Origin of the sequence: Leisingera sp. ANG-DT (assembly GCF_000813785.1) — a bacterium.
In the GTDB taxonomy this organism is placed as follows: domain Bacteria; phylum Pseudomonadota; class Alphaproteobacteria; order Rhodobacterales; family Rhodobacteraceae; genus Leisingera.
On record NZ_JWLE01000039.1, the window covers coordinates 1 to 42924 of the forward strand.

The 42924-nt window shown below is 60.4% G+C and carries 48 protein-coding genes and 1 pseudogene; 11 read left to right on the plus strand and 38 right to left on the minus strand.

The window, feature by feature from the left end; all coding sequences use genetic code 11:
* Positions 1-121 precede the first annotated feature (121 nt).
* The 18 genes from RA21_RS20050 to RA21_RS20135 all read right to left on the minus strand — a co-directional run bounded on the left by RA21_RS20050 (position 122) and on the right by RA21_RS20135 (position 8874).
* Positions 122-337 carry a DUF1127 domain-containing protein gene (locus tag RA21_RS20050; RefSeq protein ID WP_039152139.1) on the minus strand — a complete coding sequence of 72 codons (216 nt, stop codon included), beginning with the start codon at positions 335-337 and terminating at the stop codon, positions 122-124.
* A gap of 264 nt (positions 338-601) precedes the next feature.
* Positions 602-814 carry a DUF1127 domain-containing protein gene (locus RA21_RS20055; protein ID WP_019298005.1) on the minus strand — a complete coding sequence of 71 codons (213 nt, stop codon included), beginning with the start codon at positions 812-814 and terminating at the stop codon, positions 602-604.
* 144 nt (positions 815-958) lie between these two features.
* On the minus strand, positions 959-1378 hold the full coding sequence (locus tag RA21_RS20060; RefSeq protein ID WP_019298004.1) for a hypothetical protein: 420 nt from the start codon (positions 1376-1378) through the stop codon (positions 959-961).
* Between the two features lie 47 nt (positions 1379-1425).
* Positions 1426-2046, minus strand: a complete 621-nt coding sequence (locus tag RA21_RS20065) for a hypothetical protein (protein ID WP_152610598.1) — start codon at positions 2044-2046, stop codon at positions 1426-1428.
* Between the two features lie 103 nt (positions 2047-2149).
* Complete coding sequence (rpmD, locus tag RA21_RS20070) at positions 2150-2338, minus strand: 50S ribosomal protein L30 (RefSeq protein ID WP_019298002.1); 189 nt, start codon at positions 2336-2338, stop codon at positions 2150-2152.
* Between the two features lie 13 nt (positions 2339-2351).
* A complete protein-coding gene (gene rpsE / locus RA21_RS20075) occupies positions 2352-2921 on the minus strand; it encodes a 30S ribosomal protein S5 (protein ID WP_019298001.1) in 570 nt (189 codons plus the stop codon).
* A gap of 129 nt (positions 2922-3050) precedes the next feature.
* Positions 3051-3410, minus strand: a complete 360-nt coding sequence (gene rplR / locus RA21_RS20080) for a 50S ribosomal protein L18 (RefSeq protein ID WP_019298000.1) — start codon at positions 3408-3410, stop codon at positions 3051-3053.
* Between the two features lie 11 nt (positions 3411-3421).
* Complete coding sequence (gene rplF, locus RA21_RS20085; RefSeq protein WP_019297999.1) at positions 3422-3955, minus strand: 50S ribosomal protein L6; 534 nt, start codon at positions 3953-3955, stop codon at positions 3422-3424.
* Positions 3956-3967: 12 nt separating this feature from the next.
* Entirely contained in the window at positions 3968-4360 is a 393-nt protein-coding gene (gene rpsH / locus RA21_RS20090) for a 30S ribosomal protein S8 (RefSeq protein WP_019297998.1), read from the minus strand.
* 13 nt (positions 4361-4373) lie between these two features.
* Positions 4374-4679, minus strand: coding sequence for a 30S ribosomal protein S14 (gene rpsN, locus RA21_RS20095; protein WP_019297997.1), 306 nt, complete (start codon positions 4677-4679; stop codon positions 4374-4376).
* A 20-nt stretch (positions 4680-4699) separates the two neighbouring features.
* Complete coding sequence (gene rplE, locus RA21_RS20100) at positions 4700-5263, minus strand: 50S ribosomal protein L5 (protein WP_039152141.1); 564 nt, start codon at positions 5261-5263, stop codon at positions 4700-4702.
* Positions 5263-5568, minus strand: a complete 306-nt coding sequence (gene rplX, locus RA21_RS20105) for a 50S ribosomal protein L24 (RefSeq protein ID WP_019297995.1) — start codon at positions 5566-5568, stop codon at positions 5263-5265. Before rplX ends, rplE begins: the two co-directional genes overlap by 1 nt.
* Positions 5569-5570: 2 nt before the next feature.
* Positions 5571-5939: a 50S ribosomal protein L14 gene (gene rplN / locus RA21_RS20110; protein WP_005621870.1), complete on the minus strand. Its 369-nt coding sequence runs from the start codon at positions 5937-5939 to the stop codon at positions 5571-5573.
* Between the two features lie 99 nt (positions 5940-6038).
* Positions 6039-6269 (minus strand): 30S ribosomal protein S17, encoded by a 231-nt coding sequence (rpsQ, locus tag RA21_RS20115; RefSeq protein WP_005621877.1) that lies wholly within the window; start codon positions 6267-6269, stop codon positions 6039-6041.
* Positions 6270-6280: 11 nt separating this feature from the next.
* Complete coding sequence (gene rpmC, locus RA21_RS20120) at positions 6281-6481, minus strand: 50S ribosomal protein L29 (protein WP_019297994.1); 201 nt, start codon at positions 6479-6481, stop codon at positions 6281-6283.
* A gap of 199 nt (positions 6482-6680) precedes the next feature.
* The gene (locus RA21_RS20125) at positions 6681-7724 is read right to left on the minus strand and encodes a succinylglutamate desuccinylase/aspartoacylase family protein (RefSeq protein ID WP_039152142.1); all 1044 of its coding nucleotides are present in this window, start codon (positions 7722-7724) and stop codon (positions 6681-6683) included.
* A gap of 124 nt (positions 7725-7848) precedes the next feature.
* On the minus strand, positions 7849-8469 hold the full coding sequence (locus RA21_RS20130; RefSeq protein WP_039152144.1) for a 2OG-Fe(II) oxygenase family protein: 621 nt from the start codon (positions 8467-8469) through the stop codon (positions 7849-7851).
* A gap of 129 nt (positions 8470-8598) precedes the next feature.
* Positions 8599-8874: a hypothetical protein gene (locus tag RA21_RS20135; protein ID WP_039152146.1), complete on the minus strand. Its 276-nt coding sequence runs from the start codon at positions 8872-8874 to the stop codon at positions 8599-8601.
* A gap of 309 nt (positions 8875-9183) precedes the next feature.
* Here RA21_RS20135 and RA21_RS20140 point away from each other — a divergent pair, with 309 nt between their 5' ends.
* A complete protein-coding gene (locus RA21_RS20140; RefSeq protein ID WP_039152147.1) occupies positions 9184-9948 on the plus strand; it encodes a hypothetical protein in 765 nt (254 codons plus the stop codon).
* Between the two features lie 34 nt (positions 9949-9982).
* Here the strand turns inward: RA21_RS20140 and RA21_RS23075 are convergent, their stop codons facing one another.
* Positions 9983-10282, minus strand: a complete 300-nt coding sequence (locus tag RA21_RS23075; protein WP_206540075.1) for a hypothetical protein — start codon at positions 10280-10282, stop codon at positions 9983-9985.
* On the opposite strand from RA21_RS23075, the gene RA21_RS22145 reads away from it, so the two are divergent.
* Entirely contained in the window at positions 10275-11315 is a 1041-nt protein-coding gene (locus tag RA21_RS22145; RefSeq protein WP_206540076.1) for an adenylate/guanylate cyclase domain-containing protein, read from the plus strand. The genes RA21_RS23075 and RA21_RS22145 overlap by 8 nt on opposite strands.
* 88 nt (positions 11316-11403) lie before the next feature.
* On the opposite strand, the gene rplP is transcribed toward RA21_RS22145, so the two are convergent.
* From rplP to RA21_RS20185, 8 genes are all read right to left on the minus strand, one after another.
* Positions 11404-11817 carry a 50S ribosomal protein L16 gene (gene rplP, locus RA21_RS20150; protein ID WP_019297988.1) on the minus strand — a complete coding sequence of 138 codons (414 nt, stop codon included), beginning with the start codon at positions 11815-11817 and terminating at the stop codon, positions 11404-11406.
* A gap of 12 nt (positions 11818-11829) precedes the next feature.
* Positions 11830-12540, minus strand: coding sequence for a 30S ribosomal protein S3 (rpsC, locus tag RA21_RS20155; protein WP_019297987.1), 711 nt, complete (start codon positions 12538-12540; stop codon positions 11830-11832).
* Positions 12540-12920: a 50S ribosomal protein L22 gene (gene rplV, locus RA21_RS20160; protein ID WP_008557868.1), complete on the minus strand. Its 381-nt coding sequence runs from the start codon at positions 12918-12920 to the stop codon at positions 12540-12542. Before rplV ends, rpsC begins: the two co-directional genes overlap by 1 nt.
* Before the next feature lie 3 nt (positions 12921-12923).
* Complete coding sequence (gene rpsS, locus RA21_RS20165) at positions 12924-13202, minus strand: 30S ribosomal protein S19 (protein ID WP_008554066.1); 279 nt, start codon at positions 13200-13202, stop codon at positions 12924-12926.
* A gap of 3 nt (positions 13203-13205) precedes the next feature.
* Complete coding sequence (gene rplB, locus RA21_RS20170) at positions 13206-14048, minus strand: 50S ribosomal protein L2 (protein ID WP_019297986.1); 843 nt, start codon at positions 14046-14048, stop codon at positions 13206-13208.
* Between the two features lie 308 nt (positions 14049-14356).
* On the minus strand, positions 14357-15397 hold the full coding sequence (locus RA21_RS20175) for an ABC transporter substrate-binding protein (RefSeq protein ID WP_039152148.1): 1041 nt from the start codon (positions 15395-15397) through the stop codon (positions 14357-14359).
* A complete protein-coding gene (locus tag RA21_RS20180; protein ID WP_039152150.1) occupies positions 15394-16782 on the minus strand; it encodes a sensor histidine kinase in 1389 nt (462 codons plus the stop codon). The genes RA21_RS20175 and RA21_RS20180 overlap by 4 nt, the downstream gene beginning before the upstream one ends.
* On the minus strand, positions 16775-17446 hold the full coding sequence (locus RA21_RS20185) for a response regulator transcription factor (RefSeq protein WP_019297983.1): 672 nt from the start codon (positions 17444-17446) through the stop codon (positions 16775-16777). Before RA21_RS20185 ends, RA21_RS20180 begins: the two co-directional genes overlap by 8 nt.
* 156 nt (positions 17447-17602) lie before the next feature.
* Between RA21_RS20185 and RA21_RS20190 the strand changes: the two genes are divergently transcribed.
* The 3 genes from RA21_RS20190 (at position 17603) to RA21_RS20200 (ending at position 20652) form a co-directional block, all read left to right on the plus strand.
* Positions 17603-18580, plus strand: a complete 978-nt coding sequence (locus RA21_RS20190) for a Bug family tripartite tricarboxylate transporter substrate binding protein (RefSeq protein WP_039152151.1) — start codon at positions 17603-17605, stop codon at positions 18578-18580.
* A gap of 89 nt (positions 18581-18669) precedes the next feature.
* On the plus strand, positions 18670-19101 hold the full coding sequence (locus RA21_RS20195) for a tripartite tricarboxylate transporter TctB family protein (RefSeq protein WP_039152153.1): 432 nt from the start codon (positions 18670-18672) through the stop codon (positions 19099-19101).
* 12 nt (positions 19102-19113) lie between these two features.
* Entirely contained in the window at positions 19114-20652 is a 1539-nt protein-coding gene (locus tag RA21_RS20200; RefSeq protein ID WP_039152155.1) for a tripartite tricarboxylate transporter permease, read from the plus strand.
* Positions 20653-21404: 752 nt separating this feature from the next.
* On the opposite strand, the gene RA21_RS20205 is transcribed toward RA21_RS20200, so the two are convergent.
* From RA21_RS20205 to RA21_RS20215, 3 genes and pseudogenes are all read right to left on the minus strand, one after another.
* A complete protein-coding gene (locus RA21_RS20205; protein ID WP_019297979.1) occupies positions 21405-21917 on the minus strand; it encodes a nucleoside deaminase in 513 nt (170 codons plus the stop codon).
* Between the two features lie 115 nt (positions 21918-22032).
* A pseudogene (locus tag RA21_RS20210) lies at positions 22033-23089 on the minus strand (BMP family ABC transporter substrate-binding protein).
* A gap of 71 nt (positions 23090-23160) precedes the next feature.
* A complete protein-coding gene (locus tag RA21_RS20215) occupies positions 23161-23631 on the minus strand; it encodes a nucleoside deaminase (protein ID WP_019297977.1) in 471 nt (156 codons plus the stop codon).
* A gap of 123 nt (positions 23632-23754) precedes the next feature.
* Between RA21_RS20215 and RA21_RS20220 the strand changes: the two genes are divergently transcribed.
* Positions 23755-24660 (plus strand): LysR family transcriptional regulator, encoded by a 906-nt coding sequence (locus RA21_RS20220; protein ID WP_039152157.1) that lies wholly within the window; start codon positions 23755-23757, stop codon positions 24658-24660.
* Positions 24661-25033: 373 nt separating this feature from the next.
* Here RA21_RS20220 and RA21_RS20225 read toward each other — a convergent pair whose 3' ends face one another.
* The 4 genes from RA21_RS20225 to RA21_RS20240 all read right to left on the minus strand — a co-directional run bounded on the left by RA21_RS20225 (position 25034) and on the right by RA21_RS20240 (position 29567).
* Positions 25034-26428, minus strand: coding sequence for an aspartate aminotransferase family protein (locus RA21_RS20225; RefSeq protein ID WP_342586530.1), 1395 nt, complete (start codon positions 26426-26428; stop codon positions 25034-25036).
* A complete protein-coding gene (locus RA21_RS20230) occupies positions 26391-27800 on the minus strand; it encodes an aldehyde dehydrogenase family protein (RefSeq protein WP_019297974.1) in 1410 nt (469 codons plus the stop codon). Before RA21_RS20230 ends, RA21_RS20225 begins: the two co-directional genes overlap by 38 nt.
* A gap of 68 nt (positions 27801-27868) precedes the next feature.
* Positions 27869-28483, minus strand: a complete 615-nt coding sequence (locus RA21_RS20235; protein ID WP_039152159.1) for a TetR/AcrR family transcriptional regulator — start codon at positions 28481-28483, stop codon at positions 27869-27871.
* Positions 28484-28619: 136 nt separating this feature from the next.
* Positions 28620-29567, minus strand: coding sequence for a phosphotransferase (locus RA21_RS20240; RefSeq protein WP_052257730.1), 948 nt, complete (start codon positions 29565-29567; stop codon positions 28620-28622).
* A gap of 273 nt (positions 29568-29840) precedes the next feature.
* Here RA21_RS20240 and RA21_RS20245 point away from each other — a divergent pair, with 273 nt between their 5' ends.
* The 5 genes from RA21_RS20245 to RA21_RS20265 all read left to right on the plus strand — a co-directional run bounded on the left by RA21_RS20245 (position 29841) and on the right by RA21_RS20265 (position 36478).
* Entirely contained in the window at positions 29841-30788 is a 948-nt protein-coding gene (locus RA21_RS20245) for a tripartite tricarboxylate transporter substrate binding protein (protein ID WP_039152162.1), read from the plus strand.
* A gap of 54 nt (positions 30789-30842) precedes the next feature.
* Entirely contained in the window at positions 30843-31403 is a 561-nt protein-coding gene (locus RA21_RS20250; protein WP_052257731.1) for a tripartite tricarboxylate transporter TctB family protein, read from the plus strand.
* Between the two features lie 9 nt (positions 31404-31412).
* Positions 31413-32900 (plus strand): tripartite tricarboxylate transporter permease, encoded by a 1488-nt coding sequence (locus RA21_RS20255; RefSeq protein ID WP_039152165.1) that lies wholly within the window; start codon positions 31413-31415, stop codon positions 32898-32900.
* A 66-nt stretch (positions 32901-32966) separates the two neighbouring features.
* Positions 32967-35417: a GcvT family protein gene (locus RA21_RS20260; protein ID WP_039152166.1), complete on the plus strand. Its 2451-nt coding sequence runs from the start codon at positions 32967-32969 to the stop codon at positions 35415-35417.
* A gap of 77 nt (positions 35418-35494) precedes the next feature.
* Positions 35495-36478, plus strand: coding sequence for a GlxA family transcriptional regulator (locus RA21_RS20265; protein WP_082009017.1), 984 nt, complete (start codon positions 35495-35497; stop codon positions 36476-36478).
* Between the two features lie 4 nt (positions 36479-36482).
* Here RA21_RS20265 and RA21_RS20270 read toward each other — a convergent pair whose 3' ends face one another.
* The 4 genes from RA21_RS20270 to RA21_RS20285 all read right to left on the minus strand — a co-directional run bounded on the left by RA21_RS20270 (position 36483) and on the right by RA21_RS20285 (position 42485).
* Positions 36483-38207 (minus strand): Na/Pi cotransporter family protein, encoded by a 1725-nt coding sequence (locus RA21_RS20270; RefSeq protein WP_082009018.1) that lies wholly within the window; start codon positions 38205-38207, stop codon positions 36483-36485.
* 31 nt (positions 38208-38238) lie between these two features.
* The gene (locus RA21_RS20275) at positions 38239-40245 is read right to left on the minus strand and encodes a putative 2-aminoethylphosphonate ABC transporter permease subunit (protein ID WP_019297965.1); all 2007 of its coding nucleotides are present in this window, start codon (positions 40243-40245) and stop codon (positions 38239-38241) included.
* Positions 40242-41339 (minus strand): putative 2-aminoethylphosphonate ABC transporter ATP-binding protein, encoded by a 1098-nt coding sequence (locus tag RA21_RS20280; RefSeq protein ID WP_039152168.1) that lies wholly within the window; start codon positions 41337-41339, stop codon positions 40242-40244. Before RA21_RS20280 ends, RA21_RS20275 begins: the two co-directional genes overlap by 4 nt.
* 123 nt (positions 41340-41462) lie before the next feature.
* Complete coding sequence (locus RA21_RS20285; protein ID WP_039152169.1) at positions 41463-42485, minus strand: putative 2-aminoethylphosphonate ABC transporter substrate-binding protein; 1023 nt, start codon at positions 42483-42485, stop codon at positions 41463-41465.
* Between the last annotated feature and the right edge of the window lie 439 nt (positions 42486-42924).

Sequence of the window (42924 nt, forward strand, 5' to 3'; positions counted from 1 at the left end):
CCGGCCTTGCGGCCGGGCGGGGTGCTGAACCTGAAAACAAAAACGCCCCCGCCGGATGGCAGGGGCGCTTTTGGGCCGGGCGTTCGGAGAGGGAGGAGGATCCGTCAGCCGGCCAGGGAGATCACTTGCCGTAGACGTGCTCGCGGGCGGCGCCGGGGATGGCGCAGCGGCTGAGGCCGATGTCGGCCAGGTCGCGGGCCGAAAGCGCGCGCAGGGCGTGGACGGTCTGGCGGTACTCGCGGCGCAGCTGCCAGTTCCGGTAAAGACCGGAGGCAACGCTCAGGAAACGGGTGAAAAGACCGGCGGAGACCGGTGCGGAAAGAGTTGAATAAGCCATTGTTCTTGTTCCTTGCTGCGCTGCCGGAGCGTGCCTCCGGCGCGTCGCTTGATCTGTTCGTCTGAAGTGACAGGGAAATAAGGATGGCCCCGCAAGCCCGCAACGGCTGCTTTGGTCTGGCGGCTATGCGGCGGGCGCATAGCACAAATGCGTGAGATATCTTGAAGTCCCTCAATAGAAAACGCCCCCGCCCGGGAAGGGCAGAGGCGCTTTGGCCCGGGCATGAAGAGGAGGAGGAGAGGAGCGCCCGGGAAAAGGGAATTCTTAGCCGTAGACGTGCTGATGCGCGATGTCGGCGATGTCGCTGCGGCGGACGCCGATGTCGGACAGCTCGTGATCGGACAGCGCGTCCAGCTCGTTGTAGGTGCGCTGGAATTCGCGGGCTTTGGTCCAGGAGTCCACCAGGCCCTCAACGGTTGCGCGGATGCGGGCGGTCAGGCTGTGGCCGGTGTGTGCAGCGGAGATAACATGTGCCATCGTTCAGGTCCTTCGTGTCTGATGCCGGGCCTATTCCCGGCGGTCCGTGTTTGGTCGTTTGCTGTGACACCGAGATAGGACCGGGGGATGAGTCGAACAACTGACGGATCGGACTGCCCGCTATGCACGCACTGCAAGGTGCCGCTAAACACCGCATCCTTGCCGATAGAGGCCAGGATCAACAGTCCCCCGCCCGAATCTGCCCGTACCGTCGCATTTCGACCGCCGGTAGGGCACAGTTCCCGCCGAAAGATTGAAGACATCTCCCTCAGCGGCAGCAACCGTCAATCCATCATGCAAGAAATTAGGGATACAGTTCCAGTTCCCCCCAACTGCCTTTGTGACCGGGTTGAAAGACTCCGCGGGATATTTGAAACAGATCCGGTCCGCTTCCTGCCGCACCGAAGCCGGCAGGCTAATCCGGTTGCCCGGATACCAAAGCCAGCTTTGCTCTTCGCTGGCAAAATAGACGATTTGAAACCCGTGCTGCGGATCAAACAGCATCAGTGTCTGATCCGCTGCAGTCTGCGCAACCTTTTGGCGGCCACTGCTTTCAGCAGACATGCATCCTGAGAGCAATGCTGCCGCGCTAATAACTGCCAAGCACCGCGTCAGCACTTCAGGTTCACCTGAGCCCAGGCGTTCCCGGTATGATGCACCTTACGGTCCACAACTGGAATTCGCTCGCGCTTGATATTCAGATGGCTGATGTTTTTACCCAGAACATCGCCGCCGGTGGCTGCGATCACTTTTGCAATCGACGCAGGGTCCGTTACCCGGGTCCCCTTCAGATCGTAGTTACCTACTGTTCGCCCGACGCAGTAGGTACGCTTGGCCACTTCCTTGGCCAGCCTGTGGATCCTGTCAGTTCCCCGGCCGCTGGCAATCTGGACACTTGCCTCTGCTAGCAAGCTGTTCGGAATATCTTCAAGGATTTGGTCGGGAATTCTGTAATCCCTCGAGATCCCTTCAGGCCTTTGCGACACCGGCCGCAGATTCACCTGGAAATAGGCCTCCGGAAGGGAGCGCTGCTGGCTGACCGTTACATGGAACCCGCTGTAAGGTTCGCCTTTCTGGCTGATCTGCATCGATCCGATCTTATGGTAACCCTGCCGCTCAGCTGCTGACGGCCCCGCCCGGAAAGCGGCAATGGTCTGCTCGCGGGACGGTCCTGAAGATCCACAAGCCGAAAGCAGCGCCGCAACGGCCGAAACAATTGATATCAAACGCATTTCATCTCCTGGAAAACACTTTCATGAACTTTCCGGCACCAAAATATAAAAACGCCCCGGTGGCAACCACCGGAGCGTTTTTTGTCTAACAACCGAGAGGGGCTTAGCCGCGCTCTTCGATGATCTGAACCAGGTGCGGGATCGAGTTGACCATGCCGCGGACCGAAGGAGTATCCTCCAGCTCACGGGTCTTGTGCATCTTGTTCAGGCCCAGGCCAACCAGGGTTGCGCGCTGTTTGGCGGGGCGGCGGATCGGCGAGCCGATCTGCTTGACGACGATGGTTTTTGCCATGTCTCTCTACTCCTTACGCTTCAGCTTCGGCAGCTGCCGGTGCTTCATCCCGCTTGGGCAGGATGTCGGCGACCTTTTTGCCGCGGCGCTGAGCCACCGAGCGCGGGCTCTGCTCTTTCTGCAGGCCGTTCAGGGTGGCGCGGATCATGTTGTAGGGGTTCTGCGAACCGATCGACTTGGAGACCACGTCCTTGATGCCCAGCATCTCGAACACGGCACGCATCGGGCCGCCCGCGATGATACCGGTACCTTCCGGTGCGGTCCGCATCACAACTTTGCCTGCGCCGTGACGGCCGGACATGTCGTGGTGCAGGGTGCGGCCTTCTTTCAGCGGCACGCGGATCATCTGGCGCTTCGCCTGCTCGGTCGCCTTGCGGATCGCCTCGGGCACTTCTTTCGCCTTGCCCTTGCCAAAGCCGACGCGGCCTTTCTGGTCGCCAACGACAACCAGGGCTGCGAAGCCAAAGCGCTTACCGCCTTTTACGGTTTTCGACACGCGGTTGATCGCGACCAGGCGATCTGCAAATTCCGGTGCCTCTTCACGCTCGCGGCGGGGGCCGCGGCGGTTTTCACGTTCTGCCATCAGGCATTCCTTTCATAGGGCGCAGTCCAGTAACAAAGGGGGCGCCTGTTCTATCAATCCTTGGTGAACCCGGAACGGGTCCGGGTTCCCGGATCATCGGGGCGGCCCCGAGAGGCCGCCCGCATGGGATTAGATCTTCAGGCCGCCTTCACGCGCAGCGTCGGCCAGAGCCTTCACTTTGCCGTGGAACAGGAAGCCGCCGCGGTCGAAGTAGGCTTCGGTCACGCCAGCCGCTTTTGCGCGCTCGGCGATCGCTGCACCAACTTTGGACGCTGCGTCGATGTTGTTCTTGCCGACAACACCGAGATCTTTTTCCAGGGTCGACGCTGCTGCCAGGGTCACACCGCGCAGGTCGTCGATCAGCTGAACAGAGATGTTCTTGTTCGAACGGTGCACGGACAGACGCGGACGGCCTGCGTTCACTTTGCGAAGCTTGTTCCGGACGCGCAGCCGGCGCTTCAGAAACAGGGTACGTTTGCTGTTTGCCATTTTGCTGGTCCTTACTTCTTCTTGCCTTCCTTGCGGAAGATGAACTCGCCCTTGTAGCGGATGCCTTTGCCCTTGTAGGGCTCGGGACGGCGCCAGTCGCGGATTTTCGCCGCCACTTCGCCCACCTGCTGCTGGTCGATACCTTCCACAACGATTTCAGTCTGCTTCGGTGCGGTGATGGTGATGCCATCGGGTGCAACGAAGTCGACGTCGTGGCTGTAGCCCAGGTTCAGCTTCAGGGTGTTGCCCTGCATCTGAGCCCGGTAACCCACACCCTGGATCTCCAGTTCTTTCTTGAAGCCCTGGGTCACGCCGGTCACGAGGTTGGCCACCTGAGTGCGGGACATGCCCCACTGCTGACGGGCACGCTTGGACTTGCCGCGCGGCTCGATGGTGACAACGTTGTCGTTCACGGAGAGGGTGACGTCGTCGGTTGCGGTGAAGCTGCGGGCGCCTTTCGGGCCTTTCACTTCGATGGTCTGGCCGGACACAGAGGCGGAAACGCCGCTGGGCAGTTCGACCGGTTTCTTACCAATACGGGACATTGCGAGGCCTCCTTAGAAGACGGTGCAAAGCACTTCGCCGCCAACGTTGGCTGCGCGTGCGTTTGCGTCCGACATCACACCCTTGGGGGTGGAGACAATCGACACGCCCAGGCCCTGACGGACCGACGGGATGTCATTGACGCCCATGTAAACGCGGCGGCCGGGCTTGGAGACCCGCTTGAGCTCGCGAATGACAGGTTCGCCGTCGAAGTACTTGAGGCTGATTTCGATGGCCGGGTGGCCATTTTCACCAGTCATCTTCTCATAACCGCGGATGTAGCCCTCGTCTGCCAGCACGTCCAGCACCCATGCCCGCAGCTTGGAAGCCGGGGTCATGACGGTGGATTTGCCGCGCATCTGAGAGTTACGGATACGGGTGAGCATATCGCCGATAGGATCGTTCATATCAGTCTCTCCCTTACCAGCTCGATTTCACCAGGCCGGGGATCTGACCAGCAGAACCCAGCTCGCGCAGCGCAATACGGCTGACCTTCAGCTTACGGTAGTAAGCGTGCGGACGGCCGGTGAGCTGGCAACGGTTGTGAAGACGGGTTGCCGACGAGTTGCGCGGCAGTTTCGCCAGTTTCAGACGCGCCTTGAAGCGCTCTTCCATCGGGCGAGATTCGTCGTTTGCGATTTCTTTCAGCTCGGCACGCTTTGCGGCGTATTTTGCCACCAGGCGCTCGCGCTTCTTCTCGCGTTCGATCATGCTTTTCTTAGCCATGGTCTCTATCCTTCCCGCGCTTAGCTGTTGAAGGGCATGTTGAAAGCTTTCAACAGCGCCTTTGCTTCCGCGTCGGTTTTCGCGGTGGTGGCGATCACGATGTCCATGCCCCAGGCTTCGTCGATCTTGTCGAAATCGATTTCCGGGAACACGATGTGCTCTTTCAGGCCCATGGCATAGTTGCCGCGGCCGTCGAAGGAGGTGCCCGAAACGCCGCGGAAGTCGCGGATACGGGGCATCGCAATGGTGATCAGACGGTCGAGGAATTCGTACATCCGGTCACCGCGCAGGGTCACCTTGGCGCCCATCGGCATGCCTTCGCGAACGCGGAAGCCGGCGATGGAATTCTTTGCCACGGTGGTCAGAGCCTTCTGGCCCGCAATCGCGGTCAGGTCGGCCTGGGCGGATTTGGCTTTCTTGCTGTCTTTGACAGCAGCACGGCCGCAGCCGATGTTAAGAACGATTTTCTCCAGCTTGGGGAGCATCATGTCGTTCTTGTAGCCGAACTCTTCTTTCAGGGCGCCACGGATGGTGTCCTTGTAGAGAGTTTTCAGGCGCGGGGTGTAGGTTGCAGCGTCAAGCATCAGACAGTCTCCCCGGTGGTCTTGGCGAAGCGCACCTTCTTGCCGTCTTCCTCGCGGAAGCCGACGCGGGTTGCTTTGCCGTTGCTGTCCAGCAGTGCCAGGTTCGACAGGTCGATCGGCAGTGCCTTGGGCAGACGGCCGCCCTGGCTGTTTTGGGTCTGGCGGGTGTGGCGGATGGCCATGTTCACGCCTTCGACGACGGCTTTGCCGGCTTTCGGGTCAACGGAGGCGATGGTGCCTTCCTTGCCCTTATCGCGGCCTGCCAGCACGACGACCTTGTCGCCTTTACGGAGTTTCGCAGCCATGATTACAGCACCTCCGGAGCCAGCGAGATGATCTTCATGAAGTTCTTCGCGCGCAGTTCACGAACAACCGGGCCAAAGATACGGGTACCGACCGGCTCGTTGTTGTTGTTCAGGATGACAGCTGCGTTCCGGTCAAAACGGATCGCGGTGCCGTCTTCGCGGCGGACTTCTTTGGCGGTGCGCACGACAACGGCCTTACGGACGTCGCCTTTTTTCACGCGGCCGCGCGGGATGGCTTCTTTAACCGAGACGACGATGATGTCGCCAACGGAAGCGTATTTACGCTTGGAGCCACCCAGAACCTTGATGCACTGAACTCGGCGGGCGCCGGAGTTGTCAGCAACATCCAGATTTGTTTGCATCTGGATCATGTGGTTTCTCCCGACCTATGGGGCAGCGATGCGTGCTGGTATCCCCCAGGGTTTCGACTGACTGTTAAGTCTAGCCGCCAGGAGTCTCGAGTGAGACTCTTAGGCTTCCAGAACTTCCCAGCGTTTCGTTTTCGATTTCGGCGCGCATTCGATGATGCGTACGGAGTCGCCGACCTTGAAAGCGTTCTTTTCATCGTGAGCCCGGTATTTCTTGGACTTACGGATGGTTTTCTTCAGAACCGGGTGCGTGAAGCGGCGTTCAACCGAGACGGTGACGGTCTGGGCGTTTGCGTCGCTGGTCACAACGCCTTGCAGGATACGTTTGGGCATTGTGTCGCTCCTTATTCGGCTGCTGCTGCAGCTTTTTCGTTCAGGATGGTCTTGACGCGGGCAGCGTTGCGGCGGGCCGCTTTGATGCCGGAGGTCGATTCCAACTGACCGGTTGCCTGCTGAAAGCGCAGGTTGAAGCTCTCTTTTTTCAGGGATGCGAGCATATCGCGGAGTTCATCCACGGTCTTCTCGCGCAGATCATTGGCGTTCATCGCCTTTGTTCCTTGTCCAAAGCACCAGAAGGCCCCGAGGGTCACCTTTTTACCTGGTGGGTTATGTCAACCGCCCGGAACGGGCAGCAAAAAAGAATCACCTGACCCGGATCCAAGACAGATTGGGTTCAAGCGATGGGTCCCTATAGAGGAGACGGGGGTGAGGGGCAAGGGAAAGATTGGCGGGCCGCCGGGGCGGTCAGATAATCTCATCCTCATCAAACATCGCAGCCCCGTCCAGCTGGGCGTTCAGGCTTTCGATGCGGTCTTCAGCCTCTTCCGGCGCGGACACCTTGGCGATGTGGAACAATGCGTCGCCCTCGTTGACGATGGGCATGTTGGCGCGGCCGATGATCAGGCCGGGCTGGCTGGCGGTCAGCTCCACCTCCTCCTCCCCGAAGGGGTCGGCGACGATGCCCAGCACGTCGCCCTCCTCCACCATTTCGCCGGTGGTCTTGTAGGCGCGCAAGAGCCCGCCTGCGGGGGCACGCTCCCAGCTGCTGTCGCTGGCCTTGACCGGCACCGCCTCGGCCAGCGGCACGCCGTCGTCGGGGATCATGCCCAGCGCATGCATCACCCGCAGGATGCCGGCAACGCCGACGCGGGCGGACTGCTCGTCGAACCGCAGCCCCTCCCCCGCCTCATAAAGCAGGATATCGACGCCCGCCTTCTGTGCCTCCTTGCGCAAGCTGCCGTCGCGCAGCGAGGAGCGGATCACCACCGGCGCACCGAAGGCATCGGCATATTCCAGCGTCTCCTTGGCCTTGGGCGACACCCGGATCTGCGGCATGTTGGTGCGGTGGATGGCAGCGGAATGCAGGTCGATGCCGAGGTCACAGCGCGCCACCACCTCTGTCATGAACAGATGCGCCAGGCGGCTGGCCAGGGATCCGCCCTCGCTGCCCGGAAAGCAGCGGTTCAGGTCGCGCCGGTCCGGCAGGTAGCGGGAGTGGTTGAGGAAGCCGAAGGTGTTGACGATCGGCACCACAATGAGCGTGCCCTTCAGGCGCGAGAACTGGCGGCTGCGCAGCAGGCGGCGGGCGATTTCCACCCCGATCACCTCGTCGCCGTGGATGGCGGCAGAGACAAACAGCGCCGGCCCCTCCTCCGCCCCGTGGATCACATGGGCGGACATGGTGACCGGCGTGTGGTCCGACAACACGCTGACCGGCATATCCACGGTGCGGCGGGTGCCGGGCGGAATGTGGAAACCACCGATTTCAAAAGGGGAACGCCGCGCCATCTATACCTCCCGCAGAGCCATTCCGGGAAGCTAGGCCGCCTTGCGCGCTTTTACAATTGCCGCAGGCTTGGGTTCCGCCCGTTCGCGCCTGAAATGATCCCCCGGATCATTTCCAGGACGGCGCTCACTCCCACTTGTAATTGAAGCTCACCGAAATCCGTTCTTCCTCGGCCATATTCATCGGCACCTCGTGGCGCAGCCAGCTTTCCCACAACAGCACGTCGCCCACATCAGGCTTCATGTAGATGAAGGACTGCAGTTCGCGCCGGGCGTCCTTGGTGCGGGTGGGCGCCGCCATCATCCGGGCCGAGCGCGGGTCCTCCAGCTTGAGCGCCGAGGCGCCGTCGGGCATCGACACATAGGTGGTGCCGGAGATCACCGAATGCGGATGCAGGTGGCTGGAGTGGGTGCCGCCTTCGGGCAGGATATTGATCCAGAGGTCCTCCAGCTTCAGTTCGCGGCCGTCCAGATCGAACTCCAGATCCTGGACAAAGGCCGCCACATGCTGGTCCAGCGACTTAACCAGATCGGCAAAGATCGGGAACCGCCAGGGCAGATCGGTGAGCGATGCATAGGAGGTATAGCCGGGATAGCCGTTGTCCTCGCACCAGTCCTGTCCGGCATCATCATCGCCGGCGATGACAAGGCAGGAGTTTTCCAGTTCCTGCGCGTCAACCGATGGTCCGTATTCGGACAGTTGCGCGCGGTAGAGGCGGGTCACGAAGAGCGATTCAATCTGGGCCATACCAGCGTCTTAGCGCAGCCCGAAGTCCTTGGCGAGATGCATCCTCGCGCTGGCTCGATGCCCCTTTGCAGCCGGTGCCAGCCGGAACAGCTGCCAGAAACGGTCTGAGGCGCCCCCCCCCGGCAGCCCCTACCCGTCCACCACGGTCATCGGGCAGCCGCGGTGCGCATTGGGCATCCCCACATGATGCGGGTTCTGCACAAGGTACCAAACCGGCGCATAGCCGGGTGCCTGGGTGCGCGAATAGGTGCAGCCGTCCGGGGAGGTCCAGTGCGCAGCCCTGCCGTCACGCGACACGCTTTCCTGCGAGATGAAGCTGTTTACCACCTCCCGCTGCGCAACCGGGTTCCGGTAGTTGGTTGCAGGGCCGTACATATTCGACAGGTCATTCCGGTCGAATTCCATCGCACCACAAGCTGACAGACCCAGACTAAGGGCAGCGGGAGCAATTAAGCGCATTACAAGCATTCCTCTTTCAACATCACATTGGTTGTCCTGGCCGAAAACATAGGCACCACCCGCCCTGAGCGGGAGGAAGGCCGAGCCAGCACAACCTTAGGATCACGATGGGAACAAAACCTGCACATTCCGTTAACATCGGGCAATTGCCTTAAATGAGAACAATCCGGCAGGTTTGCCTACCGAGGCTTACCGCAAGTTAACCCGCCCTGGTGCAAGATCCCCGCAAAACCGCAGAAGCGAAGGCACCGGCATATGCACATCATCTACGAAAACAAGTTCCTGCGGGTCGAAGCCCTGAAGCAGCAGCCCGCCCCCGCCGGCAGCCGCGTGCTGCTGTCGTTTCCGGGCATTGGCCAAAAGATGGACCTGATTGATGTGCAAACACCGGAGTTTGCCGGCATCGGCCGCGAATTCGGCAATACGGTCTTTTGCTATGACAAGACCCGGTCGTGGGGGAACCGGTTGGATTGGGATGTGCTGACTGCTGCGGTCAGGCAGGCGGCTGAGGGCAGCACGCTGTATTCGATCGGCAACAGCATGGGCGGTTATCTGGCTATCGTAGCGGGCGCATATTTGCCGATCTCCCGGTCAGTCTCCTTTGTGCCGCAGCTGACGGTCGACCCGGAGGCCGAGCCACATGACAGGCGCTGGCGGATGTACTCGAACTCAATCAAGAGTTTTCCGATGAAGCCCGCCAGCCACTATTTCGCGCCGGAAACCGAATATTTCATCTTCTCCGCCGGCAAGGGAGTGGACGGCAAGCACGCGCAGCTGTTCCCGAAAGCCAGCAACATTCACCACTGGGTCTTCCCTGATGCCGGCCACAGGCTGGCAGCGAACCTCAAGGAACAGGGCGAGCTGCACCGCTGCATTCAAAGCTGCTTCGAAGGGGAAACCGAGGCCGTATTCTCGCAGGAAACACAAAGGCTGAGCCCCGCTGCAGACGCCGGCCTTGAACCGCCTGCCGCGGCTTGCCTGGCCGCTACCGGGCCGCTGAATTCTGCCGCCCCGGCCTGAGCGGCGGCGCTGCGGTGGAATTGCTTTCCACCGCCTAACACAGCGGAGAGGGCGCATAGTCAACAGCCAGTAAAGTTGACAGGCAGGCCCCCCGCGCCCGAATATGGAACCCGGCGGGGGTTCCGGAAATGGAGAGCCAGACACGGCTAGCGGCATTAATTGGCTGGATAAACAGGGCGCCGCCCGGTTCTTCCAGCGAAATGCGGCGCGCATACGGGCTGGCCAGAGCCGGATTTCCGATTGGCCTGTTTTCCCACGGATCGTTCATTTTTCTGTTCTGGTATGCAGACCAGCCGGTGATGGCCGTTTTCAACATATTCTCTACCGTGCTCATTGGGTTCGGGTGCTGGGCTGCCCTGACCCTGCGGGACATCAAATGGCCGACCCTGCTGACGTTCCTGTGCGAAATCCCCGCTCATGCAGCATTTTGCACCTACTACATGGGGCTGGCGCCGTTTTTCCTGAGCTACTTATTCATACCCATACTGCTGTTTCCCATGCTGCCTTACGGACAACCGCTCACGCGGCTGCTTTTGAGCGCACTCTGCGCCATGGCCTTTGTTGCAATGGGGGTTTATGGCACCTTGTCAGCCCCGGTGCGGCCGCTCACGCACGGGTGGACCCTGTTCTTTTTTGTCTTCAACACAGCGCCGATCATTCCAATGCTTGGCGTGTTTGCCGCCCTCTACGCAACTGCCGCCACCCGGGCAGAAAGGGAAATGGAAAAGGAATTCCAGCGCGCCGAAAATCTCTTGCTGAACATTCTGCCCGAGCCGATTGCCGCGCGCCTGAAAGACGACCCGCATCTGATTGCCGATGAACACCCAAGCGTATCAGTGCTGTTTGCCGATATCGTGAACTTCACGGAAACCTCCGGCAGGCTGACACCGCCCGAGATTGTGCAGACCCTGAATGCAGCGTTTTCGCGTTTCGATACACTGGTCGAGAAGCACGGCTGCGAGAAGATCAAGACGATCGGGGACGCCTATATGGTGGTTGCAGGCCTGCCCGAACCGCGCGAAGATCACGCCCAGGCCATGGTGTCACTGGCGCTGGACATGATTGACGCGGCGCAAGAGATAAACGAGTCCGGCCAGTTCCCGTTCAGCATGCGCATCGGCATCAGTTCGGGGCCAGTCGTGGCCGGCGTGATCGGGGAACGGAAGTTCGCCTATGATCTGTGGGGGGACACCGTGAACGTGGCCTCGCGCATGGAGTCGCATGGCCGGCCGGGCATCATCCAAATTACCGAAGCAACCCGGGGCCATCTTGGGGATGAGGTGCAGATCGACCCGCTGGGCGATGTGGAGATCAAGGGCAAGGGCCGGATGCGGACATATACAGTGTCCAGAGGCTTTGCGCCCTGACTGGTAGTGCAGGCGCACAACAAAGGAAAACCCCCGCCGGTGTCCCGGCGGGGGTCAAACGTTCACGAACGGGGTTTCCCCCAGCCGCTTACCAGTCTTCGCGGACCACGACGCGGGTCTTGACCGGCAGCTTCATCGCCGCCAGGCGCAGGGCCTCGCGTGCGATTTCATCGCTGACGCCGTCGATCTCGAACATCACGCGGCCAGGCTTAACCTTGGCTGCCCAGTAGTCCACGGAGCCTTTACCTTTACCCATACGGACTTCGGTCGGCTTCGAGGTCACCGGAGTGTCCGGGAAGATACGGATCCAAACACGGCCCTGACGCTTCATGTGGCGGGTCATGGCACGGCGGGCAGCTTCGATCTGGCGTGCAGTCACACGCTCAGGCTGGGTTGCCTTCAGGCCATAGGTGCCGAAGTTCAGGTCGGAACCGCCTTTTGCCAGGCCGTGGATCCGGCCCTTGTGCATTTTGCGGAATTTAGTGCGCTTTGGCTGAAGCATCTCAAATCCTCCTTAGCGACGGCCGCCACCAGCACCACGGGGTGCAGGGCCGTCCTGGATTTCTTGTGCTTTACGGTCACGCGCCGAAGGATCGTGCTCCATGATCTCGCCTTTGAAGATCCAGACCTTGATCCCGATGATCCCGTAGGGGGTCATCGCTTCGGAGTGTGCGTAATCGATGTCGGCACGCAGGGTGTGCAGCGGCACGCGGCCCTCACGGTACCATTCGGTACGCGCGATTTCCGCACCGCCCAGACGGCCAGCGACGTTCACCCGGATACCCAGGGCGCCCATGCGCATAGCGTTCTGCACGGCCCGTTTCATGGCACGGCGGAAGGACACACGGCGCTCCAGCTGCTGGGCGATGGACTCGCCGACCAGCTGAGCGTCCAGTTCCGGCTTGCGCACTTCAACGATGTTGAGGTGCAGCTCGGAGTCGGTCATCTTGGCGATTTTCTTGCGCAGGACTTCGATGTCCGCGCCTTTCTTGCCGATGATGACGCCCGGACGGGCGGTGTGAATGGTCACGCGGCATTTCTTATGCGGGCGCTCGATGATGACGCGCGCAATGCCAGCCTGCTTGCATTCTTCCTTGATGAACTCGCGGATTTTCAGGTCCTCGAGCAGCAGATCACCGTAGTCTTTGGTGTCGGCGTACCAGCGGCTGTCCCAGGTGCGGTTGACCTGAAGGCGCATGCCGATCGGATTGACTTTCTGACCCATTAGGCTTGCTCCTCAACTTGACGCACCTTGATGGTGATCTCCGCGAACGGCTTCAGGATTTTGCCGAACCGGCCACGGGCACGCGGACGGCCGCGCTTCATGGTCAGGTTCTTGCCAACCCATGCCTCGGCGACGATCAGTTCATCGACGTCCAGGTTGTGGTTGTTTTCAGCATTCGCGATGGCGGACTGAAGGCATTTCTTCACGTCCTGCGCGATCCGCTTGTTGGAGAAAGTCAGGTCGGTCAGGGCCTTCTCAACTTTCTTGCCGCGGATCATCTGAGCCACCAGGTTCAGTTTCTGCGGGGAGGTACGGAGCATGCGCAGTTTTGCCATTGCTTCGTTGTCTGCCACGCGGCGGGGGTTCTTTTCCTTGCCCATGACTTACTTCCGCTTCGCTTTTTTGTCTGCGGCGTGGCCATAATAGGTGCGGGTCGGCGAGTATTCACCGAACTTCTGACCGATCATGTCTTCCGAGACGTTGACGGGGATATGCTTCTGGCCGTTGTACACACCAAAGGTCAGGCCGACGAACTGCGGCAGGATGGTGGAACGGCGCGACCAGATCTTGATCACTTCATTGCGGCCCGATTCACGCGCTGCTTCGGCCTTTTTCAGGACGTAAGCATCAACGAAGGGGCCTTTCCATACGGAACGTGCCATGGATTAGCGGCCTTTCTTCTTGGCGTGGCGCGAGCGGACGATGAGCTTCTGCGACGCCTTGTTTTTGTTGCGGGTCCGTTTGCCCTTGGTCGGTTTGCCCCAGGGGGTCACCGGGTGGCGGCCACCGGAGGTCCGGCCTTCACCACCGCCGTGGGGGTGGTCGATCGGGTTCATGACGACACCACGCACGGAAGGACGCTTGCCCTTGTGGCGCATACGGCCGGCTTTACCGAAGTTCTGGTTCGAGTTGTCCGGGTTCGACACGGCACCGACGGTGGCCATGCATTCCTGACGGACCAGGCGCAGTTCGCCCGAGGACAGGCGGATCTGAGCGTAACCGCCGTCACGGCCAACGAACTGAGCGTAGGTACCGGCTGCACGGGCGATCTGGCCGCCTTTGCCGGGCTTCATTTCGATGTTGTGAACGATGGTACCGATCGGCATGCCCGAGAACGGCATTGCGTTGCCCGGCTTGATGTCGGCTTTTGCAGACGCGACAACCTTGTCGCCAACAGCCAGACGCTGAGGCGCCAGGATGTAAGCTTGTTCGCCGTCTTCGTATTTGATCAGCGCGATGAATGCGGTCCGGTTCGGGTCGTATTCGATCCGCTCAACGGTGGCCGCTACATCAAATTTGTTCCGTTTGAAGTCAACGATCCGGTAGAGGCGCTTTGCGCCGCCGCCACGGCGGCGTGCAGTGATCCGTCCGGTGTTGTTCCGGCCGCCCGATTTGGTCAGACCCTCAGTGAGAGACTTGACCGGACGCCCTTTCCAAAGCTCCGAACGGTCGATCAGAACCAGCCCACGCTGGCCCGGCGTCGTCGGTTTATACGACTTGAGTGCCATGCTTTCTGTCTTCCGTTTAGCGTGCCAGGCCTTAGGTTCTTGTCTTTGGCCCGGCTATGTTGAAGGCCCCCGTAGGTGCCTGTGTTATAGGGCCCCGAAGGTCCCCGAGTTCGTGTGTCCTGACAAACATAACGACCCCGGAAACGAATCCGGGGTCTTCAGGATGGATGGCGTTTAGCAGAGTCGCCGGGAGGTGGCAATGACAGAGTTTCTGCCAGCTGGCAAATGCCCCGGCGGCACCGGTTGCAGCGTTGGCGGGCCTCCAGGAACCCGCCTGAAAGCACCGCGCTGGCAGCAAAGGGGCGCGCTCAGGGCCCGCCGCCGCTACCGAAGGTGTCGCTCCAGAATTTGAGCAGCAGCGCCCGCCTGTTGGGATCAAGCGCAACCAGCAGCGAAGGCGCAAGAGGAATGGACCGCCTGGCACTGGGAGCCAGGCCGGAGTCCGCTGCGGCAATGTCGGTGACGAGGCCCGCCTCGGCCAGCAGCTCTTGCGCTTCCGGGCTGAGGAGGAAATCAAGAAGATCCGCTGCGGCTGCTTTTTGCCGCGCCTCTGCCGGGATCATGTAGGCGCGGGACAGCACAAGGGTGTAGTCCTCCGGCAGGATGGTTCCAACCTCGGGCGCGGAGGCATTTGCAACGTAGGAGCCCAGCACGTTGTAAGCGATCAGGAAACGGCCCTCTGCCACGCCGGCGATGATTTCGGCAGAGCAGCAGGTGGCAACGGCATCGACCCTGGCAAAACCTTCCAGCAAAGCGCCGAATGTTGTTGCCTCCAGGCTGTCGCTGTAGGCGAACAGGTAGCCAAGTCCGGAGGCGGCGATGTCATAGGTGGCGATCCTGCCGCGGTAGAGACCGGGTTTGGCCCGCAGCGCATCCAGCAGCGCAAAGCGGCTGCGCGGCACATCAGCGCCGTCCAGCAGCTGCTTGTTATAGACGATCACCGCGGGTTCGGTGGTGACCCCCCACAGTTCATTGCGCCAGCGCCGCGACTGCGGCAGCGCCAGCGCCGCGGGCGAGCGGTGCGGATGGGCACAGGCGGCATTGACCAGCCAGACCATCTGCTGCACCGCCGAGGACAGCACCGCGTCGGCAGGCGGGCTGCCGTCCCGGCAATCGGCGCGGCTTTGGGCAAAGAGCGCGTTGGAGCCCCATTGCTCGTAGGTGATCGCCAGCTGCGGATGCCGCTCGGCAAAGCGCTCCATGACGGGCTGGATAATGCTGTTGTCAGTGGTGGAGCGCAGCAGGAAGGGCACCGGGCCGCTGCCGTACCGATGGGTTGCCTCCTGCGCGGCGGCGGCGGCAGGAAGCAGGGTGGCAAGTATCAGCAGCAGGTGCCGGATCCGCATCATGCCCCCTCCTGCGCGGCGGGCAGGACCACGGCGGCACGGAAGCCCTCCTCCTCCTGCGTCATCTCCACCCGGCCGCCAAAGGCCGCTGCCACGGAGGCCACAATCGACAGGCCGATGCCAGTGCTGTTCTCCTGGGTTCCGGCACTGCGGTTGAAGCGGCTGCCGAGCTGCGCCATCACCGCAGGCACCGGGCCGGGGCCTGCATCGCGCACCCACAGGATGGCATCGCCGCCGCGCCGTTCTGCGCCGATGGCCACGGGGGGTGTGCCGTGCCTGAGTGCATTGCCAAGAAGGTTGCCGGCCGCCTCGCCAAGAGAAAATGCATCGGCGCGCACCATCACGGGATCCTCGCCGATTTCCAGCCGCAGGTCGGTGCCGGGCGCCAGCAGTGCGTAGTCGTCACGCTCCATGATTTCCAGTGCCACCTCGCGCAGGTCGACGGGCAGGCGCGGGGCGCTGTCAGTGCGGTGGACCACAAGCGCACGGCTGAGAAGCTGATCCAGCAGGGTGCCCAGCGAGCGGGTGCGGGCCAGCAGCCGGTCAAGGGCGCGGCGGCTGGCATCCCCGCCGGGTTCTGCAATGGCGGTTTCCGCCTGCACGCGGATTGCAGCAACCGGAGTGCGCAGCTGATGCGCGGTGTCGGAAATCAGGTTGCGCATCGCCTCAACCTGGCCGTCCAGCCGGCCCATGAAGCGGTTCATGGCGCCCAGCACCACCTGCAGCTCCTGCGGCAGGCGGCCGGTTGCAATCGGGGTCAGGTCGTAGGGATCCCGGCGGGCGAGATCCGCGGTGATCGCGTCGAGCGGGCGCAAGGCAGTCCGGATGACCATCCAGGCCATCACCAGCAGCACCAGCCCTGCCGCCGCCATCGGCCACAAGGCATCCAGCATCAGATCCGCGGTCATCGCCCTGCGCGCCCGCAGTGTCTGGCCGACCACAACCTCAACCGGACCGGAGAAGTCACGTTCCGCAAAACGGCGGGTGACGCGGACAAACCGCGCGGGTTCATCATTCAGCAAGGCCTCGAAGTACCCTGCCCCGCCGCCGCCCTCCGGCGCATGTATTTCTGTCTGGGGATCGACACCGGTGATGAAAACCTGCCCGGGTCCATGCACCGCGTAATAGATGCGGTCCTCGGGTGCCTGGGCAAGCAGCTGGAAGGCAGAGACCGGCAGATCCGCGATGGGGGTGCCTGCCTGGATGCGGACAGATTCCGCGATGTCGTTTGCCGCGCCCAGCAGAATCCGGTCATAGGCCTGCCGCGCGGCCTGCTGGCCATTCAGCCAGGCGGAACCGGAGACCAGCACCCCGCCGAGCAGCAGGATCAGCAGCACCGCCCCCAGCACCCTGGCCGCCAGAGTCAGCGGCGGGCGCGGCTCAGCCATTGAGATGCAGCCGGTAACCGACCCCCCGCTGGGTTGCGATGCTGACATCGCTGCCCGCAATCTTCTTGCGCAGGCGGGCGATGTAGAGCTCAATCGCGTTTTCGCCGACATCGGCATCATCAAAGCCGTAGAGCGAGTCATAAAGCCGGGACTTGGACAAGTACCGGTCCTGGTGGCGGATCAGCATGTCCAAGAGCGCCGCCTCGCGCCGGGTCAGCTCCAGCAGACGCCCGTCGAGCCGGGCGCTGCGGTCGCTCGGGGCAAAAACCAGCGAGCCGAGGGTGATCTGCTCATCTTTGCGCTCCATCTGCCGCCGCACCAGCGCCCGAAGCCGCGCCTCCAGCTCGCGCTGGTCGAAGGGTTTGCCCAGATAGTCATCCGCCCCCTGGTCCAGTGCCGCCACCCGATCGTCGACTGAGGTCAGCGCGGTCAGCATCAGCACTGGCGCCGGATCACCCGCCAGGCGCATCTCGCGCAGCAATGACAGGCCGGAGCCATCCGGCAGGTTGATGTCCAGGATCACCGCGTCATAGGCCTGCACGGCCCGGCAGTCGCGGGCGCTTTCGATGTCCGGCGCCAGATCACAGGCAATTCCCGAACGGGCCAGGTGGGCGGTCACCCCCTCGGCCAGATCCTCTGCATCCTCGACCATCAAGACCCGCATTCAATGGCGCTCCGCTTTGCTGAAACCGGCGACAGGTTGGTGACAGCTTTAATGGGTAAACATGTCTAACCCGCAGAAACAGAGCTGCCAAAGCGAATTGTTGCGGGTGATCTCCGGCGCTTGGGAGTGCGCCGGCCACGACCTGAGGAGGAACGCATGAAATTCACTGTCACCCGCGGCCTGTTTGCCGCTGCCGCCCTGTCGCTGTCCGCTTTTGCGGCCCAGGCACAGGAAAACCCCGAATGTATCGCCCCAGCCAACCCTGGCGGCGGCTGGGACTTCACCTGCCGCCAGGTTGGAAAATCGCTGCAGGATTTGGGGCTGATCGATAAGACCATGCAGGTCGTGAACCTGGCCGGCGGCGGCGGCGGCGTGGCCTTTGCCGAGGTGGTCAACAAGCGCGCGGTCGACAACAGCCTGATTGTTGCCGCCTCCAGCGCCACCGCAACCCGCCTGGCACAGGGCGCCTATCCGGGCAACAGCATGGACCAGGTGCGCTGGCTGGCGGCCATCGGGGCGGACTACGGCGTGATCGCAGTGTCCGCTGACAGTGAGGTCGAAACGCTGCCGCAGCTGTTGGACACCATCAAGGCCGATCCGTCCTCGGTCTCCGTCGCGGGCGGCTCCGCGGTTGGCGGCTGGGACCACCTGAAGGTCCTGATCGCGGCCAGCGCCTATGGCATCGAGGACGTGCGCAGCGTCAAGTACATTGCCTTTGACGGCGGCGGAGAGGCTGTGACCCAGCTGCTGGCAGGCTCCGTGCAGGCCTTCACCGGCGACATCTCCGAAGCCAAGGGCTTTGTGGATTCTGGCGATATCAAGGTGATCGCGGTGCTGTCGCCGGAGCGGCTGCCGGGCGAATTCGCGGACTTCCCGACCGCCAAGGAACAGGGGGTGGATGCCATTGGCGCCAACTGGCGCGGTTTCTATGCGCCGGGCGGCATGTCGGACGAGGCCTATGACGCCTGGGTGTCGAAGATCGGCGACCTTTATGCCTCCGACGAGTGGAAAGAGGTAATGGCCGCCAACGGCCTGGCGCCGCTGGACCTGCAAGGGGCTGCGTTCCAGGAATTCGTGGCTGGTTCGGTCGCGCAGATCCAGTCGATTTCCAAGGACATCGGCATCATCAAGTAACCTTTTCGGGGTTAGTCCCGGGGGAGGCCGCGCAATCCTGCGGTTCCCTCTGCGGGCGGCCCCGCCAGACACCTGAACTGGAGACCGCCATGAGCGATCGTATCTTCGGGGTCTTCGGCATGATCCTTGCTGCCGGCTATGTCTTTGCCGCGCTTGCGATCGAGGAAAGCTTTCTCTCCGATGCCGTCGGCCCCAAGGCCTTTCCCCTGATCATTGCTGCCATCCTCGGCCTCTCGGGCGCGGTGATTGCGCTGCGCCCGGACCCGGAGCCGCATTGGCCCGCACTGGGACGGCTGGTGGAACTGGCCGCCGCTGTTGTGGTGCTGATCCTTTACGCCGAAATGCTGCCGGTTGCCGGCTTTGTCATCGCTACCGCCTTCGCCGCCGCCTATCTGGCCTGGCGGCTGGGGTCGGGACCGCTGGAAACAGTGGCCGTGGGCGCCGGCACTTCCATCGGCATCTATGTCACCTTTCACCTGATCCTCGGCCTGTCGCTGGCCAAGGGTCCCTTTGGCTTCTGAGGAGGGCGCAGCATGGAGCTTCTCGCAAATCTTGGCGACGGCTTTGCCATCGCGCTCAGCTGGCAGAACATCGGCCTGGCGCTGCTGGGCTGCTTCCTGGGCACCATCATGGGCGCGCTGCCCGGGCTGGGACCGTCGAACGGGGTCGCCATCCTGATCCCGCTGGCCTTTACCATGGGGCTGGGGGCGACGCCCTCGCTGATCTTGCTGACCAGTGTCTATTACGGCGCCATGTACGGCGGGCGCATCAGTTCGATTCTGCTGAACATTCCCGGGGACGAACCCGCCATGATGACCTGCCTGGACGGCCACCCGATGGCCAAGAAGGGTCTGGCGGGCGAGGCTCTGTCGCTATCGGGCATCGCGTCCTTTGTCGGCGCCTTCCTAGCCACCTGGGGTCTGATCCTGCTGGCGCCGCAGCTGGTCAAGATCGCCCTGCTGTTCGGCCCCGCGGAATATTTCGCCCTGTTCGCGCTGGCCTTCATGACGCTGGGCGGCGTGTCGTCTACCAACCAGGCGAAATCCGCCTTTGCCGCGGCGCTGGGCCTTGGACTAGCGACCATTGGTGTTGATACCCAGACCGGCGTGCCGCGCTTCACTTTCGGTGAGGTGCATCTCTATGACGGGCTGGATTTCCTGGTCGCCATCGTCGGCCTGTTTGCCCTGTCCGAGGTCTTCATCTTTTTGGAAACCCGGCACGGCGGATCCGACGCCGCGGGGCGCAAGCTTACCATCGGCAAGCTGTATCCGCCGGTATCGATGATCCGGCAGACCACCCCGACCATGCTGCGGACCTCCTTTTTGGGATTTATCGCAGGCGTATTGCCGGGTGCCGGAGCCTCGCTGGGGTCGTTCATCTCCTATTCGATGGAGAAAAAGCTGGTCGACAAGGAAGGCACCTTCGGCACCGGCGACCCGCGCGGCGTGGCAGCGCCCGAAGCCGGCAACAATGCCGCGGCTGGCGGTGCCCTGGTGCCGATGCTGGCACTTGGGGTGCCGGGATCGGGCACAACCGCGGTGCTGCTGGCGGTGCTGCTGGCGCTCAATATCACGCCGGGCCCGCTGCTGTTCAGCCAGAACCCGGACGTGGTCTGGGGCCTGATCGCAGCGCTGTTCATCGCCAACTTCATGCTGCTGGCGATGAATATCCCGATGGTCGGCCTGTTCACCCGCGTGCTGATGATCCCCTCGCGCATCCTGATGCCGATCGTGGCGATGGTCAGCTTTGTCGGCATCTACGGCATTTCCGGCAGCACCTTCGACCTCTTGGTGATGATCGGCTTCGGGGTCATGGGCTGGGCACTGCGCAAGCTGGACGTGCCGCTTGTGCCGGTCATTCTGGGGACGCTCTTGGGCAACGCGATGGAGAATAACCTGCGCCGTGCAGTCACAATCGACAACGGCAACTGGTGGACCCTTGTTGACAGCCCGCTGTCCATCGCGCTTTGGACGGTTGCCATAATCGGCTTCGTGCTGCCGGTGATTGTCGGCGCCAGGTTGAAGGCCAGGATGCATCAGCGCCGCGACGAGAAAGGGGCAGTCAGCGACTGACTGCCTCCGCTGCCAGTCCGGGCACAGGTCCGGACTGGCGGGTTTCAGCGGTGTTTATGCCGCTAGGCTGGAATGCCCCGCCTAAACTGGTCCGCGGTTATGTTTAGGAAAACGGAGGACCGGGAATGGGAACGAAACGGCACAAGCCTGAGGAAACAGTTCAGAAACCGCGGCAGGTTGATGCGGTCAAACGCCCCCATGACGATTAGCTTGGCGCCAACTGTATCTGAAACAGAAAGGATTGCCCCTGCGCACCAGCGCGTTTTACGTTCTTCTGCTTTCACAGTGCTTCCAGCGCGGCATGTGCCAATGCAGAAAGCCCCGCGTATTCGGGGCGTAAGGCGTTGATCTTGCTTGGCGTTTTTGGCTGCAGGAGCAGACAACCGCCGTATCCTACCTGCTCTCTCGGCAAGTGTGTAGTCGTAAAAAAACACGCAAATAGCGGCAGCATTGCGTGACCGCACTAAATGAAAAGAGTTTGCCGGGGCTTCGGGCTGAAAAGCCCTGCGCCTTAACTGGCCCCCTACGATCAATATGAAATACAGCGCTGCCGCCACTAGAAGAAGGCGCTGCAAAGCCGGTGCAGTAGGACAAAGCGATCCTTCAGAGGCCAGTGGTTTCTCAAATTCGTGAAATCCGGGGTAGTAGATTCAACAAAACGCAGTTTGATATTCCTGATACTTCCCTGCCCTACGTGCGATTGGATCCGCGTCTTGCAAGGTGTCCCTGCTACAGGAGATTTTCATCCACACTCAGTACCCGGCAGTCCAGAAGCCTTCATGCGGTTTGCGGGCTTCGTCTTCCAGAAGCGGGCCAATGACCACTGTTGGGTGGTTCGGGGAGCTTTCGAACACCCGGCGGCACGGCAGGTTGAGAACCTCGGGGTGCGGTGAGGCTTCACTTGTACACATCTCAACCAATGCGAGCTCGGACAGACCATAAACAACAGCCCTCACACCGACCCAGAAAGTTGCACCGGCACACATCGCGCAGGGTTCCGTGCTGGTAACCATGACGAGTTCAGCAAGCTCTTCGCGGGTAAACTTGCGAGAAGCAGCGCTCATCAGGTTCTGTTCGGCGTGGCACGTTGAATCGTTCAGATCGCCAACGGTGTTTTCGATTTCGAGGGCGATATTGCCATCGAAGTCGCACAGCAGCGCGCCGAATGGGTGGTTGCCTTTAGAGCGGGCGGATTGCGCCAGTTCAAACGTGCGGCGCAACAGCGATTCCACGTCGAGGTTTTCGAGGTTCGGCGGTGTTTTCATGACATTCTCTATTGCGTTATGAGGCGTTTCAGGGGCCGGGTGCCCTGGTTTTGCGGGCCAATAAAGAGCGGACCGCCGCAGGCAAACAAAATCGCATGCACGCGGCGGCCTAAGCTCAGTTGGGGATCAGAGCGTCGAGACCTTCAACAAAGAAGTCCATGCCAGCCAGCGTCCCGTCGTCAGAGGTTTCACCTTCCGCAAGCCAGACGCTGCCGTCCTGCTTGTTTAGAGGACCGGTGAAAGGATGATAGGCGCCAATTGCGATCTGCTCTTTCATCGCGAGGGCTTCGGCCTGTACGGCGGCTGGGATCTTGTCGGTCATTTCCCCGATTTCCACCATGCCTGCGCCGATGCCGTCCCAGGTGTTCACCGGTTCCCAGGTGCCATCGATCACGGCTCGCACGCGGCTGATGTAATAAGGTGCCCAATTGTCGATGATCGACGAGACCCGCGGGCCGTCCTTGTATTCGGCCATGTCAGATGCCTGGCCGAAACCGATGACGTTTCCGGCGCTTTCCGCCGCTGCCATCGGGGCGCAGGATCACATCAGCGCCCTGTTCGATCAGCGCCTTTGCGGCATCGGCCTCTTTGGCCGGATTGAACCAGGTAGAGACCCAGACAACTTTGAACTCTACATCCGGATTTGCCTTCTTGGCGTGGATGTAGGCGGAATTGATGCCGCGGATGACCTCAGGAATCGGGAAAGATGCAATGTATCCAATCACGTTGGACTTGGTCATCTTGCCCGCGATATGGCCCTGGATGGCACGGCCTTCATAGAACCTGGCAGAATAAACCGACACGTTCGGAGCAGTCTTGTAACCGGTTGCGTGTTCGATTTTCAGATCGGGAAACTTGCTGGCAACTTCAATCGCAGGATCCATGTAGCCAAAGGATGTGGCGAAAATCAGATCTGCGCCTTCCAGCGCCATCTGGGTCATCACACGTGCGGAGTCCGGTCCGTCAGGCACACTTTCGACAAAGACGGTCTCGATCTGATCTCCGAACTCTTCGACAACTTTCTTGCGCGCCTGTTCATGTTCGTAGGTCCATCCGCCGTCGCCAACAGGGCCGACATAGACAAAGCCGACTTTGGTCTTGTCCGCAAATGCCGCGCCTGCGGTCAAACCAAGCGCCACAGCAGCGCCCCCCAGCAAAGATCTGAGTTTCATGGGTTTTCTCCTCGTTGAAAGTACTCTCGCCTAGGGGCGCGGAAAGCGGTAGGCCGTTCGCGCCTTTGCCGCTACCAGAAGTCCTTGTGCCCCAAAGCGACTTCCTCCTCGATCTCGGGGAAAGGGCCGCGGACCTCCATCTTCCGGCGTCCAGCAGCAAAGACCGTTTTGCAAGCCAGATCGAGCGTCAGGTTTTCGGGGTTGTCCCCGGTCAATTCGGCCAGGCGTTTCTCTGTCATGCCGTAGACGACTGCGCCGATGCCGGCCCAGTAGCAGGCACCAGCGCACATGCAACAGGGTTCCACAGATGTATAGAGCGTGCATTCGCTCAGAAACTCAGGGGAGAATTTCTGGCTGGCTTCCCGGGCCACGTTGAGCTCTGCGTGGCCGACGCCCTTGTCGCTGGAGTAGGTGTTCCCGCCTCTGAGAAGGACACTGCCATCCGGGCCGATCAGGATTGCTCCGAAGGGGTGGTTTCCTTCGGCGCGGCAGTCATGCGCGATCTTCACGGTGGTGCGCAGGTGATCGATATCATTTTGCATAATGCGTGACCTGTTTTGAAGGTTTCCCGCATAGCCTAGGCTGCCTGGATCGTGATAAAAATCAGAATGAATCGCGCATAGCGCGCGAAAAATCTGAACATTGATCTTGGGCAGGAGGGTAGGATGTCTGAGTTCTCGCGGGAGCTGCATTCCTTTGTCGAAGTGGCGCGTGAATGCTCGGTCCGAAAGGCAGCAGACAAACTGAATATTTCCTCATCTGCGCTGAGCCGGCAGATGCGCTTGCTGGAGGAAGACCTCGGGACAGCACTGTTTGCCCGCCACGCCAAGGGAATGCAGCTGACCGCGGACGGGCTTAAACTGCTGAGTCAGGCCGAACGCTGGCTGAGCGAGAGCACCCATTTGCGTGCCAGTCTCGCGCGCAAGGACAGGGGAAATGAAAAGAAGCTCCGCATCGGCGCAGCAGAGTGTTTTGCACAGACATTGCTGCCTGCTCTTTATGACCGGCAGACGGCCGCGGGACGCCTGGATGTCCTGCAGGTCAGGACCGGCGATACCAGTACGCTGATCCATGCCCTGTCCGAAGGCGAAATCGATCTGGCTCTGGCATTCAATGCGCGGCCCAGCCAGCCTGTCCGGGTGCTGTCAGAGACTTCGTGCCGGATCGGTCTCGTCTATAGTCCAATCCATTTCACTGTCGACCAGCACGAAATATCGATTGCGGAGTGTCTGGATTGGCCCGTCAGTTTGCCCAGCGAAAACCTGTCCGTACATTCCCGGCTGCTGGCGGAAATCCACCGGCAGCGGAAACGGCCCCGGATTGTTTCATCCAGCAACTCGGTCCTCTTCACCAGCGAAATGGTTCGGAATGGGCATGCGGTGGCCTTTATGACACGTTTCGATGTCCGTCCGGAATTGCTGGCCGGCGGCATCCGGTTTGTGCCTTTGAAAGACCAGCGGATGGAGGAAAGCGTTTGCGTCTGTGTCAACGCCAACGCTGAGCTGACGACTGACCTGCAGGACCATGCAAAAACGGCTGCCGCACTGATCAACGCCATAGCGCAAATCTGAAGCACAGCTTGGCCCGTATGATCACACCTCCCCCTTTTTCCTCCGCCTAACCCTTTGTATTTGCATGGAAGCACACAGGGAAATGAGGCACAGCAAGACCGCTCAAAATCCTGCCGGGATGCCTCATTTCAGCACCCACCGCACAACTATGGGGGGGGGAGAACCGCGGCGCTATCGACCACACTGAGCGGGCCTGGCTTTGCTTGGTCATTGTTAGCAACCAGCAGTCGGCCGAACCAAAGCCCATAGGTGCTTTTAGCCATATCACCTTGTCTCGAAGCGTTTGCAAACCGCCAGTTGCACGAAGCAGAAAGCGGCGGTTTTCCAGAGGAACTCCGAGGGACGGCAGATGAGGAAAGTTGCGCAGCCAACCTTACTGTCTCAAAAGCCGGCTCAGGACATGATCCATCACTTCAAAAAGGTGGTCAGCATTTGCCTTGGAAAACGGCATTGGTGGGCGGATTTTGAACAGGTTTTCCTTCCGCCCTAGCAGCCCCATGACCACACCGTTTTCGCGCATCAGGTTCACCGCCCTCTTAGCCAGCTTCTTGTCTGCAGTGATCTGCTCACCTGGATGAACAATCTCTGCACCGAAGAACAAGCCTGCCCCTCTGACGTCACCAAAAAAGCCAAACTTTTCCGCCATCTTTTCCAGACGCTCTTTGGCGTAGGCCCCAACCTCCGCCGCGTTCTCAATCAGGCTTTCATTTTCAATCACATCCAGAACAGCCAAGCCGGCAGCGCAGGAGACCGGATTGCTGCCGAATGTGTTGAAATAGACGTTCTTGGTCCGGAAGGCATGCATGATGTCATGAGTGGTTACCACGCCGCCAATGGGATGGCCGTTGCCCATGGGTTTGCCCATTGTCACGATGTCCGGGGTGAATCCGGAGTACTGATGGCCCCACATCGCCGCACCGGTCCGCCCGAACCCCGGCTGGACTTCATCTGCGATGACAACACCGCCAGCCTTGCGCACACGTTTGGCTACGCGATCCAGGAACCCCGGAGGCAAATCCGGGAACCCTTCATTGGCAAAAATCGGACACAACATGATTGCGGACACCCCGTGCCCCGCTTCTTCCAAGGATGAAATTGCCGCATCAAGGTGCGCCAAAACCCGGGCTGCCATATCGGTTTCATCCTTCTCACCCGGCTCAAGGTGATAACTGTCTGGCGCCGGGATGGTCCGCAGATGCGTGCTGAACCCGTCCTCGCGCGGGATCAGCGTGGCCAGTTCCATGACCGCACTGGTGTTTCCGTGATAGGTGAAGTCGGTGACGATCACCCCGTGCTTGCCGGTTATGGCCCGCGCCATGCGCAGCGCCACGTCATTGGCTTCACTGCCGGTGCAGGTCAGCAGGACCGTTGACAGGCTGCGGTGGAAAGTGGCTGTCAGGCGTTCGGCATAGTCCAGGACATTGTCATGCAGATACCGGCTGTGAGTGTTCAACAGGCCGGCCTGCCGCGAGATCGCCTCGACCACATGCGGGTGGCAGTGCCCCACATGGGGCACGTTGTTGTAGGCATCCAGATAGCGCCGGCCGTCCGCGTCGAACAGCCAGACACCTTCACCCCGCACAAAATGCACCGGATCATCGTAGAAGGTCGGATTGTTCGGCCCCAGGAGCCGTTCCCTTCTGGCCATCATCAACCGCGCCCTCGCCGACATTTTTGGCTTTTCATAAGCATTTTTCATGCAAACCCCCTCTCCAGAGAAGTCTCGGCTCTCACGAGAACACGACCTGGATATCGGTGTATTCTTCAAGGCCTTCCTTGGCGAATTCGACACCGATCCCCGAGGCTTTCACGCCGCCAAACGGGGCATTGGGCTGAATGGCGCCATGCTTGTTGATCCAGACAGACCCGCACTCCAACTGGCAGGCGACCTCCTTGGCCTTGCTGCTGTCGCGGCTCCAAACGGACCCGCCCAGGCCGTTCGGGTTGTCATTTGCCCGCTTGATGACCTCATCCACGTCGCTGTAGCGGATGATCGGCAGCACCGGACCAAACTGTTCCTCGTCAACAAGCCGAGTGCCATTGTCCAGATCCGCAATAAGAGTCAGCGGATAGAAATGCCCCGGCCCCTTGTGCTGTGCCTTTCCACCCAGCAGCACTTTGCCGCCAACCTTCTTGGCATCCTCAACCAGTTCGGACACTTTGTCGTACTGCGCCTTGTTCTGAACCGGACCAATGATGCTCTCTTCGAGCATCCCGTCACCGACTTCGATGTTCCTGGCGAACTCCGCCAGTTCATTGCAGACATCCTCATAAACGCTGTCATGCACATAAAGGCGCTTCAGGGCTGCGCAGGTCTGGCCGCCATTGATGAACGCCCCCCAGAAAAGCCCCTCGGCGATCTGTTTGGGATCCACGTCCGGCAGCACGATACCAGCATCGTTACCGCCAAGCTCCAGTGTCAGGCGTTTCATGGTCTCCGCCGCGCTTCGCATGATCTTTTGGCCGGTGGCGCAGGAGCCGGTGAACACAATCTTGCGGATCTTGGGGTGCGACGACATTTCGGCGCCAAGGAAATCCTCGCCGGTGATGCAATTCACGACACCTTGCGGCAGAACTTCATTCATCAGCTCCACCAGCCGGATCGTGGCCAAGGGCGTGAAGGGCGACGGCTTGATGACAACCGTGTTGCCTGCGCGGATTGCCGGGATGATGTGCCAGATTGCAATCATGACCGGGAAGTTCCACGGGGTGATCGAACCAACAACACCCAGCGGCTTGCGGTACATCTCCACCTTGCCTTCATTGGTATCCTGCAGCACTTCGACAGGGGTATCCAGCGTGGCGGTATAGCCAGTCCAGGCCACGGCCCCGCCAACCTCCCAGCGGGACCCGAGGCCATTGAGCGGCTTACCCTGCTCGCGGGTGATCAGCTGTGCCAGTTCCTCGGCGTTTTCCTGAATTTTCTGGGCGATCTTCTCACAGGCCGCAGCGCGGTCCTTGCTCGACCTTTTGCGCCATTTCTCAAAGGCTTTTTCAGCCGCATCGACCGCTTGGTCCAGCTGCTCCTTGGTGGCGCAGGGCGCGCTTCCGACCACACCGCCGTTTGCCGGGTTGCGGACTTCGAAATGCTTGGGTGTGGGGACGGATTTCCCGCCGATGATCAGGGAGTAAGTTTTCATTATGCGCCTCCGGCATTGTCTGTTCAGGCTCATGCGGCCAGACAGGCAATGCCGGACGGGCCACGGTGTTAAGCGGTTCGGTCGGGGCTGCGCGCCAGACCGGCGGCAAGGGCTTCCAGCCCGGCGAGCAGCGATTTCTTTTTGCGCGGCGCGTCGCTCACGATCTTTGCGGCCTCACGCATGGCGCCAACCAGCAGCTCCGCAAAAACGGTGGCGTCCGCAGCACTGTCATTGTTGCGCAGCGCCTGGACATCCTCAGCGACCATGACGGTGAACTCACTCGAGGCCTGACCCAGAACCGGTGCAAGAACCGGCCGCAGCGTTGGGCTGAGCAAACTGTAGAACCGCCCAGTTTCCGGCTGCGCACACAACTCCAAAAGGGCTGCTGCCAAGGCCAGGATGCGTTTCACTGGATCTGTTTCAGCATCGCGCGCGTTACATCCGGCATTCAGGATCTTTTTGCTCAGGTCGGCGTAAATCTCGCGGTAGATGTCGTTGAGCCCATCGGGAAAATAGACGTAAATAGTCCCTTTCGATGTGCCCGCCGTCTTCGCGATCTTGTCAACCGAACTGCCTGCGAAGCCTTCCTCCTGGAACACCTCCAGCGCCGCAGCGTGGATTTCCCTGCGTGTCCGCAGCTTGTTGCGCTCGCGCAGAGAAAGTTGTTTTTCTCCTTCGGCCATGCGTCGGGCCTCCTTCCGAATTTGTCGGATTTGAGTTTAACCGCGCGTTTCAAAAACTAACAGGCATTCAATCACTGAACACCGGGTTTGAGATCTGCCAGACGGCAGTGCCTTGCCGCTGGCAGCCCCTGACTGATCAAACTTCTGCGAGGAAGGCACCAAAGCCCGCGCCGCTGGTCCGCTTCTGGATGTTACTCCAGTTCTGCGTCATGAAACCCGCATAGTCGTAGTCGTCATTCATGTCGGCCACCGCGAGGGCTGTGGCAAACAGCGCGAACTGGCAATAATCCGATGCGATGGCAAACATCTCGACACGCGCCCGCATCCGTCTGTCGAAGGTGCCAAAGTAGCTTTCAGTGAGGCGGCTGACCTGATCGGAATCGAGATCCTCGAAAGTGGTCATGAGACCCAGATCATAGCAGCGGTCGCTGTTGCCCGAGAGGTCATAGTCGATCAGCCGGATTGTCCCGTCCGGCTGCTCCAGCAGGTTGGCACTGTACAGATCATTATGGCTGGGGACGAAATCGCGCGGCCGCAAGTCCAGCGCCTGCTCGATCCTCTGCAAAACAGGCAGGATTTCGTTGTAGTCGTCCGGCAAGGCGACATCGGCACGCTGAGCCGATGCCAGGATCACACGCGCCTCGGCAAACGGGTTGAAATCGCGGCGGAAGTTGAGGCCGCTGTCATGCAACTGACGCGCCTTTGCTGCGACGCGGGGCAGAACGTCAGGATCCTTGAGATTCAAGGGCTTGCCGGGCAGAAACTCAATCATCAGGGCCAGCGGATCGTCGACAATGGCGACAACCGGCGCGCCGATGCCCGCCCGCCCGGCATCAACGGTATTCAGCATCGGCACCGCACTGGGCGGCACAATTCCAAGCGTTTCCCAGTCCCGGTTCCACAGCTTGACGACGGACTGTGCAGTCCCGTCCCCATTGTCTACCAGGAAATTCTTGTGAGCCCCGCCGCCTGAAAGCCACTTCCATGTGGCCTTGCCATCGTCCCATCCGGAAACCTGATCCACGATGCGGGCAATGCGCTCATCGAATTCGGCGGTGTCCTGAACAACTGCTGATTCGGTCAAACTCTCTCTCCCATTTGGCTGTTTTCCGCACCTCCCCGCGCAGAAATCAGACGGCCCCAGAACCCTGCCTCAGGACTTTAGTGCGATTCCGGCGTTTTAGCCTGAATTTGCACTGTTGGACGCCGAGCCAGGCAAGAAGCGTTTACAGATTGGGAATTTTATGTCAGAAAATATCCTCATCGTCAATAATCGAACTTTTAGTTCAGTTTTTGAACGAACCGGCTCGGCCGGGAGGCAAAACGCAAACCTCAGCGTCCTTAAGGGAGGAGACCAATGAAACTTGCGAAGATGACTGCAGTGACCGTGGCGGCAGCCATGGCGACATTCACAGCTGTGCCCGGCTGGGCGGAGTATCCGGAGAAACCCGTGCAATTCGTGGTGCCCTGGCCGCCAGGCGACATGGAAGACGTGTTGACTCGCATGATTGCCGAAGACTTCCAGGCTGAATACGGAGTGCCGGCCGCAGTGGTGAACAAACCCGGCGGCGGCGGCGGCCCGTTTCCCGGCGCGGTGGAAGTCGCCTCTGCACCGGCTGACGGATATACAATCGGCTCCTTTGTGATCGGCGTTCCGGTGGTTGGCCCTTCACTGGGGATCCCCGAGCTGTCGCCGGACCCGTTTGACCCCCTCGGCATTTTCCTGACCTATCCGTTTGTCATCGTGACTTCGAAGGACAAGCCCTACAGCACAATGCAGGAACTGGCCGCGCATGCGCAGGACAATCCTGTCACTCTGGCCCATTTCGGCGCACCCTTGACCCCGACCAAGGTGACCCTGTCGCTGGCGCAGGAGCTGGGGTTTGAATATGCCTCTGACGCCGCTTTTGACCTGGTCGACTGCAACACCTTCGCCTCTGGCGACGCGGATGTCGGAAACACCACGATCCAGCTGATGCTGCCCTGTCTCGACGATATTCAGGTCCTGGCAGCCATCACGCCTGAGCGCCTGCCCCACGCGCCGGATGCGCCGACCGTTGCGGAAATCGTTCCTGCACTGGACCTGACCCTGTGGAACGGCCTGTTCGTGCACAAGGACACCCCGGCGGATGTGCGCGAGAAGATCGCTTCCGTGGCAGAGAAGACCATCGCCAGCGAACGCGCCCGCAAATTCGGTGAAGAGACCGGTGCCCAGCTCTATTGGCTGGATGCCAACGGATCGAAAGACCTGATCGGCAAAAACATCGACGCAATCGCCAAAATCAACGCAAGCCTGGGCCTTTGATCCCATTGGCAGGGCCTCTCCCAGGGCCCTGCCGCTGCAAGCAGGGAGGCAGCCATGCCGCAAGAACCGGAACATCACGATGCCATCGGCATTATCGAACCGCCGCATGTGCGTGCTGAACTGGCCTTCTCGGCGGCGGCCTTCCTGTTTGCAGTTTTTCTTTGGTTCAACACAGGTGCTGAACTGAAAACGGTAAAGGGTGCAAGCGCACTCAACCAGCCCGGCTTCTGGTCGCTTCTGTCGATTTACGGAATGCTGGGGTTTGGCGTGATGAACCTGGGCATCTGCATCCGCCGCAACCTGTCCACGCGCCAGGGAGCGCCAATGGGGCCGGAACTGCTGTTTTGGCTGCGCTCGGCGGAGTTTACCGGCTGGTTTCTGGCCTATGTGCTGATCGTGCCCTGCCTTGGCTACCTGCCGTCCACCTTGCTGTTCAGCACTGCGCTCACCCTTCGGCTTGGCTACCGCAGCGCCAGGTTCCTATGGGTGTCCGTGGGCCTGTCACTGGCTGTGGTGCTGTTCTTCCGCAGCTTTCTGCAGGTGAAGATCCCTGCCGGCGCCGCCTATGAGCTTCTGCCCGCCGGTCTCCGCAACCTGTTCCTGATCTATCTGTAAGAGGCTGTCATGGATCTGCTTTTCTCCGCGCTCGAGATGCTGGCCCGCTGGGACATCCTGATTGCCCTGGTTGCCGGATCACTGGGCGGCATCATTATTGGCGCCATCCCCGGCGTGGGACCAGCGGTTGCCATCGCCATCCTGCTTCCGGCTACATACGCCATGGAGCCGCTTACCGGCCTGACCCTGCTTTTGGGCATCTACGGCTCCTCGATGTTCGGAGGCGCGCTGCCTGCGATTCTGCTGAACACCCCCGGCACCGCGGTCAACGCCCTGACAACCTATGATGGCTACCCGATGACCCGACGGGGTGAGGCCACCCGTGCCATTTCGCTTGCCTATGGCGCGTCCTTCTGCGGCGGGGTCATTTCGGTGCTGGCCCTGATTGCCCTGTCGCCGCTCCTGGCCAGTATCGCTCCGAACTTCGGCGCCAAGGAGATCTTTCTTGCCGCCCTCCTGGGCATGGTTCTGGTCGTCATTGTCCACCGCGGCCAGAACATGGCCGCCGGGGCGCTGTTGTGCTTTGGCATCTTCATTAACACCATCGGTCTGGAACCGATCCGCTATTCGAAACGCTTCACCTTCGATCAGACCTGGCTGGCCTCAGGCATAGACGTCATCGTCGTGGTGCTGGGGCTTTTCGCCCTTAGCCAGGCCTTTGTCCTGCTGCTTGGCAAGGATCAGGATGCGGCAGAGCCGAAAATCGGCCGCGGCGTGTTCCAGCACCTGTTCGAAGTGCTGCGGTTTCCCAAGACCGTACTGTCCTCCTCAGGCTTTGGGGTGATCTTCGGCATCATTCCCGGTGTCGGAGAGTTCCTGGCCCAGTTCTTCTCGTACTCTCTGGCGCAGAAAACTTCGAAGACACCTGAAGAATTCGGCAATGGCTCTCCCGAAGGGATCATTGCCTCGGAGGCCGCCAACAATGCGGTGCCCGCCGCCGCAATGATCCCGCTGCTGGCCCTCGGCATCCCGGGCGAAGCCCTGACCGCGATGATGCTGACCGTGTTCTACGTCCACAACGTGATCCCTGGCCCGGGCCTGTTCGAGCAGCGGCCGGAGTTTATTCTCGGCCTTTACTTGTGCTTGCTGGCGCTGAACGTGCTGGCGCTGGTTTTCCTGATTCTGTTCTCGCGCCAGCTGACCCGGGTCATCATCATTCCCAACCGATACCTCGGCATGATCATCCTCACGCTTTCTTTCGTCGGCGTCTACGCGCTGCGAAACTCGGTGACGGACTGCGCCATCGCTGCCGGTTTTGGTGTGCTGGGCATGGTGCTGAAACGGCTGAACCTGCCGATCGTGCCGATCATCCTCGGCATGGTTCTGGGCGGCATAATGGAAGTGAAGCTGCGCATCGCACTCGCCAATGTGCAAACGCCGCTGGACATGATCAATCGCCCCATCGCCGCCACCATTTTCGGCCTGATCGTTCTGGCGGTCACCCTGCATCTGATTTCGGTCTTCCGGCTCCGCAAGGCGCTGTCAAACCCCGTCTAACCCCTTCAATCCCGGCGCGCGTCCCCTCCGCATGCCGCCGGCCAACCATCTGCAAAGGAATGAACAATGGCAAATCAAGTCCCGGACCGTGCTCAGGTCGTCATCATCGGCGGCGGCGTGCATGGCTGTTCTGTCGCTTATCACCTGGCCAAACAGGGCTGGACCGATGTGGTGCTGCTGGAACGCAAGCAGCTCACCTGCGGCACCACCTGGCACGCCGCCGGACTGGTCGGGCGGCTGCGCGGCGACACGCTGTCGACCGAGTTCGCCTCCTACGGCACCGAAATCATCGAGGAACTTGAAGCCGAGACCGGCCAGACCACCGGCTTCCGCCAAACGGGTTCCGTCACGGTGGCCCGCTTCCCCGACCGGATGCGCCAGCTGCGCCGCCAGATCGACTTTGCGCGGCTGTTCGATATCGAAGCCCGTGAAATCGGTCACGACGAGATCAAGGAACGTTATCCGCTGGTCAATCTGGACGGCGTCGCAGGCGGCGTCTGGATCCCCAGCAACGGCTCCATCAACCCAGTGGACCTGACCACAGCCTTGATCAAGGGCGCCCGCGGACGCGGCGTCCAGGTGTTCGAAGACACCAAGGTCGAGGAGGTCGTGGTGGAGAACGGCCGTGTGACAGGGGTCCGCACCGACAAGGGCCACATTCAGGCCGACGTCGTGGTGAACACCGCCGGCATGTGGGCGCGCGAACTGGGCCGTCAGAACGGGGTCGAAATCCCGCTGCACGCTTGCGCGCATTACTACCTGGTTACCGAAGCGATCCCGGACCTGCCCAAGGACCTGCCTGTGCTGCGGTCCTATGACGATGCCACCTATTTCAAGGAAGACGCGGGCAAGCTCCTGGTCGGCTTTGGCCACCGTATCGTGGTTCCCTACGGCGAAGACGGCATCCCCGAGGACTTCAGCTTCGACTCGCTGCCTTTTGTCGAAGAACACGTCATGGACGTGATGGAAGAGGCGCTGGAGCGGGTTCCGGTGCTTCAGGAAACCGGCATCCGGACCTTCTTCAACGGCCCTGAAAGCTTCACCCACGACGGCCGCGCCACCATCGGCGAAGCGCCGGACATCAAGGGGTACTTCATCCTCGCTGGCGTTAACTCCACCGGCATCCAATGCGGTGCAGGCGCGGGCCGCGCTCTGGCGGAATGGATCGTCAACGGCAAGCCGATGCGCGATCTCAGCGGTGTCGACCCGGCCCGCCTGGAGAGCTTCCAGGCAGGCGATGCCTATCTGCAGCAACGCGCGCCTGAAACGCTCGCCCTGTCCTATGCCCTGCACTATCCGCATCACCAGCGGCACACCGCGCGCGGCATTCGCAAGACGCCGTTCCATCACCTGCTCAAGGACCGCGGCGCCTATTTCGGTGAATCCATGGGCTGGGAGCGCCCGGCCTGGTACGCACCTGCCGGGGCCGAGGCGAAGGCCGAATACTCCTTTGGCCGTGCCAACTGGTTCGAATACGCCCAGGCCGAACAGCAGGCGGCGCGTGAGGCCGTGGCCATCATCGACTACTCCCCGATGGGAAAGACCGAAGTCGAAGGTAAAGACGCCGAAAGCTTCTTGCAGCGCATGTGCACCAACAATATGGCAATTGCCCCGGGGCGGCTGGCCTACACCCTGATGCTGAACGAGGACGGCGGCATCGAAACCGACATGACGGTTGCCCGCCATGCCGAAGACCGCTTCATCGTCACCAGCTCAACCGGACGCCGCCGCCGCGACCTGAACCGGCTGCGCGATCATATCAATCCCGGCGAGGACGTGCGGATCCGCGATGTGACCACCGCCTATGCCGCGTTGTCGGTGATGGGGCCGAAAAGCCGCGCACTGCTGTCTTCGCTGACAGATGCCGATCTGTCGAATGAGGCCTTCCCCTTCAACTCCGGCAAGACCATCCGCATTGGTTATGCAGAGGTTTGGGTCCAGCGCCTGTCCTACAGCGGCGAACTTGGTTTCGAACTCTACATGACGCCGGATCTGGCCGAGCACGTGTTCGATACCATCATGGCGAAGCAGGACGAATACGGCATCCGCCTGCTGGGCACGGATGCGCTCAACGCTCTGCGTATCGACAAGGGATACCTGCATTGGGGCACCGACATGGCCTATATGGAAGCCCCGCATCAGCTGGGTGTCGAGTTCCTATGCAAAACCAAAAAGGACATCCCCTTCATCGGACGCGATGCCTATTTGACCCTCAAGGAAAAGGCACAAGGGCCTTTCCTGTGCGCGATCAAGCTGAACAATGCCGAACCGCTCTTGTTCGGGCGCGAGCCTGTTCTTCGCAATGGCGAGGTGCTCGGCTCCATCAACAGTGCGGCCTACAGCTACATTCAAGGCACCGCCACCGGCCTGTGCCTTCTTGACCTGCCGGAAGGCGCGTCAGGCAAGGCTGACCTTGAAGACGGCCACTATCAGGTTCTGATCGAGGGCGAGGCCGTGGATGCCACTGTCAGCTTGCGCGGATTCTACGACCCCCAAAGCAAGAAGCTTCTGTCGTAGTAAGAGCGCATGCGCCGGTTTTTGTCCCCCCTTGGCCGGCGCATGCCACCCACCTTGTTCAAAACAAGAATTCTGCCATGATCCCTGAACACCCAGTTTCTGCAGATGCAACAACCTTGGCTCTGCTTCTGGTTCCTGGGTTCGACCTGTTATCCCTCGGTGCAGTGACCGAACCGCTTAGAGAAGCCAACCTTCTGGCTGGAAACGAGCTGTACCGTTGGACACTGCACAGCCCGGACGGAAAGCCAGTCACAGACACAAACAGGGCAGCACTCGGCGTGGCATCCGGGTTTGATGATTTTCGCAGTGCAGACATCATGCTGGTGTTCGGCCCTGCTGCGGACCACCCGGTTTCCAAACAGCTGGGAGGCGATCTGCGCGCCGCTTGGCGGCGCGGCGCACGTATTGGCGCGGTTGGCACCGCGGTGCAGCTTCTTGCCAATGCCGGTATTCTCGCAGAGAGGGAGTTCACCCTGCACTGGCAATCCCGCGCGTCATTCTTGGAAAGCCATTGGCATCTCTGCCCTTCCGATCACAGGTTCTGCATCGACCAGCGGATTTTAACATGCGGCGGCGGCATCTCGGCGAGCGACCTGATCCTGCAAGTGATTGAACGCGATCATGGGTTCAATTTTGCCCAGGAGATTGCCGACCTTTGCCTGCACAACGGCCCGCGCAACAGCGGCGTAGCGCAGAAGATGCCTCTGAACCAGCGGTTTGCAACCCGGAACAAAACGCTACTTTCGGTTCTCAACGACATACGCGCCAACCTCAGCAGCGACATTTCCATCGAAACCCTGTGCCTGCGCCACAGCATTTCAAGACGCCAGCTTGAGAGGCTCTTCTCCAGTGAACTCGGGATGACGCCTGCCCGGTTCGTTAAGGATGCCCGCCTCTGCCGTGGCCGACTTCTGCTGATGCAGACCGACTTGACCGTAGGCGAGGTCGCAGCCTGTGTCGGATTTTATTCGGCTTCCAACTTCCGCAATTCCTTCAGGCAAAAATACGGAATTTCTCCATACCAGTTTGCACAGCGAGTCGAAAACGATCCCGCCGCTTGATCATTCATGCCTTAGCGTTTGCTCGCGCTGGCTCCGGTTTGCGGATCAATCGAGTCTCAAGCAGCTGTCCTTCGCGCTGCAAGATCGGGTGAGCCACTGTAACGATCCACGAATGGAATTCCTTAAAAGAATAAGCGGTCTCCAAATGAAGGTCGCTTGTGCGAAAGCTGTTTAGCTCCCCCTCTGCCAATCTCTTGAGATGCTCTTTGCGGCTGTTCCTTTCTATGCGGGCTATTTCGGCCTTCTCTTCAAGCAAAAGGCGCGCGCCCTCCAAGTCAGATCCAATAAGAACATTAGTAGCTTTGTCTAAGTTAGACATTGCCTTTGCATGAAGCGTAAGCAGCTCGGAAAAACCAGCCGGACTGAACTCCAAGCTGCTGCGGTGTTTTTCCTGTGTCAAAGGAACCAGCCGTTTAACCACGATATCCCCCGCGGCCTCCAGTGCGATTGCGTAGTCTACCAGAGCTCGCAATTCCGCGCGAAGTTCCCGACCAATCACAGTTTGATCAATCTCGGCGGAATAGTTGCGCACCTCATTCAAGGCAGAATTAAGCGCGTCCTCGCACCCCCGCTGCCGTTCCAGTGTGTCTTCATCAGCCCGCCTGTACAAATCCATAACCGGGGCAGTCATCTCCTCCACCAACCCTGCCATGCGCAATACTTCCCTCCTCAGCCCGGCCAATGCTAGCGAAGGGCTGGCCAAGTCTGCGCGGTTTAAAACCGACCGGTAGCGCGATGAAAGTTCCTCACCCCGCACTTCATTTTTGGGAAAGATGGCAGCAACTGGTGCTTCCAGTTGAACAGCAAAAGGCACAGTCAATAGCAGTGCTGCATTGAAGGCGATGTGAACAGTAATCAGGGTTTGGGCCGGATCTCTACTCGCCAGGAACACATCAGCACCAGCACTGCTGTTTAAAAGAGAAACAGCCAAGATAGCGCCGCTTCCGCGCAGCAGCATGTTTGCCACTGGCACGCGCCGCGCTACTGGCTCCATACCGCGTGACAACCAGACAGGTATCAAAGCAGAGCCCGCATTGGCGCCTAGCACTAGGGACAGGCCAGTCGCTAGCGAGATTGCGCCGATATCGACGACCGCAACGATCATGAGGATGGCGGCCACAGATGAGTGCATGACAAATGCCAAAATCACCCCAACTAGGAATGCCGTCACAAAGTCTTGTGCCAGGTATCCTGCGACAGCTGGCAGAAACGCACTTTCGCGGAACGGTTCCATTGTTTGCCGGAGGTAACTCAGCGAGACCAGAATGAAGGCAATACCGAGTAGAATCCGGCCGGCTTGTTTCAAACTGCGCTGGTCGGTCTTTAGGAACAGGAAACCACCCGTGGTGAGAAGCACAGGTATGAGCCAGTCCAACCGAAGCGACAAGACCTGGATCAGCATGGCTGAGCCCAGATCTCCACCCAGGACAATTGCAATGCCAGGCACAAAGGAAAGTGCCCCAGCCCCTGAGAAGCCCGCTACCAGGAGGGTAACTGCGGCCGAGCTTTGCAGGACGCAGGCCAGCAATATCCCAAGCGGTGCCAGCATCAGCGGATTTCGCGGCGCAGTCAGCAATCTCTGGAATGCCGAACCAAAGGCCCGTTCAATGCCGGTTCGTACCATACGGACTGCGAACAAAAGCATCATGACCGACCCGGCCAATTGAAAGATAAAACTCAGGATCTGCACAGAGTAACCTTTCCCTGAATTTTCAACGATGGCGAGCATAGACAGGTTGGCCCGTCGCCGGTGGTGAAACTCAGCGCGTCCGCCAGGCTTGCGACCGCTTCAGGACAACGCGGGACACCCAAAGATGGAACAGCCGCGCCGCCAGGTTGGTGTAGAAAATCATCATCCCCATGGCAGCTGCTGGGGCGATATCGCCCGCATCATCCATGTTCAGGATCGCGATCGAAGCAAGGGGCGTATTGTGTGAATACAGGAACACCACCACCGACACCGTGGTCATCGCATTGACGAACAGGTAGATACCGATTTCCAGCAAGGCCGGCGCGCACATCGGCACCGTCACCGTCGAAAACAGCCGGAACACCGGTTGCTTCAGTGACGCGGCCACCGGTTCAAACTCTGCATCAACCTGTTTCAGGGCCGTGGCCGATGTCAGGTAGGCAACCGTGAAAAAGTGAGTCACCGTACTGACCACAAGAATGGCCATGGTTCCATACAGCCAGTTGAAAGGGTTGGCAGCATCGTTGAAGAAGAAGATGTAGGCCAGTCCCAGCACCATGCCTGGAATTGCCATCGGCAGCATAGCGATCCCCTGCAGCAGCCCCCGCCCCGCCGAAAAAGCATTGCCCTTCTCCACGAAGTAGGCGGCCAGGAACACCACGGCGGTTCCGAAGACGGCCGACAGAAGCGCTAGCTTGATCGAGTTGAAATAGGACGCCCAGCCGCCGTCCAACAGGTCGAAGCGGTAGTTGCTCAGGCTGAGGCTCAGGTCATAGGGGTAGAATTTGACCAGCGCCGCGTACTGGCAGACGCCGATGATCCCCAGCAGAAAGACGCACATGGCTGCACAGAAGGCAAAGCACAGCTTGTCCGTCAGAGGCCGCGGCGCAGGCTCATATGGCACAGAGCGCGCAGACAGCAGAGACTGCTGTTTTCCCTGCACCAGCCGGTCCACGGCAAACGCCATAAGCGCCGGGATGATCAGCAGGAAGGATACAACCGCACCCATCTCAAAGTTCTGCTGCCCGATCACCTGCTGATAGATGTCGACTGCCAGCATGGAGTACTGCCCGCCGATCACCTTGGGCAGGCCGAAGTCTGTCATCACCAGGCTGAAAACCACAAAGCTTGCGGAAATCAGGCCGAACCGCGCGCCGGGAAGCGTCACCGTCATGAAGGTCTTGAACGGACTCGTGCGCAGCGAGGCGGCGGCCTCATACAGCCGTGCGTCCGACAGGGTCAGCGCCGTTGCGATAATGATGAACGCATGGGGAAAGGAAAAGAAGATCGACCCCAGCAAGATCCCGATGGGTCCGTAGATGGTTTCCCCCATCAGCATCCATTTCAGCATGCCCTGGTTGCCGAACAGATAGACCAGCGCAATACCGGGCAGCAGCGACGGCACCAGGATCGGCGCCATGGCTGCCAGGCGGAACACCCCCTTGAGCGCCATGCAGGAGCGGTTCAGCGCATAGGCAAAAGCAAAAGCCAGCGAAACCGTAACCGCGGTACTGATTGCCGAGATCAGCAAGGAGTTGCGGATGGACTTGAACAGAACCGGTGTCGAGAAATAAGTCGCGAAGTTGCCGAGCCCGTAACTACGTGACGGTTTCAGCAGTACCTGCCGGAACTCGTTAGAGCTCATTTCAACCCAATTCGGTCCGGAATGGAGCTGGGCGCCCTTCAAGAAAGCCGCATCTTCAGACGCGGTCCGGATCCGGTAGCGCTCCGGGCTGCGGAAGCTGAACTCAGGAAAAAACGCCGTGGCCGAAATGCTGCTGGTCGACTTTGCTGTCAGCTTTTCCTGCGGAAGCGTCTCATTTGCGGCATTCAAGACTGCAGCCGTAAGGACCGTATCATCAAATGTGCCTGCTTCATCGCTGACCTGGAATTCGTACTGCTCCAGCTGGAATGCATAGGTCGAGAACGCCTTTGCCAGCATGGCCCCCATCGGGAAGACCAAAGCGACCAGCAAATACATGAAAATGACAATGATGCCGCCGCGTATGACCAGGTCGTCGCGGGACATCCTGGCCTTCACGCCGGTTTTGGGCAGCGGGTGTGCAGCATCCGTCATTGTGCCGCCTCCTGCAGCGGTTCAAACGCCATCAGGCGATCAACCGGCAGCTCAACCGTCAGGCTTGCCCCCTGGGTCAGCCCCAGCCGGCGCACCGCATTGATTGAGAAATCCGCATAAAAATGCGCGCGCCCTAAGGCTGCGCTGTCCAGATCGCAGCGCCAGAAAGAGCCAAGGAATTCCATCTCCCGGATCATGACGTCAATCCGGCTGGCGTCCTGCGACGGCGCCGCGCCGGTTTCGACAGGCACAACATCCTCTGGCCGGATAACCGCGACCAGGTCCCTGCCCGCGGCGTGGCCGTGGTTGCGGCACCGGAACGTGGAGAAGCCGTTCGAGACTGTATCAGGCCCCGCAGCCGCAACAGCCAGCTGGTTTGTGTCCCCCACAAAGTCGGCCACAAACAGGCTTTCCGGCTCCCGGTAGACTTCTGCAGGCGTCCCGATCTGTTCGATCACACCGTGGTTCATCACCACGATCCGGTCCGCCATCGACAGGGCTTCCTCCTGGTCGTGCGTCACCAGAATTGTCGTGACACCGGTGTCCCGCTGCAGTTCCTTGATCTCGTGGCGCAGGTGGGTCCGCACCTTGGCATCCAGGGCCGACAGCGGCTCATCCAGCAGCAGCAGGCCCGGCGAAACCGCCATGGCCCGGGCCAGGGCCACGCGCTGCTGCTGCCCGCCCGACAGCTGCGACGGATATTTATTACCCTGGTCAGGCAGGCCGACTAGCGCCAGCAATTCGTTAACACGGGCCTGAATCTCGGACTTTCCAAGCCCCCGGTTTTCAAGCCCGAACCCGATGTTTCGGGAGATGGTGAGATTAGGGAACAGCGCGTAGGACTGGAACACGATCCCGTAGTCACGGGACGAGGCCGGCAGGCTGGTGATATCGTCCCCGCCCTGCCGGATCTGCCCGGAACTGGGCAGATCGAGCCCGGCAATCGCACGCAGCAATGTGGTTTTGCCGCACCCCGACGGGCCAAGAAAACAGACGAGTTCGGATTCCAGAATGGTCAGCGACACGCCCTTCAGAGCGCAGAAACTGCCATAAAATTTTTCGAGATCGGAGATCTCAACATATGGGTTTGCCATGGGATTTCTCCGCTGCCGGACGACCGGGGCTGGTTCATTGCGCGATCATTTGCCGCCGCACTTTTGGTGAAGAAAGAAAAAACCCCGGGCCAGGGAGCAGCAGCCCGGGGTGAATGCCGCCCCTCAGTTCTGAGGGTCGGACTTATGGCCGAAACGGCTTTGCCAATCGCTCAGAATGGTGTCGCGGTTCTTGGCAATGTTCGCAAAGTCGCTGGGGATCATCGCGTCCACGACATTGGACGGGTAATGCTCGTTCGGATTGGACACGCCAGGTTTGGCAACGACGGCATATACTTTTGCATAAACCTCATTGGCGTCCTCTGTCGCCGTCCAGTCCATCAGCGCCTGGGCGGCCTCCAGCTTCGGCGTGCCCGCGACGATGGCGGTTGCCTCCATATCCCAGCCAACACCTTCCGTCGGGATAATGATGTCGATCGGGGCGCCGCTGCCCTTCAGCTTGGTTGCCGCCAGCGCATAGGAGATGCCGATAAGGTTTTCACCCGAAGCGGCCAGCTTGCAGGGCTTCGACCCGGAGTGCGTGTAGCGCGCGATATTTTCATGCAATCCGGCCATGTAACCCCAGCCTTCCTCGCTCCCTTTCAGCGACAGCCAGCTGGTGACGTTCAGCAGCCCCGCACCCGAAGAGTTGGGGTTCGGCATCACAATATGGCCTGCATATTCTGGTTTCAGCAGGTCATCCCAAGATTGCGGCGCTGCGATGCCCAGTTTCTCGCCTTCGACGGTGTTGAAGCAGATCGCGGAAAACAGTGCATTCATGCCAACCCAGCTAGGGGCATCACCATTGTCCACGAACTGGGCATTCAGCGTATCGGCACCTGCGGGGCTGTAGGGCTCCAGCATGCCTTCCAGCTTCAGGGCCATCACTGAGTTGACAGACAGCCCCAGCACCGCATCTGCCTGCGGGTTGTTTTTCTCGGCCAGCAGCTTCGCTGTGATGATCCCAGTGGAATCCCTGACCCAGTTGATCTTGATGTCCGGGTTAGTTTCATTGAAGGACGCAGCATAGCGGTCCAGATCATCTGCGTTCAGAGCAGTATAAACCGTCAGTTCAGTCTCGGCCGACGCGGTTGCTGCGGCACATGCCAGAGCAACTGCCTGAACCAGGGTGTAAAATTTCGACACCATAATCTCCTCCCTATGGGTCTGAGGGTGCGACCGAGCCATCCAAAAGCTGTTTGACCAGACTTTCGAACTGTAAAAACAGCAATTTCTGTCGCGCCTCCCTCCTCCGGTTGATGTTGCGACTAGCAACCTCCACGCGGCAGCCTTGACATTCCGTCAATAACTGAACGCATAGTTCGACTTATGATCATCGCGTCATAGAGTCAATTAAAACTTCACTATAACAACACTCCAAACGGCAAGCAGCCGAGCCGGTACCCTGCGGCTGCACCCGAGCCTGTCGGCGCGGTACCGGGAACTGATCGAGGACTTGGCTGGCGCCCTGAATGCACCAGAGGTGCGGCGGGAGGCGACGGCGGCGCTGCGGGCGCTGATTTCGGAGGCTCGGATGGTTCCGGACGGTGCTACGCCGGGCGGTCATCAGCTTGAACTTGTTGGGGAA

Coding starts and splice junctions, on each gene's coding strand:
- rpmD (WP_019298002.1), bottom strand. CDS start 2,338: ATGGCAAAAACCATCGTCGTCAAGCAGATCGGCTCGCCGATCCGCCGC.
- RA21_RS20180 (WP_039152150.1), bottom strand. CDS start 16,782: ATGGCTGAGCCGCGCCCGCCGCTGACTCTGGCGGCCAGGGTGCTGGGG.
- RA21_RS20135 (WP_039152146.1), bottom strand. CDS start 8,874: ATGGAATTCGACCGGAATGACCTGTCGAATATGTACGGCCCTGCAACC.
- RA21_RS20125 (WP_039152142.1), bottom strand. CDS start 7,724: ATGGCGCGGCGTTCCCCTTTTGAAATCGGTGGTTTCCACATTCCGCCC.
- rplV (WP_008557868.1), bottom strand. CDS start 12,920: ATGGGCAAGGAAAAGAACCCCCGCCGCGTGGCAGACAACGAAGCAATG.
- RA21_RS20270 (WP_082009018.1), bottom strand. CDS start 38,207: ATGCTCGCCATCGTTGAAAATTCAGGGAAAGGTTACTCTGTGCAGATC.
- rpsC (WP_019297987.1), bottom strand. CDS start 12,540: ATGGGTCAGAAAGTCAATCCGATCGGCATGCGCCTTCAGGTCAACCGC.
- rpsS (WP_008554066.1), bottom strand. CDS start 13,202: ATGGCACGTTCCGTATGGAAAGGCCCCTTCGTTGATGCTTACGTCCTG.
- rplN (WP_005621870.1), bottom strand. CDS start 5,939: ATGATCCAGATGCAAACAAATCTGGATGTTGCTGACAACTCCGGCGCC.
- RA21_RS20130 (WP_039152144.1), bottom strand. CDS start 8,469: ATGGCCCAGATTGAATCGCTCTTCGTGACCCGCCTCTACCGCGCGCAA.
- RA21_RS20275 (WP_019297965.1), bottom strand. CDS start 40,245: ATGACGGATGCTGCACACCCGCTGCCCAAAACCGGCGTGAAGGCCAGG.
- rpsH (WP_019297998.1), bottom strand. CDS start 4,360: ATGAACGATCCTATCGGCGATATGCTCACCCGTATCCGTAACTCTCAG.
- RA21_RS20175 (WP_039152148.1), bottom strand. CDS start 15,397: ATGATGCGGATCCGGCACCTGCTGCTGATACTTGCCACCCTGCTTCCT.
- RA21_RS20220 (WP_039152157.1), top strand. CDS start 23,755: ATGTCTGAGTTCTCGCGGGAGCTGCATTCCTTTGTCGAAGTGGCGCGT.
- rpsQ (WP_005621877.1), bottom strand. CDS start 6,269: ATGCCCAAACGTATCCTGCAAGGCGTTGTGACCAGCGACGCAAACGCC.
- rplR (WP_019298000.1), bottom strand. CDS start 3,410: ATGGCAAACAGCAAACGTACCCTGTTTCTGAAGCGCCGGCTGCGCGTC.
- RA21_RS20245 (WP_039152162.1), top strand. CDS start 29,841: ATGAAACTTGCGAAGATGACTGCAGTGACCGTGGCGGCAGCCATGGCG.
- RA21_RS20235 (WP_039152159.1), bottom strand. CDS start 28,483: ATGGCCGAAGGAGAAAAACAACTTTCTCTGCGCGAGCGCAACAAGCTG.
- RA21_RS20285 (WP_039152169.1), bottom strand. CDS start 42,485: ATGGTGTCGAAATTTTACACCCTGGTTCAGGCAGTTGCTCTGGCATGT.
- rplB (WP_019297986.1), bottom strand. CDS start 14,048: ATGGCACTCAAGTCGTATAAACCGACGACGCCGGGCCAGCGTGGGCTG.
- rpsN (WP_019297997.1), bottom strand. CDS start 4,679: ATGGCTAAGAAAAGCATGATCGAACGCGAGAAGAAGCGCGAGCGCCTG.
- RA21_RS20230 (WP_019297974.1), bottom strand. CDS start 27,800: ATGAAAACTTACTCCCTGATCATCGGCGGGAAATCCGTCCCCACACCC.
- RA21_RS20190 (WP_039152151.1), top strand. CDS start 17,603: ATGAAATTCACTGTCACCCGCGGCCTGTTTGCCGCTGCCGCCCTGTCG.
- RA21_RS20055 (WP_019298005.1), bottom strand. CDS start 814: ATGGCACATGTTATCTCCGCTGCACACACCGGCCACAGCCTGACCGCC.
- RA21_RS20265 (WP_082009017.1), top strand. CDS start 35,495: ATGATCCCTGAACACCCAGTTTCTGCAGATGCAACAACCTTGGCTCTG.
- RA21_RS20060 (WP_019298004.1), bottom strand. CDS start 1,378: ATGTCTGCTGAAAGCAGTGGCCGCCAAAAGGTTGCGCAGACTGCAGCG.
- RA21_RS23075 (WP_206540075.1), bottom strand. CDS start 10,282: ATGAGCACGGTAGAGAATATGTTGAAAACGGCCATCACCGGCTGGTCT.
- RA21_RS20215 (WP_019297977.1), bottom strand. CDS start 23,631: ATGCAAAATGATATCGATCACCTGCGCACCACCGTGAAGATCGCGCAT.
- rpmC (WP_019297994.1), bottom strand. CDS start 6,481: ATGAACGCCAATGATCTGCGCGAGAAGACCGTGGATGAACTCCGCGAT.
- rpsE (WP_019298001.1), bottom strand. CDS start 2,921: ATGGCAGAACGTGAAAACCGCCGCGGCCCCCGCCGCGAGCGTGAAGAG.
- RA21_RS20205 (WP_019297979.1), bottom strand. CDS start 21,917: ATGAAAACACCGCCGAACCTCGAAAACCTCGACGTGGAATCGCTGTTG.
- rplP (WP_019297988.1), bottom strand. CDS start 11,817: ATGCTTCAGCCAAAGCGCACTAAATTCCGCAAAATGCACAAGGGCCGG.
- RA21_RS20195 (WP_039152153.1), top strand. CDS start 18,670: ATGAGCGATCGTATCTTCGGGGTCTTCGGCATGATCCTTGCTGCCGGC.
- RA21_RS20255 (WP_039152165.1), top strand. CDS start 31,413: ATGGATCTGCTTTTCTCCGCGCTCGAGATGCTGGCCCGCTGGGACATC.
- RA21_RS20200 (WP_039152155.1), top strand. CDS start 19,114: ATGGAGCTTCTCGCAAATCTTGGCGACGGCTTTGCCATCGCGCTCAGC.
- RA21_RS20065 (WP_152610598.1), bottom strand. CDS start 2,046: ATGCGTTTGATATCAATTGTTTCGGCCGTTGCGGCGCTGCTTTCGGCT.
- RA21_RS20250 (WP_052257731.1), top strand. CDS start 30,843: ATGCCGCAAGAACCGGAACATCACGATGCCATCGGCATTATCGAACCG.
- RA21_RS20280 (WP_039152168.1), bottom strand. CDS start 41,339: ATGGCAAACCCATATGTTGAGATCTCCGATCTCGAAAAATTTTATGGC.
- RA21_RS20260 (WP_039152166.1), top strand. CDS start 32,967: ATGGCAAATCAAGTCCCGGACCGTGCTCAGGTCGTCATCATCGGCGGC.
- rplF (WP_019297999.1), bottom strand. CDS start 3,955: ATGTCCCGTATTGGTAAGAAACCGGTCGAACTGCCCAGCGGCGTTTCC.
- RA21_RS20185 (WP_019297983.1), bottom strand. CDS start 17,446: ATGCGGGTCTTGATGGTCGAGGATGCAGAGGATCTGGCCGAGGGGGTG.
- rplE (WP_039152141.1), bottom strand. CDS start 5,263: ATGCTTGACGCTGCAACCTACACCCCGCGCCTGAAAACTCTCTACAAG.
- RA21_RS20050 (WP_039152139.1), bottom strand. CDS start 337: ATGGCTTATTCAACTCTTTCCGCACCGGTCTCCGCCGGTCTTTTCACC.
- rplX (WP_019297995.1), bottom strand. CDS start 5,568: ATGGCTGCGAAACTCCGTAAAGGCGACAAGGTCGTCGTGCTGGCAGGC.
- RA21_RS20140 (WP_039152147.1), top strand. CDS start 9,184: ATGCACATCATCTACGAAAACAAGTTCCTGCGGGTCGAAGCCCTGAAG.